General features: G+C 75.1%; 51 protein-coding genes, 2 tRNA genes, 1 pseudogene and 1 riboswitch. Of the genes and pseudogenes, 27 read left to right on the plus strand and 27 right to left on the minus strand.

The genetic code is table 11. The annotated features are described in order from the left end of the window. Positions 1-552 precede the first annotated feature (552 nt). Positions 553-1,968 carry a SpoIIE family protein phosphatase gene (locus tag C2142_RS16975; RefSeq protein WP_148644844.1) on the minus strand — a complete coding sequence of 472 codons (1,416 nt, stop codon included), beginning with the start codon at positions 1,966-1,968 and terminating at the stop codon, positions 553-555. 151 nt (positions 1,969-2,119) lie between these two features. Continuing rightward, on the minus strand, positions 2,120-3,496 hold the full coding sequence (locus C2142_RS16980) for an FAD-dependent oxidoreductase (RefSeq protein WP_148644845.1): 1,377 nt from the start codon (positions 3,494-3,496) through the stop codon (positions 2,120-2,122). A gap of 554 nt (positions 3,497-4,050) precedes the next feature. Between C2142_RS16980 and C2142_RS16985 the strand changes: the two genes are divergently transcribed. Then, positions 4,051-5,034 carry a TetR/AcrR family transcriptional regulator gene (locus C2142_RS16985; RefSeq protein WP_148643424.1) on the plus strand — a complete coding sequence of 328 codons (984 nt, stop codon included), beginning with the start codon at positions 4,051-4,053 and terminating at the stop codon, positions 5,032-5,034. A gap of 587 nt (positions 5,035-5,621) precedes the next feature. Continuing rightward, positions 5,622-7,748, plus strand: coding sequence for a sigma-70 family RNA polymerase sigma factor (locus C2142_RS16990; protein ID WP_241002626.1), 2,127 nt, complete (start codon positions 5,622-5,624; stop codon positions 7,746-7,748). A 39-nt stretch (positions 7,749-7,787) separates the two neighbouring features. Here the strand turns inward: C2142_RS16990 and C2142_RS16995 are convergent, their stop codons facing one another. The 3 genes from C2142_RS16995 to C2142_RS17005 all read right to left on the minus strand — a co-directional run bounded on the left by C2142_RS16995 (position 7,788) and on the right by C2142_RS17005 (position 11,423). Continuing rightward, the gene (locus C2142_RS16995; RefSeq protein ID WP_148644846.1) at positions 7,788-8,492 is read right to left on the minus strand and encodes a DsbA family oxidoreductase; all 705 of its coding nucleotides are present in this window, start codon (positions 8,490-8,492) and stop codon (positions 7,788-7,790) included. 94 nt (positions 8,493-8,586) lie between these two features. Beyond that, the gene (locus C2142_RS17000) at positions 8,587-9,108 is read right to left on the minus strand and encodes a universal stress protein (protein ID WP_162002491.1); all 522 of its coding nucleotides are present in this window, start codon (positions 9,106-9,108) and stop codon (positions 8,587-8,589) included. A 143-nt stretch (positions 9,109-9,251) separates the two neighbouring features. After that, complete coding sequence (locus tag C2142_RS17005; RefSeq protein WP_148643426.1) at positions 9,252-11,423, minus strand: asparagine synthase-related protein; 2,172 nt, start codon at positions 11,421-11,423, stop codon at positions 9,252-9,254. Positions 11,424-12,166: 743 nt separating this feature from the next. Between C2142_RS17005 and C2142_RS17010 the strand changes: the two genes are divergently transcribed. The 7 genes from C2142_RS17010 (at position 12,167) to C2142_RS17040 (ending at position 21,190) form a co-directional block, all read left to right on the plus strand. After that, entirely contained in the window at positions 12,167-13,594 is a 1,428-nt protein-coding gene (locus tag C2142_RS17010) for an MFS transporter (protein WP_148643427.1), read from the plus strand. A 543-nt stretch (positions 13,595-14,137) separates the two neighbouring features. After that, the gene (locus C2142_RS17015) at positions 14,138-15,730 is read left to right on the plus strand and encodes a TROVE domain-containing protein (RefSeq protein ID WP_148643428.1); all 1,593 of its coding nucleotides are present in this window, start codon (positions 14,138-14,140) and stop codon (positions 15,728-15,730) included. Between the two features lie 75 nt (positions 15,731-15,805). After that, positions 15,806-17,041, plus strand: a complete 1,236-nt coding sequence (gene lhgO / locus C2142_RS17020; RefSeq protein WP_148643429.1) for an L-2-hydroxyglutarate oxidase — start codon at positions 15,806-15,808, stop codon at positions 17,039-17,041. 136 nt (positions 17,042-17,177) lie between these two features. Continuing rightward, on the plus strand, positions 17,178-18,008 hold the full coding sequence (gene trmB, locus C2142_RS17025) for a tRNA (guanosine(46)-N7)-methyltransferase TrmB (RefSeq protein WP_241002627.1): 831 nt from the start codon (positions 17,178-17,180) through the stop codon (positions 18,006-18,008). 126 nt (positions 18,009-18,134) lie between these two features. Beyond that, entirely contained in the window at positions 18,135-19,436 is a 1,302-nt protein-coding gene (locus C2142_RS17030; RefSeq protein ID WP_148643430.1) for a PrsW family intramembrane metalloprotease, read from the plus strand. A 50-nt stretch (positions 19,437-19,486) separates the two neighbouring features. Further along, a tRNA-Met gene (locus C2142_RS17035) sits at positions 19,487-19,560 on the plus strand. A gap of 490 nt (positions 19,561-20,050) precedes the next feature. Then, on the plus strand, positions 20,051-21,190 hold the full coding sequence (locus C2142_RS17040; RefSeq protein ID WP_148643431.1) for a hypothetical protein: 1,140 nt from the start codon (positions 20,051-20,053) through the stop codon (positions 21,188-21,190). Between the two features lie 83 nt (positions 21,191-21,273). Here C2142_RS17040 and C2142_RS17045 read toward each other — a convergent pair whose 3' ends face one another. The 3 genes from C2142_RS17045 to C2142_RS17055 form a co-directional block, all read right to left on the minus strand. Continuing rightward, positions 21,274-22,020, minus strand: coding sequence for a class I SAM-dependent methyltransferase (locus tag C2142_RS17045; RefSeq protein WP_148643432.1), 747 nt, complete (start codon positions 22,018-22,020; stop codon positions 21,274-21,276). A 96-nt stretch (positions 22,021-22,116) separates the two neighbouring features. Further along, entirely contained in the window at positions 22,117-22,827 is a 711-nt protein-coding gene (locus C2142_RS17050) for a sensor domain-containing protein (protein ID WP_148643433.1), read from the minus strand. A 59-nt stretch (positions 22,828-22,886) separates the two neighbouring features. After that, a complete protein-coding gene (locus tag C2142_RS17055) occupies positions 22,887-23,513 on the minus strand; it encodes a GNAT family protein (protein WP_148643434.1) in 627 nt (208 codons plus the stop codon). A 42-nt stretch (positions 23,514-23,555) separates the two neighbouring features. Here C2142_RS17055 and C2142_RS41595 point away from each other — a divergent pair, with 42 nt between their 5' ends. Then, positions 23,556-24,428 carry a hypothetical protein gene (locus C2142_RS41595; RefSeq protein ID WP_148643435.1) on the plus strand — a complete coding sequence of 291 codons (873 nt, stop codon included), beginning with the start codon at positions 23,556-23,558 and terminating at the stop codon, positions 24,426-24,428. A 116-nt stretch (positions 24,429-24,544) separates the two neighbouring features. Here the strand turns inward: C2142_RS41595 and C2142_RS41600 are convergent, their stop codons facing one another. After that, positions 24,545-25,405, minus strand: a complete 861-nt coding sequence (locus C2142_RS41600) for a M23 family metallopeptidase (RefSeq protein ID WP_277347260.1) — start codon at positions 25,403-25,405, stop codon at positions 24,545-24,547. Between the two features lie 12 nt (positions 25,406-25,417). Continuing rightward, a riboswitch (cyclic di-AMP (ydaO/yuaA leader) is annotated at positions 25,418-25,576 on the minus strand. Between the two features lie 245 nt (positions 25,577-25,821). Between C2142_RS41600 and C2142_RS17070 the strand changes: the two genes are divergently transcribed. The 3 genes from C2142_RS17070 (at position 25,822) to C2142_RS17080 (ending at position 27,663) form a co-directional block, all read left to right on the plus strand. Beyond that, a complete protein-coding gene (locus C2142_RS17070) occupies positions 25,822-26,112 on the plus strand; it encodes a YiaA/YiaB family inner membrane protein (protein ID WP_148643436.1) in 291 nt (96 codons plus the stop codon). A 109-nt stretch (positions 26,113-26,221) separates the two neighbouring features. After that, positions 26,222-27,049, plus strand: coding sequence for an alpha/beta hydrolase (locus tag C2142_RS17075; RefSeq protein ID WP_148643437.1), 828 nt, complete (start codon positions 26,222-26,224; stop codon positions 27,047-27,049). Positions 27,050-27,093: 44 nt separating this feature from the next. Next, positions 27,094-27,663, plus strand: coding sequence for a TetR-like C-terminal domain-containing protein (locus C2142_RS17080; RefSeq protein ID WP_148643438.1), 570 nt, complete (start codon positions 27,094-27,096; stop codon positions 27,661-27,663). An 89-nt stretch (positions 27,664-27,752) separates the two neighbouring features. On the opposite strand, the gene C2142_RS17085 is transcribed toward C2142_RS17080, so the two are convergent. Then, positions 27,753-27,829, minus strand: a tRNA-Ile gene (locus C2142_RS17085). A gap of 182 nt (positions 27,830-28,011) precedes the next feature. On the opposite strand from C2142_RS17085, the gene C2142_RS17090 reads away from it, so the two are divergent. The 8 genes from C2142_RS17090 (at position 28,012) to C2142_RS17120 (ending at position 36,104) form a co-directional block, all read left to right on the plus strand. Further along, complete coding sequence (locus tag C2142_RS17090; protein WP_148643439.1) at positions 28,012-30,387, plus strand: SpoIIE family protein phosphatase; 2,376 nt, start codon at positions 28,012-28,014, stop codon at positions 30,385-30,387. A gap of 148 nt (positions 30,388-30,535) precedes the next feature. Continuing rightward, entirely contained in the window at positions 30,536-31,879 is a 1,344-nt protein-coding gene (locus C2142_RS17095) for a sensor histidine kinase (protein WP_241003213.1), read from the plus strand. Next, the gene (locus C2142_RS17100; protein WP_148643441.1) at positions 31,863-32,276 is read left to right on the plus strand and encodes a roadblock/LC7 domain-containing protein; all 414 of its coding nucleotides are present in this window, start codon (positions 31,863-31,865) and stop codon (positions 32,274-32,276) included. Before C2142_RS17095 ends, C2142_RS17100 begins: the two co-directional genes overlap by 17 nt. Next, positions 32,273-32,620, plus strand: a complete 348-nt coding sequence (locus tag C2142_RS17105) for a DUF742 domain-containing protein (protein WP_148643442.1) — start codon at positions 32,273-32,275, stop codon at positions 32,618-32,620. Before C2142_RS17100 ends, C2142_RS17105 begins: the two co-directional genes overlap by 4 nt. After that, the gene (locus C2142_RS17110; RefSeq protein WP_148643443.1) at positions 32,598-33,212 is read left to right on the plus strand and encodes an ATP/GTP-binding protein; all 615 of its coding nucleotides are present in this window, start codon (positions 32,598-32,600) and stop codon (positions 33,210-33,212) included. The genes C2142_RS17105 and C2142_RS17110 overlap by 23 nt, the downstream gene beginning before the upstream one ends. Continuing rightward, the gene (locus tag C2142_RS39915; RefSeq protein WP_241002628.1) at positions 33,209-34,729 is read left to right on the plus strand and encodes a cytochrome P450; all 1,521 of its coding nucleotides are present in this window, start codon (positions 33,209-33,211) and stop codon (positions 34,727-34,729) included. Before C2142_RS17110 ends, C2142_RS39915 begins: the two co-directional genes overlap by 4 nt. Then, a complete protein-coding gene (locus C2142_RS17115) occupies positions 34,693-35,799 on the plus strand; it encodes a cytochrome P450 (RefSeq protein ID WP_241002629.1) in 1,107 nt (368 codons plus the stop codon). Before C2142_RS39915 ends, C2142_RS17115 begins: the two co-directional genes overlap by 37 nt. A gap of 44 nt (positions 35,800-35,843) precedes the next feature. Beyond that, positions 35,844-36,104 (plus strand): hypothetical protein, encoded by a 261-nt coding sequence (locus C2142_RS17120; RefSeq protein WP_148643445.1) that lies wholly within the window; start codon positions 35,844-35,846, stop codon positions 36,102-36,104. A 160-nt stretch (positions 36,105-36,264) separates the two neighbouring features. Here the strand turns inward: C2142_RS17120 and C2142_RS17125 are convergent, their stop codons facing one another. The 3 genes and pseudogenes from C2142_RS17125 to C2142_RS17135 form a co-directional block, all read right to left on the minus strand. Beyond that, positions 36,265-37,083, minus strand: coding sequence for an isocitrate lyase/phosphoenolpyruvate mutase family protein (locus tag C2142_RS17125; protein ID WP_148643446.1), 819 nt, complete (start codon positions 37,081-37,083; stop codon positions 36,265-36,267). A 10-nt stretch (positions 37,084-37,093) separates the two neighbouring features. Further along, positions 37,094-37,276: pseudogene (locus C2142_RS17130) on the minus strand (carboxymuconolactone decarboxylase family protein); the annotation flags it as partial. 57 nt (positions 37,277-37,333) lie between these two features. Continuing rightward, the gene (locus C2142_RS17135; protein ID WP_148643447.1) at positions 37,334-37,684 is read right to left on the minus strand and encodes a hypothetical protein; all 351 of its coding nucleotides are present in this window, start codon (positions 37,682-37,684) and stop codon (positions 37,334-37,336) included. A gap of 125 nt (positions 37,685-37,809) precedes the next feature. Here C2142_RS17135 and C2142_RS17140 point away from each other — a divergent pair, with 125 nt between their 5' ends. Further along, positions 37,810-38,595 (plus strand): NRDE family protein, encoded by a 786-nt coding sequence (locus C2142_RS17140; RefSeq protein WP_148643448.1) that lies wholly within the window; start codon positions 37,810-37,812, stop codon positions 38,593-38,595. A 40-nt stretch (positions 38,596-38,635) separates the two neighbouring features. On the opposite strand, the gene C2142_RS17145 is transcribed toward C2142_RS17140, so the two are convergent. Further along, positions 38,636-39,148 (minus strand): hypothetical protein, encoded by a 513-nt coding sequence (locus C2142_RS17145; protein ID WP_148643449.1) that lies wholly within the window; start codon positions 39,146-39,148, stop codon positions 38,636-38,638. A gap of 216 nt (positions 39,149-39,364) precedes the next feature. On the opposite strand from C2142_RS17145, the gene C2142_RS17150 reads away from it, so the two are divergent. The 3 genes from C2142_RS17150 (at position 39,365) to C2142_RS17160 (ending at position 41,954) form a co-directional block, all read left to right on the plus strand. Further along, complete coding sequence (locus C2142_RS17150) at positions 39,365-40,264, plus strand: RNA polymerase sigma-70 factor (protein WP_148643450.1); 900 nt, start codon at positions 39,365-39,367, stop codon at positions 40,262-40,264. 117 nt (positions 40,265-40,381) lie between these two features. Further along, positions 40,382-41,128, plus strand: a complete 747-nt coding sequence (locus tag C2142_RS17155; protein ID WP_148643451.1) for an NAD(P)H-binding protein — start codon at positions 40,382-40,384, stop codon at positions 41,126-41,128. A 43-nt stretch (positions 41,129-41,171) separates the two neighbouring features. After that, complete coding sequence (locus C2142_RS17160) at positions 41,172-41,954, plus strand: alpha/beta fold hydrolase (RefSeq protein WP_241002630.1); 783 nt, start codon at positions 41,172-41,174, stop codon at positions 41,952-41,954. Between the two features lie 358 nt (positions 41,955-42,312). Here C2142_RS17160 and C2142_RS17165 read toward each other — a convergent pair whose 3' ends face one another. The 6 genes from C2142_RS17165 to C2142_RS17190 form a co-directional block, all read right to left on the minus strand. Further along, a complete protein-coding gene (locus C2142_RS17165) occupies positions 42,313-42,828 on the minus strand; it encodes a carboxymuconolactone decarboxylase family protein (RefSeq protein ID WP_148643452.1) in 516 nt (171 codons plus the stop codon). A 130-nt stretch (positions 42,829-42,958) separates the two neighbouring features. Beyond that, positions 42,959-43,198: an alpha/beta hydrolase gene (locus C2142_RS17170; RefSeq protein ID WP_194235784.1), complete on the minus strand. Its 240-nt coding sequence runs from the start codon at positions 43,196-43,198 to the stop codon at positions 42,959-42,961. A 139-nt stretch (positions 43,199-43,337) separates the two neighbouring features. Then, the gene (locus tag C2142_RS17175) at positions 43,338-44,585 is read right to left on the minus strand and encodes a DUF6596 domain-containing protein (protein WP_148643453.1); all 1,248 of its coding nucleotides are present in this window, start codon (positions 44,583-44,585) and stop codon (positions 43,338-43,340) included. Further along, on the minus strand, positions 44,582-44,944 hold the full coding sequence (locus C2142_RS17180) for a YciI family protein (protein ID WP_148643454.1): 363 nt from the start codon (positions 44,942-44,944) through the stop codon (positions 44,582-44,584). The genes C2142_RS17175 and C2142_RS17180 overlap by 4 nt, the downstream gene beginning before the upstream one ends. 217 nt (positions 44,945-45,161) lie before the next feature. Beyond that, on the minus strand, positions 45,162-46,061 hold the full coding sequence (locus C2142_RS17185; protein ID WP_148643455.1) for a sigma-70 family RNA polymerase sigma factor: 900 nt from the start codon (positions 46,059-46,061) through the stop codon (positions 45,162-45,164). A 163-nt stretch (positions 46,062-46,224) separates the two neighbouring features. Then, positions 46,225-46,521, minus strand: coding sequence for a DUF1330 domain-containing protein (locus tag C2142_RS17190; protein WP_162002492.1), 297 nt, complete (start codon positions 46,519-46,521; stop codon positions 46,225-46,227). Positions 46,522-46,686: 165 nt separating this feature from the next. Here C2142_RS17190 and C2142_RS17195 point away from each other — a divergent pair, with 165 nt between their 5' ends. Further along, a complete protein-coding gene (locus tag C2142_RS17195) occupies positions 46,687-47,181 on the plus strand; it encodes a MarR family transcriptional regulator (RefSeq protein ID WP_148643457.1) in 495 nt (164 codons plus the stop codon). Positions 47,182-47,358: 177 nt separating this feature from the next. Beyond that, positions 47,359-48,810 carry a PLP-dependent aminotransferase family protein gene (locus C2142_RS17200; protein ID WP_148643458.1) on the plus strand — a complete coding sequence of 484 codons (1,452 nt, stop codon included), beginning with the start codon at positions 47,359-47,361 and terminating at the stop codon, positions 48,808-48,810. Between the two features lie 56 nt (positions 48,811-48,866). Here the strand turns inward: C2142_RS17200 and C2142_RS17205 are convergent, their stop codons facing one another. The 7 genes from C2142_RS17205 to C2142_RS17235 all read right to left on the minus strand — a co-directional run bounded on the left by C2142_RS17205 (position 48,867) and on the right by C2142_RS17235 (position 56,431). Beyond that, positions 48,867-49,079 (minus strand): DUF6126 family protein, encoded by a 213-nt coding sequence (locus C2142_RS17205; protein ID WP_148643459.1) that lies wholly within the window; start codon positions 49,077-49,079, stop codon positions 48,867-48,869. Positions 49,080-49,111: 32 nt separating this feature from the next. Continuing rightward, complete coding sequence (locus tag C2142_RS17210) at positions 49,112-49,747, minus strand: XRE family transcriptional regulator (protein WP_148643460.1); 636 nt, start codon at positions 49,745-49,747, stop codon at positions 49,112-49,114. Positions 49,748-49,817: 70 nt separating this feature from the next. Next, a complete protein-coding gene (locus C2142_RS17215; RefSeq protein WP_277347261.1) occupies positions 49,818-51,557 on the minus strand; it encodes a pyruvate dehydrogenase in 1,740 nt (579 codons plus the stop codon). Positions 51,558-51,710: 153 nt separating this feature from the next. Then, positions 51,711-54,125, minus strand: coding sequence for a glycosyl hydrolase family 65 protein (locus C2142_RS17220; RefSeq protein ID WP_148643461.1), 2,415 nt, complete (start codon positions 54,123-54,125; stop codon positions 51,711-51,713). After that, a complete protein-coding gene (locus C2142_RS17225) occupies positions 54,122-54,871 on the minus strand; it encodes a beta-phosphoglucomutase family hydrolase (protein ID WP_148643462.1) in 750 nt (249 codons plus the stop codon). The genes C2142_RS17220 and C2142_RS17225 overlap by 4 nt, the downstream gene beginning before the upstream one ends. Positions 54,872-54,980: 109 nt before the next feature. Next, positions 54,981-55,766, minus strand: coding sequence for a VOC family protein (locus tag C2142_RS17230; RefSeq protein WP_148643463.1), 786 nt, complete (start codon positions 55,764-55,766; stop codon positions 54,981-54,983). Positions 55,767-55,984: 218 nt separating this feature from the next. Further along, positions 55,985-56,431, minus strand: coding sequence for an SRPBCC domain-containing protein (locus C2142_RS17235; protein WP_148643464.1), 447 nt, complete (start codon positions 56,429-56,431; stop codon positions 55,985-55,987). Between the last annotated feature and the right edge of the window lie 15 nt (positions 56,432-56,446).

Genomic DNA, 56,446 nt, shown 5'->3' on the forward strand with positions numbered 1-56,446 from the left:
GTTCACACCCGCGTTGAGCGGCACGGCAACCACCGGAATAGGGCGGCCCCGCGCACTGCGTCCTCGCTGTGTTATTTCAAAAGGAATCTCCAACCCCAGAAGAATCTGAGGCCGGGGATGTCAACATATCTGGCGTTGACTTTTGGCACGCTGTTGAGTTCTCAAGGAACGGACACTTCCTTCGGACCGCCTTCCAGCGGGCCCTCCGGGCGCTTCGTTCTTTCGTGTTCCCAGCTTATCAGATGTTTTCCGCTCCGTTTCCGGCGCTTCGTTCACCCAACTCGCTGGTGTCTTCTGCGGCTTGACGCCCCGTCCGACGTTCCAAACTCTAGCCCATCACCGCTCCGAGAAGCGAATCCGGCCGCAATCCATATAAACGGACACGCCGAATAAGACCCGAGCCGCACCGCCGAAAAAGGCAAAGCGCGACCCAACCCGAACCGGGAAGTGGTGTTTCTAGGGATTGGCTGCCCCGGGACCGTCCGCGCCGATGCGTGTCCGGTGCTCCCTGCCAGGCAGCTCGAAGAACACTAGACCTCTTGGGCCCCCGGGTCAACCCCGGCCATCGGCCCACTTCCCGGGCTCGGTCTCGGGCCCACTCCCGGGCTCTGTCTCCGGCTCCGCCCCGGAGTTCTGCCCCGGCTCCAGCTCCGGCGGGTCCTCCTCGGCCGGCAGCTGGAAGGCGAGCACGGCGACGTCGTCGTCGTGCTCCGCGGTCACCCCCATGGCCCGGAGCAAGCGGGCGCAGATGACCTCGGGGGCGCCTTCCGCGCCGGTGAGGGTGCGGGCCAGCAGGTCGAGGCCCTGGTCGATGTCCTCGTCCCGGCGCTCGACCAGGCCGTCCGTATAGAGGACGCCGGTGGTGCCGGGGAGCAGGCGCAGGGTGTGCGAGACGTGGACGCCGCCACCGGTGCCGAGCGGCGGGCCGTTCTGTTCCTCGCTGCGCAGGACGGTGCCGTCGGGGCAGCGCAGCAGGACGGGGAGGTGGCCGGCGGAGGCGTAGGTGAGGGTGTGGCGCTGCGGGTCCCAGACCGCGTAGGTGCAGGTGGCGATCTGGTTGGCGTCGATCTCCATGGCAAGCCCGTCCAGCAGGCGCATCACCTCGTGCGGGGGGAGGTCGAGGCGGGCGTAGGCCCGGACTGCCGTCCTGAGCTGTCCCATGACCGCGGCGGCGCGCAGGCCCCGGCCCATGACGTCGCCGATGACCAGGGCGGTGCGTCCGCCGTCGATGGCGATGACGTCGTACCAGTCACCGCCGACCGCCGCCTCGGCGCCGCCCGGCTGGTAGGTGGCGGCGACCCGGAGGTCGGCCGGCTGGTCGAGCTTCTGCGGGAGCAGGCTGCGCTGGAGGGTGACGGCGGCCTCGCGGTGCCGGCGTTCGGACTCCCGCAGGCGGGTGGCGGCAAGGACCTGGTCGGTCACCTCGGCGGCGAAGATGAGCACCCCGGCCGGCGGCGCCCCCTTGTGCTCCCGGTGCTCCCGGTGCTCGTCGGTCTGCCCCGGCTCGGCGCGGTGGTCCTGGCGGCTGAGCGGGACGCAGGAGACGTTGTAGTAGCGGTTGCCGGTGAGGCCGAGGATGCACCGGGCCTTGACGCTGCGCGGGCGGCCGCCGCGGATGACCTGGTCCATGAGCGGCAGGACGCCCATGGTTCCGAGTTCGGGCAGGGCGTCGCAGGCGGGCAGGCCGGTGGGGCGGTCGCCGAAGAGTTCGCGGTAGGCGCGGTTGGCGTAGCCGAGCTGGTGCAGCGGGCCGTAGGTGACGGCGACGGGGGCGGGGATGCGGTTCAGCACCTCCCGCAGGTCCTGGGGCTTCTGCGGGTCGAGCACCTCGGTCGGGCTGACGAGGCTGGTGGGGTCGCGTGGGCTGGGGACCACGACGTCGCCGGACGGCGCGCCCTGGTCGGTGCCGTTCCCGGTGGGCGGGGCGGCACGCCAAGGGACTCCGGTGAGCCGGGCGCTCCAGCGCATGAGGTTCAAACGACGGCCGCTTCCTCGATTTCCAGGCATATCATCACTTTTTGTGTGCGCACTGGCACACGGGGTAATGACTCGGTTGGGCAGATCCTGTCAGGCGGAGGCCCGATTCCGGAAGTCGCGCGCCCACGGCGCGGCCGTCATGTCAGTCCGGGCCCGGCCGGGAGCCGGACCCGGGGCCCGGTCCGAACCCCGCCTCGAACTCCGAGCGCGGGTGCTCGACCGCCCCCAGCGAAACCACTTCGCGGGAGAACACCCCGCCCAGGAGCCAGTCCATCAGCACCCGCACCCGCCGGTCGGAGCTCGGCAGCCGGCGCAGGTGCCGGGCCCGGTGCAGCCACCACGCCCGCCGGCCGGTCAGCCTGCCGCCACGCCGGGTGTGCGCGACCGCGCGGCCCAGGCCGAGCGAGGTGGAGCAGGCGGCGCGGTCCGGCCGGTACTCGGCGATGCCCACCGCCCGCGGGCCGCCGTCCAGCGCGACCAGCACGTTGGCCGCGAGCAGCTCCGCCTGGGCGAAGGCGTGCTGCGCGTTGGGGGCGCAGGAGGCGCCGTCCGCGTGCGGGTCGGGTACGGCGGCACCGTCGCCGGCCGCCCAGACGCCGGGGAGCGCCCGCCCGTCCGGAGCGAGGACCTGGAGGGTGGCGAGGCAGCGGACGCGGCCGGAGGTGTCCAGCGGCAGGTCGGTGTCGCGCAGCAGCGGGGACGGGCGCACCCCGGCCGTCCAGACCAGGGTGCGGGCGGCGAAGCGGCTGCCGTCGGAGAGCGCCATGACCCGGCCGGCGGCCGAGTCCAGGGTGGTCCGCAGCCGGACGTCGACACTGCGCTCGCGCAGTTGCGCCAGCGTGTGCGCGGCCAGTTCGGGGGACTCCTCGGCGAGGATCCGGCCGGAGGCCTCGACCAGCACCCAGCGCAGGTCCTCGGGGCTGACGTTGTGGTAGCCGCGGACCGCGTACCGGGCCATGTCCTCCAGCTCCGCGAGGGCGCCGACGCCGGCGTAGCCCGCGCCGACGAAGACGAAGGTGAGCGCGGCCTGGCGCAGGGCCGGGTCGCGGGTGGCGGAGGCGAGGTCGAGCTGCTCCAGGACGTGGTTGCGCAGGCTCACCGCCTCGCCGACGGTGGAGAAGCCGAGGCCGTGTTCGGCCAGGCCGGGGACGGGTGCCGTCCGGGAGACCGAGCCCGGGGCCACGACGAGGACGTCGTAGTCCAGTTCGACGGGGGCCGGCGGTTCGCCGTGGCCGGCGGCGTCGGCCCAGGCGCGGCGGGTGGCGTGCTCGATCCGGGTGACCCGCGCCGTGAGGACGCGGCAGTCCGGCAGCGCGCGGCGCAGCGGGACGACCACGTGGCGGGGGTCGATCGAGCCGGCCGCGACCTCGGCGAGCAGCGGGTGGTACGTCAGGTAGGGCTGCGGCTCGACGACGGTGATCTCCACGTCGCCGCGCCGGAGCCGCTCGCGCAGGCCGCGCTGGAGGTGCAGCGCGGCGGACATCCCGGCGCAGCCGCCCCCGACGATCAGGATCCTGATAGCGCACCTCCTGCCGAAGTGACCTTCCCGCCGGCCCCGTCGGCCGGGGCGCCCCCCACCACGCCCTCCATGAAGGACCGCCGGAGGGCCTCTTGTCCACAGTCCGTGCCGAGGCAGTTGGGACGGGAGTGGACAGGTGGGGCCGGATGTGCTGCCGGGGTGACTTTCTGACGCACTTTCGGCTTTCAACGGCGGTGAACTATGGTCGGATTGTGTGTCGGAGCGGCCATCGCCATGTCAATCGGCGGCGACGCACCGTGGAGCTGCCATTACGGCCAGTTCCAGCGTTGGCGGGAGCAACCCGACTGCGGGAGCGTGATCCGGGGAAGGGTAGTCCCGGACGAGGCCTCAAACGTGTGGTCTTCATGCGTATGCGGCCGGACACGTGCGGTCCGGCGATCGTGGTCGGGCACCACCTGGGCGGAGCGAACGGCACGACCGGCACGAGCGATGGGTCATCTGGTCATTTCTGACAACGGACGGAGCTGCACCGGGGGGTGCAGGGGCGGGCGACGACAGGGTCCGGGATCGGGCGCCTGCGGGGGAGAGTTGGGATGATGGAGCAGGAACGACTGTTGGGGCGGGATGCGCCGCGTGCCGTCCCGGGTGTGGTGCCGGAGCAGCGCGGCCCCGGCGGCCTTCCGGAACAGGCCACGGTGGCGTACGCCGGGGTGCCGTACCGGAGCGAGCCGCCGCAGGGCGGTGGCGGGCCCGTACCCGGGGCCCGGTTGCGGGTGGACGCCCGGCGCAACCTGGAGAGCGTGCTGCGCGCGGCCCGCGAGGTCTTCGGCGAGTTCGGCTACGGCGCGCCGATGGAGGAGGTCGCGCGCCGGGCCGGGGTCGGGGTCGGCACGGTCTACCGGCGCTTCCCGAGCAAGGAGGTGCTGGTCCAGCGGATCGCCGCCGAGGAGGTGGCCTGGCTGACGTCGCAGGCGCGTGAGTCGCTGTACGGCGGCGGCGGTGCCTGGGAGTCGCTGGCCGGGTACCTGGCGCGGGCGGTGTCCACGGGTGCCGGGCGGCTGCTGCCGCCGGAGGCGTTCCGGTACGCGGACGAGCTGGGCCGGGTGCCGGAGCAGCGTTCCGGCGATCCGGTCGGGGCGGGCGGGCTCCCAGGGGGCCGGTTCGAGCCATCCGGCGCCGGGCCGTTCGGCTCCGGGTCGTACGGCTCCGGATCGTACGATGCCGGACCGCAGGGTGCCGGACCGCAGGGTGCCGTGGCGCAGCAGGGCGGCGCCGAGCCGCCGGCGGCCGATGCGGACCCGCGGCTGTTGCTACAGCTGCTGGCCGCGCTGGTGGCCCGGGCGGGTGCGGCGGGCGAGCTTCGGCCCGGGGTCACGGTGGCCGACGTCGTGCTGGTGCTGACGGCCTCGGTGCCGGTGCACGCCACGCGCGCGGTGGCGGGCGAACCCGTGCACGCATCGGCCGTGGTCCCGGCGGGGGGTTCACCGACGAGTGGCCGGCCGACGGACGGTCAGGCCTCCGAGGGCCCGGCCGACCGGCTGCTGCAGATTCTGCTGGACGGGCTGCGGGCGCGCTGAGTCCCGGCGCCCGGGCGCGGCCGCCGTCCGCTGCGGGCAGGTGAGTTGGGCGTCGGACCGGGGCGCACGGACAGGTCGCGCGCTCCGCGCGTCCGCCGTGCCGCCGGGCGCCGTGCGCGGGACGAACACAGCCGCGACGGCCCCTCGGAAGAGTGGGTCACGGCGGTCCGGCTACCGCCCAACTCTGCGCTATGCCATCCTTTGCCCGTGGTTGGAGCCAATGTCCCGATGCGCGCCGTTCGCGCGCACCCGGCGCCGCGCAGCGGGGAATCGTGCGCCCACGCCCTCCCGCACGCCCTGCCACACTTCGGGGGCTGTCGTGGAATCTGGGGTCCGTTGTGAGCGCCGAGGAACAGAACGACTACGGCTACGGCCTCGACTTCGGCCGATCCGGTACGGGCGGGCCGGAGGGCGTGGCTGAGGGCCCGAGCGCTGGTACGCCCGGTCACGCGCCCGGTCACGGGCCGGGGCGCGCGCCCGGCTCCCCGCCCGGGCGCTCCGGGCCGTTGCCGTCCGGACACCAGTCCGGACACCAGGGGGCCCGCGGGAATCCGGCGCATCCGGGACAGGTGCCGGACCAGGCCGGCATGCCCAGCCGCGAATCGCTCTCCGCCTCGGCCGCCGCGCTCCCGCCCGCCCGCGTCCCCGGCCAGGCCCCGGCCGGACGGGGTGGGGTCGCCCCCGAGGCCTTCGTCGGCAACGGCGTCCCCGCCCGCCCGACCGTGCCCGCCCCCGCCGACCCGGTGGACGGCGAGCGCCCGCCCTCGGACGCCGAGTTGACCGCCCTCGTCCGGTCCGGTGACGACACCGCGTACGAGGAGATCTACCGCCGGCACGCCGACGCGGTGCGCCGCTACGCCCGGACCTGCTGCCGCGACAGCTTCACCGCCGAGGACCTCGCCGGCGAGGTGTTCGCCCGCACCCTGCAGGCGCTGAAGGCGGGCAAGGGTCCGGAGTTCGCCGTCCGCGCCTACCTGCTGACCGCGGTGCGCAACGTCGCCACCGCCTGGACCCGCAGCGAGCGGCGTGAGCAACTCGTCGACGACTTCAGCGTGTTCGCCCAGACCTCGGCCGCCACCGTCGACCTCGACCTGGCCGACCCGGGGGCCGACGCCTGGGCGATGGCGATGGCCGACCAGCGCATGGTCATGCAGGCCTACGCCGAACTGCCCGAGGACGACCGGATGGTGCTCTGGCACACCGAGGTCGAGCGGGAGTCCCCGAAGACCGTCGCGGTGATGCTCGGCAAGACCGCCAACGCCACCGCCGTCCAGGCGCACCGCGCCCGCGACCGGCTGGCCGCGGGCTTCCTCCAGGCCCACGTCTCGGGCAGCCAGGACCGGGACTGCGCGGCGTACGCCAACCGGCTCGGCGCGTACGCGCGCGGCTCGCTGCGCAAGCGGGCGTCGGCCGAGGTCGGCCGCCACCTCAAGGAGTGCGACCGGTGCACGGCCGCCTGCCTGGAACTGTCCGAGATCAACCACGGCCTGCGGGCGCTGCTGCCCGGCGGCGTGCTGGTCTGGGTCGGTGTGGGCGGGTTCAGCGCCGCCGCGGCCGCCGTGGGCGGGGCTGCGGCGGTCGGCGGTGCGGCGGCGGGAACGGCGGCGGCCACGTCGGCGGGTACGACCGCGGGCACGACGGCCGGTGCGACGGCCGGTGCGGCCGGGGGCGCCGCCGGTGGTACGGCGGGTTCCGGCGGCGGGGCCGTCGGCGCGGTGGCCGGTGAGGGCCTGGGCGCCGCCGCCAAGGCCGGGATCGCCGCCGCCGTCGCGGTGGCCGCGGCCACCGCCGCCGCGTACGCGCTGACCGGCGCGCCCGAACCGAAAGCCCCGGTGGCCGCTCCCCCGGTCTCCGCCCCCGCCGTGCCGGCCCCGCCGCCCGTCGCGGCGCCGGAGCCGCCGAGCCCGGCCCCGAACAGCCCCGTGCCGGTGCCGGAGCCGGTGGAGGAACCGTCGCCGGGCCCGTCCGCCACGCCCGCGCCGAAGGCCCCGCCCGCCCCGGCTCCCAAGGCCGTGCCGCCGCCGGCGCCGAGCCCGCGGCCGACGACGGCGGCGGCCGCGCCGACCACCAGCCCGACGCCCGGGCCACAGCCGCCGAAACCCCCCGTCCCGAAGCCCACCGTCCCGGAGGTGCCGACGCCGGTCGTACCGCCGGTGCCCACGCCGGACGTCCCCGTGGTGCCCACCCCGACGCCCCCGCCGGTGCCGACTCCCAAGCCGCCGACGCCCAAGCCACCGACGCCGACGCCGACGCCGCCCGCCCCGACCGACTTCTGGGCCGACGACCTGCCGGTGCTCAAGCCCGGCAACAACCGGGTCCCGCCGCCGGGCCCGAGCATCCGGCAGAAGGGCAGCGACTGGTTCTGGCAACGGGACAGCGTCTCGATCGGCGGCACCCGGCACGCGCACGGCATCACCGTGCACGCGCCCGCCGGCACGCTGGTCGACCTCAACCGCGGCTGCACGTCCTTCGACGCGCTGGCAGGAGTGGACGACATCACCGCCTCACCCGGCGGCGTGATCTTCTCCGTGCAGGGCGGCGACGGCCGCACGCTGTGGAGGTCGCCCGTCCTGGCCACGGGCGACGACGCGGTGCCGGTGCACGTGCCGCTGGACGGGCAGCGGTCGATCCGCCTGGTGGTCACTCCCGCCCACGGCGTCTGGTCGGCCCTGAACGCGGCGGACTGGGCCGAGGCCCGCTTCAGGTGCGTCTGAAGCGGGCGTCGGGGGGGCTTGCCGTGAGGGGCGGGCGGGTCAGATCGCGCAGGATCCGTCCGCGCACGCCTCGCCGGCCGCGGCGACCTGCACCGGCACCGGGCGGCGCTCGCCGATCTCGGTGGCGACCTGCTCCAGCACCTTGCGGAAGGTCTCGGCCTCCTGACCGCCCTGGACCGCCCACTTGCCCTCGAAGACGAAGGTCGGCACGGCGGTGATGCCCAGCTCACGGGCCTCGGCCAGCTGGGCACGGACCTCCGCGGTGCCCTCGTCGCCGGCCAGGTAGGCCGCCACCCGGTCGCGGTCCAGGCCGGCCACGACGGCGACCTCGGTGAGCGCCGCGCGGTCGCCGACGTCCACGCCGTCGGTGAAGTGCGCCTTGAGCAGCGCCTCCTTCAGCCGACCCTGCACGGCCGCGCCGTACTCGGTCTCGGCGAGGTGGAGCAACCGGTGACCGAGGAAGGTGTTGGCGTGCAGCGCCGCGTCGAAGTCGTAGGTGATGCCCTCGGCGAGGCCCAGCTCGGCCACCCGGGCGTCCATCGCGACGGACTGCGGGCCGTAGCGCTCGGCCAGCCAGGCGCGGTGCGGGCTCGCCGTGGCGGGCGCGTCCGGCACCAGCTGGTACGGCCGGTAGACCACCTCGACGTTCTCCTTGCCCGCGAAGCCGTCCAGCGCCTCCTCGAAGCGACGCTTGCCTATGTAGCACCAGGGGCAGGCGATGTCGGAGTAGATCTCGACCTTCATGACGGGGTTTCTCCAGGGGGTGGGGAGCATGGTTCCGAGATAGGTGAACGATGAACCATCTCGGGACATTCCCGGCAGCGCGCAGTGCGGCGGCTCAGGGTGCCGGCGGAGCGGGGACGACCAGGACCGGGCAGCTCGCGTGGTGGACCGCCGCCGAGGTGACCGATCCCAGCAGCAACCGGGTGAAGCCGCCGTTGCCGCGGGTGCCGATCACCAGCGTGTGGTGCCGGGCCGACGCCGCCAGCAGCACCTCGATCACGTTGCCGAGCACCACGTACAGCGACAGCTCCCCCTCGTACCGGCGGGTCCGGGCCCGCTGCACCGCGGCCACCGAGCGGCGCAGGCCGTCCGCCATGCTCTCGACCAGCGTCTCGACGCTCTCCTGCACCAGCTCGGCCATCCCCGGCGGGTAGCCGCCCGGCGCCGGGTTGACCACCGCGAGCACGTACAGCGGCAGGCCGAACCGCTCGGCCTCGGTCATCGCCCGGTCCAGCGCCCAGAGCGAACCGTCCGAACCGTCGCACGCCGCCAGCACCCCCGGCGGGCGGCCCGTCGGCGGCCGGCCGAGCACCGACAGGACGACGGGGACGGACGGATCCGGGCTGGCGCTGGTCACCACGGCCTCCACGGGAGCGGGACGGGACGGGCAGGACGGGCAGGACGGAGGGAGCGAGTCGGAATGGCGCCATGATTGCCCGCCCGGCCCGTCCGGACGGGCGTGCCGCGCCGGAGCCCCGGCCGGAGCCCCGGCCGCGCGGGTCAGGCGAAGCGGGCCGGGGCCAGGGCGGCGCGCTCGGCGACCGGGAGGCCGGTCCAGCAGGCGCCGTGCCGGCGGGCGCGGACGCGGCGGAGCCAGAGCTCGGTGGCGACCAGTTCGGCGAGGCCGGCCAGGGTGCCCGGCGCCGGCGGGGTGGACGGGTCGGCGGAGCGGGCCAGGCCGGCCCGGACGGCGGCGAGGTCGATCAGGCCCGCCTCGGCGAGCAGCGGGGCGTCGAACAGTTCGGCGAGGCCGTCGGCGGCGAGCCGCAGGCCGGCCCGGGCGGGGGCGGTGCGGTCGGGACGGGTGCCGCGGCCCCAGTCGGACGGAAGGTCGGTGCGGCCGGCCCCGGTGAGGACGGCGTGCAGCAGGGCGGACCGGGCGCCGGGCTGGAGTCGGACGTCGTCGGGGAGCAGCCGGGCCGCGCGGACCACCTGGTTGTCCAGGAACGGCGCGTGCAGCCGCTGGCCGGGCTGTTCGGCGGCGTGCACCAGGGTGCGGAACCCGCGCGCGTGCCGGTGCAGGGCGTACCGGGCCCGTCGCGCGCCGGGCAGCTCGGCGGGCGCCGGCTCGCGCGCCGCCAGCCGCAGCCGCAGGGCGACGGCGGACAGCGCCTCGTCGGAGAGCCAGCGGGCCGCCGGGCCGGGGACGCACCAGGCCAGGTCGTCCGCCGAGCGCGCGCCCGCCGTCCCGCCCCCGTCCGGGACGTGGCGGAGCGTCAGCCGTACCGCGGCGTCGTCGAGCGCCTCGGCGTAGCGGATCCGGGAGAGGCGGTGGGCGGCCCGGACCACGGTGAGCGGGGTGCGCAGCGCGCCGGCCAGGACGCCGACGGCGGCCCGGTCGGCGCCCGCCAGCGCGGCGACCGGGGTCAGCAGCTCGCGCGGGCGGCCGGCCCGGACCAGGTCGGCGAGCCGGGCCGGGTGGCCGTCGAGGACCTGACGGGCGCCGTAGCCGGTGAGGTGGTCTGTGCCGCCCGCGCCGAAGCGGGCCTCCGCACGGACGGCGGCGACCAGCTCGGGGCCGGGTTCGTCGGTGAGCCGGCCCGCCTGCGGGTCGGCCCGCAGGTCCGCGTACGGGAGGGTGCCGGGCCCGGGGGCGAGCACGGTGTGCCGCAGCCGGGGGAGGTCGGGGGCGAGCGCCAGGGTGGCCGGCGTCTCGGTCTCGTCGAGGGTGACGGCGGCCAGCTGCTCGGGCGCGGACGGCGGCCGGGCGGCCGGGCGGGCCCAGGAGCCCTTCACGGCCCCGCTCCTGGCGGCGGCCCCGGCGCCGTCGCCCCCGGCCGCCGTCGCCCCCTGGGCGGGAACGCCCGCGCCGGGCGCCGGGGCGAGCGGCACGGCGGCGGCGAGCAGCGCGACGGTGGCGGACGCCGTTCCGTACGAGAGGTCGACGCCCAGCCGGGCCCGGCCGTTGCCGGCGGCACCGGGAGCGGGGGTGCGGACCCGGGAGCGGACCGACTCCAGCAGGGCGCGGGTGAGTTCCCGGACGGCGGGCGCCTCGCCTCGCTGCCGCGCCGCGCCGCCCGGCTCGTCGTACGCCGAGAGGTAGGGGCGGCCGCCCCGGATGGCCAGCGCGTGGCCGGGCGGCACCTGCTGGACGCCGAGGTAGGGGGTGCCGGTGCCGAGTGCCTCCGGGGACTCGGGGCAGGCCAGCCGGGCGGCCAGGTGGCCGGTGTCGAGGGGCGCGCCGATCAGGTCGGCGAGCGGGAGGGCGGCGGTGGCGTACGCGGTCCCGCCGGCCCAGGGGGTGTGGAAGACGGGCTGGGCGCCGGCCAGGTCGGTGAGCAGCACGGTGGAACGGGTGCCGGTGCGCAGCACGACGGTGTAGCTGCCGGGCCAGGCGGTGAGGTGGCGGACGGCGCCGCCGCGGGCGGCGGCCAGGCCGGCGGCCAGTTCGGCGTCGGAGGCTCCGCAGTGGCCGAGGACGGCGAGCCGGGTGGTGGCGGGGGTGTCCTCGGCGGGGTCGGGGCCGGCCGGGCCGGTGGTGACGGTGGCGGGGGCGCCGGGGCGGATGGTGGCCAGGCGGATCTCCTCGGGCCGCCAGTCGCCGACCGCCCAGAGCGGGTTGGGGCCGGTCCAGAGGGCGCGCGCGGCGATCGGTGCCACCGCGCCGGGCGCCTCGTGCGCCGGGGTGCCCGGCCGGGTCGTGCCCGTGCTCCAGCCCGTCAGCCACCGCATCGCGCCTCCACCGGACGAGGACCTGCCGCCGTGCGGCGCCTCCGCCGCCGGGCAGCCCCGTGCCAGCCCGTGGCGCGCCGCGGCGGCCGCCCACCGCGGATCCGGCGCGCCGTCAGGAGACATCGTGCCACCGGTTCGCCGCGCCGTGACCGGAGTTGGCGTTTCCGATTTCGCGGCGCCGGGCCGCACCGGCCGGCTGCCGGGCGGCGGTGCCCGGTGGCGCCGCGGCTCCCGCCGGGCGGGCCGGGCCTCCCCCTCCCCGGCCCGGACCGCCCTCGCGACCGCCTTGTCATGGCCATCGCGAGATGGCCGAAAGGCGTCGTTCGGCCCGGGAGGGCATCCGCATGCCCTCCCGGACTCCGCCGCCGTCCGCGGGGATTGAGACGGCGGCATCCCCCGGCCCGCCGGGTCCTCGACGGCGGGCCGACCCACGACCACCAGCGAATCGCCGACCAGCCGGTCGGGCCAGGGGGCACGGCCGGGCGCACATCGACACGGGACCGGAGCACAACGCTCCGGCGCGCGGCCGGGCCGACCACCGGCGGCCGGTTCCGAGCGGTCCGGACCAACCCCGCCGCGCCGCCCGCCGGAGCACCGGCCGGCCGCCGCCGGGTGCGCGATCCCGCCATCCGGAATGCGGCCTCTTAACCCTCGGAACGCGTCCGACTACTCTAGGTACAGCAGCTACGGCCCGGTGCCGCCCGGGCCCCGCGCACAAGGCCGCAGGAGGTGCCGCCGCCACCATGACCGTCAGCCCACGAGGACCGAACGAACGGCTCGGCACGCTCCTGACCCTCGCGCAGATCAGCAACGCCGGCCTGGCCCGCCGGGTCAACGACCTCGGCGCCCAACGCGGACTGACGCTGCGCTACGACAAGACCTCGGTGGCCCGCTGGGTCAGCAAGGGCATGGTCCCGCAGGGCCCCGTCCCGCACCTGATCGCCACCGCGATCGGCGGCAAGCTCGGCCGGCCGGTGCCGCTGGAGGAGATCGGCCTCGGCGACACCGACCCGGCGCCCGAGCTCGGCCTGGCCTTCCCGCGCGAGATCTCCGAGGCGGTCCGCTCGGCCACCGACCTCTGGCGGATCGACCTCGACCTGCGGCGCGGCCCCGGCGGCGGCCGCTGGAGCGACAGCCTGGCCGGCACCTTCTCGGTCGCCGCGTACGCGACCCCCGTCTCCCGCTGGCTGATCACCCCTGCGGACGGTTCGGTGGCCCGCGAGGCGGCGCGCACGCCCGCCGACGCGGGCTCCTACCGGGTGGGCCACTCGGACGCCGCCAAGCTCCGCGAGGCCGCCCAGGAGGCCCGCCGCTGGGACTCCAAGTACGGTGGCGGGGACTGGCGTTCGTCGATGGTGCCGGAGTGCCTGCGGGTGGAGGCGGCGCCGCTGCTGCTGGCCTCGTACAGCGACGCGGTCGGCCGGGCGCTGTTCGGCGCGACCGCCGAACTCACCCGGCTGGCCGGGTGGATGGCGTTCGACACCGGCCAGCACGAGGCCGCCCAGCGCTACTACATCCAGGCGCTGCGGCTGGCCCGGGCCGCCGCCGACGTGCCGCTCGGCGGCTACGTGCTGGCCTCGATGAGCCTGCAGGCCGGCTACCGGGGCTTCGCCGAGGAGGCGGTCGACCTCGCCCAGGCCGCCCTGGAACGCAACCGGGGCCTGGCCACCGCCCGCACCATGAGCTTCTTCCACCTGGTCGAGGCGCGGGCCCAGGCCAAGGCCCGCAATGCGGCGGCGTGCGCGACGGCGCTCGGCGCCGCGGAGAGCGCGCTCGAACGGGCTCGCGCCGGGGATCCCGATCCGGCGTGGATCGACTTCTACGCCTACGACCGGCTCGCCGCCGACGCCGCCGAGTGCTTCCGGGACCTCGGAGTGCCCTCCAAGGTCCGCCAATTCACCCGCGAGGCACTGGCCCGCCCCACCGAGGGCTACGTCCGCTCGCACGGGCTGCGGCTGGTCGTCTCCGCGATGGCCGAGGCCGAGGCGGGGAACCTGGACGCGGCGGTCGCGGCCGGCGAGCGCGCCGTCGAGGTGGCCGGCCGGATCTCCTCCCAGCGCAGCCGCGAGTACGTGGTGGAGATGCTCCGCCGCCTCGAACCCTTCCAGGGGGAGCGCCGGGTGAGGGAGCTGACGGAACGGGCGCGCGCAGTGATCGTCGCCCCGGCCTGAGCGGGACGCCCGACGGTAATTCGGATGCGCCGACGGGAGAGGCCTGGCTATGGTCTCTCTCGTCCAGGTGCGCAGGCAGGGGTTACTTCCTTTCGACGGAGCGTGTCGCGGGTTCGAGTCCCGCCATCGGCTTCGGGCCGGTGTAGCTCAGTTGGTAGAGCAGCTTGTTACCCCAGCCGCTTCGGAACTCTGGACACTCATACGTGAATAGGTTTTCCGCACCTCCCGGTGCGACGACAGCGGTTACTTCGTGGAGTGCCCCGGCGGGGCGCGTTGAATCGGAAAACCAAACCGCCGCCACCTTTGATCTCGGGAGGCAGAGCGCCGGGGTGCCCGGTGCGCAGGCGGGGGTTACTTCGGATCTTGCGGTTCCGGGTTCGAATCCCGGGCGTGCCGTGCGCGAGCGCGGTCGCTAGCTCAATCCGGTAGAGCACAAGGCATTACACCTCCGCCGAGGCCGGCCGCCGGGCCGGCACGATCTCGGGCACCCCTTCCTTTGCCATGCCTCCTGCCCGTCCGACCAGTCAGCAGGGGGATTCCACCATGTCGCGTTTCAACGTCCGCACGGCCAGGCCGAGTCCGGGCTCGCCCGTGACCACCACCGGGCGGCGCACCGCCAACCACAACGGCGGCACCGGATTCCTCCGCGACGCGAAGTCCGAACTCTTCCTGCTCTCGGTGGCCAACCTGGTCGGCCAGGACACCTTTTACGAGACGGGCGGCGACCGCGACGACCGCTACACCGCACTGGTGCGCGAACTCGCCGTCGTCGAACCGGAGTGGACCCTCGGCCTGCTGCGCTGGCTGCGGTCCGACGCACACCTGCGCACGGCGGCGCTGGTCGGCGCCGCCGAGTTCACCCGGGCCCGGCTGGACGCCGGGGCGCCCGGCCACTCCCGGCAGGCCGTCGACGCGGTGCTCCAGCGCGCGGACGAACCCGGCGAGCTGCTCGCCTACTGGACGTCCCGCTACGGCCGCGCGCTGCCCAAGCCGCTCAAGCGCGGCATCGCCGACGCCGTCCGCCGGCTCTACCACGGCCGCTCGCTGCTCAAGTACGACACCGCGTCCAAGGGTTACCGCTTCGGGGACGTGCTGGAGCTGACCCACCCCTCGCCCGACCCGGCCAAGCCGTGGCAGGGCGAGCTGTTCCGCTACGCCCTGGACCGCCGGCACCGGCCGGAGGAGGCCGTCCCGCCCGCCGCCGACCGGCTGCTCACCGCCAACCGCGAACTGCTCGCACTGCCCGTCGAGGAGCGGCGGGCGGCGGTCACCGCAGAGGGCGGCGCCGAGCGGCTCGCCGCGGCCGGGCTGACCTGGGAGGCGCTGGCCGGATGGCTCCAGGGACCATTGGACGCGGCCGTCTGGGAGGCGGTCATCCCGTCCATGGGCCCGATGGCGCTGGTGCGCAACCTGCGCAACTTCGACCAGGCCGGCGTCCCGGACGAGGTCGCAGCCGAGGTCGCCCGGCGGATCAGCGACCGGGAAGAGGTGCACCGCTCCCGCCAGTTCCCGTTCCGCTACCTCGCCGCGCACCGGCACGCGCCGTCGCTGCGCTGGGGGCACGCACTGGAGACCGCGCTCTCCCACTCACTCGCCAACGTGCCCTCGCTCCCCGGCCGGACGCTGGTCCTGGTCGACCGCTCGGGCTCGATGTTCGACCGGCCGAGCGCACAGACCCAGCTCAACCGGGCCGACTCGGCGGCGATCTTCGGAACCGCGCTGAAGGTCCGGGCGGCCGACGCCGACCTGGTCGAGTTCGGCTCCACCAGCCGGGTCGTCGAGGTGGGCAGGGGGGAGGCGGTGCTGCGCGTCCTGGAGCGCTTCGGCGACCTCGGCGGCACCGACACCACCACGGCCGTCCGCACCCACTACCGCGGACACGACCGGGTCGTCATCGTCACCGACGAGCAGACCGGTCCGGGCCACTGGAGCGGCGGCGACCCGCTGGCCGCCGTGCCGGCCGGCGTCCCCGTCTACACCTGGAACCTGGCCGGCTACGCCACCGGCCACGGACCGAGCGGCTCGGCGAACCGGCACACCTTCGGCGGGCTGAACGACGCCGCCTTCCGGCTGATCCCCCTGCTCGAATCGGGCCGGGACGCGACCTGGCCGTGGCTGGAGCCGAAGGGCCGCTGAGGCCCCCTCGACCGGCACGGCCCGCCGTGGCAGCATCGGCGGCGGGCCGTGCCGGGGCGGAGCGAGGAGCGAGCGGTGGCGTACGACATCGACGTGCTGGTGGTGGGCGGGGGAATCGTCGGGCTGTCCACGGCGTACGCGCTGACCCGGGAGCGACCGGGGCTGCGGCTGGCCGTGCTGGAGAAGGAGGCCGGCTTCGCGGCGCACCAGACCGGCCGCAACAGCGGGGTCATCCACAGCGGCGTCTACTACCGGCCGGGCTCGCTCAAGGCCCGGTACGCCGTCGCGGGCGCCGCCGAGATGGTTGGGTTCTGCCGCACCCACGACATCCCGCACGAGGTGACCGGCAAGCTGATCGTGGCGACCGGCCCGGCCGAACTGCCACGGCTGCGGGCGCTGGCCGAGCGCGGCCGGGAGAACGGCATCCCCGTCACCGAGCTGGACCGCGCCGGGATCGCCCGGTACGAGCCGCAGGTCACCGGCATCGCCGGGCTGCACGTCGGAACCACCGGGATCTGCGACTTCCCCGCCGTGGCCGGCACCTACGCCCGGCTGGCCCGCGAGGCCGGGGCGGAGCTGCGGACCGGGACGGAGCTGCGGGCGGTCGCCCGCCGGGCCGACGGGGTGACGGTGCAGACCTCCGCCGGGGAGCTGCGCTGCCAGGTCCTGGTGAACTGCGCGGGCCTGCACAGCGACCGGATCGCCCGGCTGGCCGGCGACGACCCCGGCGTGCGGATCGTGCCGTTCCGCGGCGAGTACTACGAACTGGCCAAGGACCGCCGGGAGCTGGTCCGCGGCCTGGTCTACCCGGTGCCCGACCCGGCGTTCCCCTTCCTCGGCGTGCACCTGACCCGGGGCATCCACGGCGACGTGCACGTCGGCCCGAACGCGGTGCCCGCACTGGCCCGCGAGGGCTACGACTGGCGCACCGTGCGCCCCCGCGACCTGGCCGGGACGCTCGCCTTCCCCGGCACCTGGCAGATCGCCCGCCGGCACTGGCGGTACGAGCTCGGCGAGCTGCACCGTTCGCTCTCCAAGCGGGCGTTCACCACCGCCGTCCGGCGCCTGCTGCCCGCCGTCACGGCCGAGGACCTGGTGCCGGCCACCGCCGGGGTGCGGGCCCAGGCGGTCGGCCGGGACGGCTCGCTGCTGGACGACTTCGCCTTCGCCGGGTTCGACCCGGAGGACCCGCGCTCCACCCGCCGCCTGGTGCACGTGCTGAACGCGCCCTCCCCCGCGGCCACCGCCTCGCTCCCGATCGGCCGCGAGGTGGCCCGCCGGGCGCTGGCCGCGCTGGAGGCGGGCGGGTGACCGCACCCGGCGCCCCGGCGCACGTGCGGTGCGCCCGGCACGTGCGCTGCGCCGGGAACGCGCGGTGCGCCGGGTGCGTCGCGTGCGTCACAGGCCCTGCGGCCCGTGCGCGGCGGCCCCGTAGACTCGGGTGATTGTGACTGCCACCGCCCCGATCCCCCAGCAATCGCCGTCCGCCCGGCTCTCCGCCGCGCCGGCCGGCTACCCCGCGCCGATGTACCCGCACCGGGCCACCGAGGCCCAGCACAGCGAGCGGCGCATCCGCAGCTTCCAGCCGCGCCGGGGCCGGATGACCAACGCCCAGGCGGGCGCGCTGGACCGGGGCTGGGAGAAGTACGGCATCGCGATCGACGGCAGCCCGCTGGACCTGCGCGAGCTCTTCGGCGACCTCCCGGTCACCCTGGAGATCGGCTTCGGCATGGGCGAGACCACCGCCGCGATGGCCGCCGCCGACCCGGCGACCGGCATCCTCGCGGCCGACGTCCACACCCCCGGCCACGGCAACCTGCTCGGCATGCTGGAGCGCGACGGCTCGAAGAACGTCCGGCTCGCCGCCGGCGACGCCGTGATCCTGCTGCGCGACATGCTCCCCAACGCCTCGCTGGCCGGCCTGCGGGTCTACTTCGCCGACCCGTGGCCCAAGCCCAAGCACCACAAGCGCCGGCTGGTCCAGCCGTCCTTCCTGGAGCTGGTGCTGCCCCGGCTGGCCCCCGGTGCCCTGGTGCACTGCGCCACCGACTGGGAGCCGTACGCCGAGCAGATGCTGGAGGTGCTCTCCGCCTCGCCCGAGCTGGAGAACCTGCACCCCGAGGGTGACGGAACCGGCTGGCTGGAGCCCGCCGACCACCCGGACGGCAGCATCCCCGGCTACGCACCGCGGCCGGACTGGCGGCCGGTCACCAAGTTCGAACGGGCCGGCATCGCCAAGGGCCACGTGGTGCACGACCTGCTGTTCCGCCGCCGCTGAGCCGCCGCCGGGCGTTCGACCCGGTGGCCCCGCGGAGCCCGTACGGCCCGGACCGGCCCGGCCCGGGCGGGGGGATTCGTCCCGAGTCCTCCCGTGGGGCCGGTGCCTTGGCCTACCCTGTGCCGGGTGAGCAGCCCGTCCGGCGGCGGCTTCCGGACCACCGTCCGGGCCACCGCCGACGACCGAGAGGTGCCCACGCGCACCGCCGGCACCCGCACCATCCCGGGGCCCCGGAGGCGCCGGGCCCACCGGATCGTGCCCTGGACGCCGCCCGTCCCCCCGCCGTCCGTCCCCGTGCCGTCCGCGGCCGTGCCGCCCCGGCCGCCGCGCCCCGCCCGCCCGGTCGCGCTCTCCTCCGTCACCGCGACCGCCGTCCTGACCCTGGCCGGCTGCGGCGTCCTGATCCTCCACCTGGTCCGCCGCCAGACCGGCACCACCGGGCTGCTGGTCGGCCTCGGCCTCGCGATGGTCCCGCTGCCCTTCGTGCTCGGCGGCCTCGCCTGGCTCAACCAGACCGCCCGGGTGCCGCTGCGGCACACCGTGTTCTGCCTCGGCTGGGGCGCCTTCGCGGCGACCACCGTCGCCATCCTCGCCAACGGCTGGACCAGCACCTACCTGACCGCCCACCAGGGCGGACTCGGCGAGATGCTGGGCGCCGACCTGGTCACCCCGGTGATCGAGGAGAGCGCCAAGGGCGCCGCGCTGCTCGTCCTGCTGCTCCCGCTCGGCCAGCGGTTCCGATGTCGCGGCCACCGCACCGACCGCCCCTGCGCGACCGTCCTGCACCGGCTCCCCGGCCCCCGGCCGCCCCGCCCGTACGGCCGGCGGCCCGCCCTGCCGCACGCCCGCGGACGGCTGCGCCCCTACCTGCGCCCGCTGCCGTACCTGCGCCCGTACCCGCTGACGCACGACCGCCCGCGCGCCCGCGCGCGGCCGCGCACGCTGGCCGCCGGCGTGGTCCTCGGCGGGATCACCGCCTGCGGGTTCGCCTTCACCGAGAACGCGCTCTACCTGGGGCGCGCCTTCACCGACGACCAGCAGCAGCGGCTGGACAGCATCGGCCTCGGGGCGGCGCCCAGCCTGCGGGACTTCGACAGCACCGTGCAGACCTTCGTCCTGCGCGGCCTGCTCTCCCCCTTCGCGCACCCGCTCTTCACCGCGCTGACCGGGCTGGGCCTGGCCGTCACCCTCACCACCGGCCGCCGCTGGCTGGCCCGGCTGGCCGCCCCCGCCGGGCTGCTCCTCTCGATGGCCCTGCACGGCACCTGGAACGCCGCCGCCGACCTCGGCACCCACGGCTTCCTGCTGGTCTACGCCGTCCTGATGGTGCCCTGCTTCGCCGCCCTGGTCTGCTTCGCCGCCTGGGCCAGGGCCCGCACCGCACGCCACGGAACCCGCCGGACGAAGGCACCGGAGCGGGCCCGCTGAGGAACGGATTTCCCATCCGCGCGACTTCCCCGTATTGTTGGGTTCACCGACGCGGGGTGGAGCAGCTCGGTAGCTCGCTGGGCTCATAACCCAGAGGTCGCAGGTTCAAATCCTGTCCCCGCTACTCAGTAGCACGAAAGGCCCGGAGGACTCGTCCTCCGGGCCTTTCGCATGTGCGGGTCCGTTCTGCGAAATAATCCGTTGCCCTCCTTCGGGGGAGCTGCCTACAGTGGCGGCACACTGAAAGGAGGTGATCCTGGTTGAGTACCGTCAGGATGTGTGAGGTGGCTGCTCGCTAGAGCCGCCCCTGCCTGCGCAGGGCGAGGTCCTAGGCCTCCGGCAGGCGAAATCCCAAGCAGTCACCCGGCCCGTGGGCTCACCGGAACATCCCCGGTGCCTCGGCGCCCGGCCCCTCACAGGGCCGGCGCGGAGGAGCAGCCCACGGGCCGTCTGCGTTCCGGCCGCGCTCCGACGGGGGCGGCCGGGGCGTTCCGGGGGCCCGGAGACGGCAGCGCCCGTCTTCAAACTCCCGCCAGGCAGGCGGGAGTTTGAAGACGGGCGCTAGGCTCGGCCCGGATTCCGGAGCGGAGCCGGACGGGCACAGGGGGTAGGCGATGGCGAGGACGACCCGTCGGGCGGGGGGCGCGGCCGGACGTGCGGCGCAGCGGGCTGCGGCCGGAGTGCTGCCCGGGGTGGGGGTGCTCGGGCTGCTGCTCTTCTCGCTGGGCCGCGAGCACGCCTGGCAGGCGCTGGGCGGCGGCCTGGTGGTGGCCGGGGCGTCGGTGGTGCTGGGCGGTGCGCTGGGGTTCCTGTTCGGGGTGCCCCGGGTGCGCGGCGGGGCCGGCCCGAACGGTGAGCCGCACGGCTCGTACGCTCCGAACACCAATCTGGAGCAGGTCTCGGACTGGCTGACCAAGGTGCTGCTGGGCGTCGGGCTGACCCAGCTCGGCTCGCTCGGCGAGCGCCTGCACCGGCTCGGTACCGCGCTGGCGCCCGCGCTGGGCGGCGACGAGGGCGCGGTGCCGTTCGCGGTCGCGCTCGTCCTCTACTTCCTGGTGTCCGGCTTCCTGGCCGGGTGGCTGGTGACCCGGCTGACGCTGCCGCAGGTGCTCTCCGACGCGGACCAGGCGCTGGACCTCTTCCTGGCCGGCCAGGACCGCGACCGCAAGGGCGACAAGGTGGGCGCGGACGACTTCCGGGTACGGGCGATGCAGCACCTGGGGCTGCTGGGCAACAGCGCGGAGCGGCCCGAGCAGCTGGCCGGCCAGCTGCCGCCGAGCGCGGCGGCCGGTCCGGAGGGCGTGGTGGCCGAGGTCCGCTCGACGGCGCGGCGCTCGGCGCTCACCGCGGAGCAGGTGCGCGAGCTGTTCGCGGACGGTTCCGAGGGCCGGCGGATCCAGGCGCTGGCGCTGATGCAGGGTGACCCGTCGCTGGCCGACCTGTCCAGCCTGCTGGACGCGATCGAGCAGCCGCGCTCGGGCTTCGAGCAGTACCACGCGCTGCTGGCCGCCCGCGGCCTGCTCTCCCGCCTGCCGGCTGCCGAGGCGCAGCGGCTGCGCGAGGCGGTGGCCGGGCGGCTGATGGCGCCGGACGGCATCCCGTACGGCTCGGACCGGAGCTGGCTGGCGGAGAAGATACTGTCCCGGCTGGAGGCGCCGGCCGCACCTTCGCAGGTCGCCCCTGCGCAGGTCGTCCTCCCGCAGCAGGCCGGACCGGCCGGCGAGGCGCAGCCGCAACCGCAGCCGCCCGCCTAGACCCGCCCGGCTCGCGACCGCCGGCCCGCGACCGGCGCGGCCCGCGACCCCGGCCTCGGAGCCGCCGGACCGGCGGGCGACCGTCAACCGGCGGCGGCCCGGCGGCGGCGGTCGGCGGCCCGGAGGACCAGGACGCGCCCCGGACGCCCCGCGCCACCGGCCGGCAGGCGGCGGACCTCGCTGGCGATCCGGCGCTCGCCGAGGGCGTGCCGCAGCCCGTCGAGGTGGGGGCAGTGGCGGCCGGCGCCGTCGCACAGGGGGTGGACCCGGACCTCGCCGTCGGGGTCGGTCACCCGGACCAGCTCGGCCAGCGCGGCCACCTGCCGGTCGGGACCGAACAGCTCGGGGTAGGCGAAGATCAGGTACCCGCTGAGGGTGAGCGCGAAGGTGCCGTCGGCGAACGGCAGCCGGGGCAGTGCGGCGGCCACGTACTGCTGCGGGTGGGCGGCGGTGTCGGCGGCGAACAGCCGGCGGGCCCGGTCCCAGCTGCGCAGGTAGCGGTCGTACGGGTGGAAGTGGGGCGCGGGGTACAGCTCGGGGCGGGCGTGCAGCGCGGCGGCCATCGACGCCCGGGCGGCCAGTGCGCCGGCCTCGACCTCGGGGACGGGCCGCGCGTACGCCGGGTCGGCGGCGATCACGTGGCAGCCCAGTTCGCGTGCCTCGGCGGCCAGGCCGGCCGCTCCGCCGGGGCAGTCGAGCAGCGGCCCGGGGAGGGCGGCGAGCTGGGCGCGGGTCAGCCCGAAGAGGCCGCAGTACTCGTCCAGCGGGCGGGAGGTGACGAGGACTCCGGCGGCCGGCCCCGGCTCGGTGCGGTTGGTGCGGGCGGTCATCCGGCCATGCGAACACGGGCCGGCCCCGCCCGCATCCGGAGCGTCCGGGCGCGGGCGGGGCCGGTGGAGCGGTCAGCGGGTCGGCGGGTCAGCGGGTCAGCGGCCGAGCAGGCCCCGGACGGCGAGGCGGTTGACGTTGGTCAGGCCGCGCAGCAGCTGCGGGGCGAGGAAGACGAGGAGCGTCCCGATCAGCGACACCCCGGCGATCTGCCACGGCGACTGGATGTAGTAGACGTGCTCGACCCCCTTGTCCCAGTAGTCGAACACCCGGTAACCCGGCCAGTCGGTGTAGGTCCGGAAGCTCCAGTGGTAGGCGGGGTAGAACGCGAGCACCCAGCCGACCAGCGTGAAGACCAGCGACAGCGAGAAGCTCAGCACCGCCCAGGGGAACATCAGCACCTGGTACAGCGCGGCCTTCCAGCCGGCCACGTCCGTCAGCCGCGCGGTGACGGCGCCCCAGGCCCCGGGCCGCACCGCCCGCACCGGCTCCGGGCCCGGCACGTCCAGCGCCAGCATCCCGCGGGCCCGGGCCCGCTCCAGCCGGCCGAAGCCGCGGGCGCCGCTGGTCAGTCCGGCCAGCACCGGCAGGCCGAGGACGGTGACGAAGGTGGCGAGGCCGAGAGAGAACAGCGTGACGGAGAAGACGAAGCCGGCGATGGCGACCGGGAACCCGCTGAGCACGAAGCCCAGCTCCCGGTAGTAGTAGGAGGAGAACGGCGCCCGCCAGGCGTAGGGCGGCTCCTCGGTGCGGCGGGCGCCGTCGTGGCGGTCGTACTCGCTGCGCAGTGCGTGCTCGCTGGTCGTCATAGCCGGGCCTCGGTCCTCGGGTCTGTGGCGGTGCCGTTCGGGCTGATGGGTTAACCCTGTCAAGGAAGCGGCCTGCCGGACATCCGGCTCCCCGCCGGAGCGGGGGTGGGGTTAACCCCCCGTCCGGGCGGCCACTCGTCCTGGAGCAGGGAGTACTGGAAGGAGTCGTGCCAGGCGCCCCGCAGGTGCACGTCGTGCCGCACCCGGCCCTCCAGCCGGAAACCGGCCCGGGTGAGCACCCGGGCCGAGGCGTCGTGGTCCACGTCCACCCGGGCGGCCAGCCGGTGCAGGCCGAGCGGCCCGAACGCGAAGTCGCAGAGCAGCGAGGTGATCTCGCCCGCGTAGCCGTTGCCCCAGGTGTCGGCGCGCAGCGCGTAGCCCAGGAGGGCGGAGCGGTGGCCGCCGAGGGTGAGGGCGGCGTTGCCGATCGGGGTGGCGTCGGCGGGGTCGTCGGCGTCGGTGCGCCGGGTGACGGCCAGTCGGTAGACCGTCCGCTCGTCCTGGAGCGCCTCCTCCAGGTACTGCTCGACCTGGTCGGCGCAGTCCTCGCGGTCGCGCGGCTCGAAGGGCAGGTAGCGGGTGGCCTCCGGGTCGCCGAAGATCGCGTGCAGGGCATCGACGTCGCCCGGCGTGTGGTGGAACTCGCGGATGGCCAGGCGGGGGCCGGTGAGTCGGACGGGGACCATGTCTGCCGACCCTACCCGCGCTTTCCGATTACCGTACGTCACATGGAAGAAGATGACCTGCGGCTCGCCCCGCGCACCAAGGCCGCCGACCTGCTCGCCTGGGCGGAGGCCGAGGGCCGCGCGCCGGTGGCCGAATCCGCGGTGCGGGCGGTGCTGGCGCTGCTGGAGCTGGGCGAGAGCAGGATGCACGACGGCTGGCCGGAGCTGACCTCGAACGCCGTGGAGCAGCTGCTGTACGAGCGGCTCCACCTGTACGTCCAGCCCGCGCCCGAGCAGGACCCGCTGGCGTACGGCGAGGCGGTGCGGCTGTTGGTCGACCACCAGCGCGCGGCGAAGCGGCTCAACGCCAAGCGGCAGGAGAGGCTGCACGCGGAGGCCGAGTGGCAGGGCGAGGTGGCCGCCGGGCTGCTGCGCCGGGCCGACCTGGTGACCTGGCCCCGGCTCTACGCGGTGCTGCTGTGCGCGCACGACGTCGACCTCGCCGACAAGGCGGCGGTGCGGGAGTGGCTGACGGCGTTCCGGGAGCTGGCCGAGGAGGACCGGCGGGCCGCCTTCGAGGCGCTGGCGGCGGCCGGCTGGCTGGACGAGGCGGACGAGGAGGGCTGGGGCGCGGCCCGGGTGCTCTCGGTCGGGATGGCCACGGACGGCGCCCGGCGGCTGCTGGAGCAGGGTCTGATGCGGCGCAGCTACCGCAACCTGGCGGAGCTGACGGCGCTGGGCCGCCCGATGCCGGACGAGCTGGCGGGGGACTTCGGGGCGTTCGAGGAGGCGGCGGTCGAGGCGGCGCTGGACCTCTTCGGCGAGTGGACGGTGCCGGGGCTGCCGCGGCTGCTGGTGGCGGAGTTCCCGGACCTCGCGCCGGAGCCCGGCCAGGAGGAGATCGACGCGTACCTCGCGCAGCTGCCGGGGGAGTGAGCGCGGGGGCGCGGGGGCGCGGGCCTCGTCCGGTCCGTGCCGCCGGGTCGTGCCCTTGAGCGGGACACACGGGTGCCCCGGCCGTCGTCGTAACGGCCGGGGCACCCCGGTGCTCGTCAGGGGGTGATGCCGCGCTGCTCGAACCAGCTCTCCGGGTCGACCGGGGCGCCGCCGCCCGGGCGGACCTCCAGGTGCAGGTGGGGGCCGGTGACGTTGCCGGTGGCGCCGACCTTGCCGAGCTGCTGGCCGGGGACGACCTTGCCGGAGCCCTTGATGATCGAGGAGAGGTGGCAGTACCAGATCTCGGTGCCGTCGGGCAGCGTCTCGACGATCCGGTAGCCGTAGGAGCCGGCCCAGCCGGCCGAGGTGATGGTGCCCTGGCCGACGGCGTAGACCGGGGTGCCGGTGTCGGCGGCGAAGTCCAGGCCGGTGTGCAGGTGGGCCCAGTACGAGGCGCTCTGGCCGTAGTGGGCGGAGAGGTTGTAGTCGCGCACCGGCAGGTTGATGGCGGCGAGCTTGGCCTTCTCGGCCTCCTCGGCGGCCCGCTTGGCCTCCTGCTGCTGGGCGGCGCGCTTGGCCTCGGCCTCCTTGGCGGCCTGGAGCCGGGCGCCCTCCTCGGCGGCGGTGCGCTGGCTGTCGGCCTGCTGCTGGATCCGGGCGGCGAGGGCGAGGCCGGGGTCGGCGGCGAGGGCGACCGGCGTCTCGTCGGGGGCCTCGACGGCGGGGGCGGCGGCCGGGGTCGCGGAGGCGAAGCCGGTGGCGCCCAGGGTGGCGGCGACGGCGGTGACGCCGAGCAGCGGAGCCGTTCCGCGGGTCTGACGCGGCATCCGGTGCCGGTTGGCCTCGGCGGCCTGCGGGGCCGCCTCGTCGGAGGGCCCGCCGTACTCGCCCGGGTGGGCGGGCGGCCAGGGGTGGTCGAGCAGCTGGGTGCCGGCGGAGGAGCCGGGCAGGTTTGCCGGAGAGTGCGTCGACGCCACGGAGGCGCGCTCCTTTCCTTCCTTCGCGCCTACCGGGTTAGCTGACGGGTTCGGAGCAGGAAGGTCTCCTACGGCTGGGCCTGGGCCCGGCCGATTCACCCCAAGGAACGTGGTTCCCCGGCTCCCTGGCCTGCCCGGAGGCCGGCCGGCGGGATTAGGCGACGGCGCACGGTGCCGTCTGGGTACGGCGTTGAGGACCGCGCTGCGTTATCAAACGTTAATCCTAGGAGCCCCTGATTCCAAGCCATCCGCCAGGAGCAGCCGGACACAGCCCGGACACTACGTGACCCGATGGGCATTTTGGGGCGATTGACAACAACTGACACTACCGAACGTCATTGGACGTCAACGAACGAACCCCTACTTGAGTACCCCTACTCATGTGCGGCCCGGCCCGGCGCGGCCATCCTGACGCCATGAACGCACCGATGCAGTCACGCACCACGGCCGCGTACTACGTCCAGGCCGTGCTCTCCTTCGCCCTCTCCGCCGGCGCCCTCGCGACCGGGATCGCCTACCTCCCGGTGGGCGGCTGGACCCGGGCCTTCCTCGGGGTCGGCCTGCTCTACACCGTCACCTCCTCGTTCACCCTGGCCAAGGTGGTCCGCGACAAGCAGGAGAACAGCGAGATCGTCACCCGGGTGGACCAGGCCCGGCTGGAGAAGCTGCTGGCCGAGCACGACCCGTTCAAGGTGGAGGGAGTCTGACCCGGGCCACCCTCGGGTTCTGTCGATAGCTTGACAGCTAAGGCTATTAGCCTTAGCTTTGTGGCTGTCGGCACCACCGCCGACGTCCCGGCGGACCGAGGAGGCCCCCATGTCCCGCACCACCGCCCCCACCACCCGGTACCTCGACGTCACCGGCGGCCGCATCGCCTACGACGACACCGAGCAGGGCGACGGCGCCCCCGTCGTCCTGCTCCCGGGGATGCTCGACAGCCGGGCCGCCTACCGGCACCTGCGCCCGCTGCTCGTCGCCGCCGGCCGCCGCGTGATCACCATGGACCTGCGCGGCTTCGGCGACTCCTCGATCGTCTGGGACGACTACTCGCCGGCCGCGATCGCCGCCGACGTCCTCGCCCTGCTCGACCACCTCGGCATCGGGCGCGCCGTCCTCGCCGGCAACTCGTACACCGGCGCGACCGTGGTCAAGGCCGCCGGCGACGCACCCGAGCGGGTCGCCGGGATCGTCCTGCTGGACGCCTTCGTCGAGAACCTGCCGCCGAACGCCCTGCAGCGCGCGATGTTCGGCGTCATGGGCAAGCTGCTGGTGCACTCCCCCGCCTTCTGGGGCCTCTACCACCGCAGGATGGCCTACCCGACCGCCAAGCCGGCCGACTTCGACGCGTACGTGGACGGGCTGGTCGCCGCGATGCGCACGCCCGGCCGCAAGACCGCCACCCGCGGCCAGGTCCGCGGGGACTCGGCGCCCGTCGGCTGGACCGCGGCCGTGCGGTGCCCGGCGCTGGTCGTCATGGGCAGCAAGGACCCCGACTTCCCCAAGCCGGAGGTGGTCGCCGACCGGCAGGCCGCCGCGCTGAACGCCCGCAAGGTGATGATCGAGGGCGCCGGCCACTACCCGATGGCCGACCACCCGCAGGCGACCGCCGACGCGCTGCTCGGGTTCCTCGCCGAGCTGGCCTGAGCCCTCCCGCCCCACCGGAACCGGACCCACGGAGAACCGCCCCCATGCCCCGAGTAGGACTCACCCCCGAGCAGGTCGTCGGCCACGCCCTCGCCCTCATCGACGAGCAGGGCCCCGAGGCCCTCACCCTGGCCGCGGTCGCCGCGCGGGCCAAGGTGGCCACGCCCTCGCTCTACAAGCACGTCAGCGGCGGCCTTGCGGAACTGCGCCGGCTGGTCGCCGTCCGGGTCACCGAGGAGCTGGCCGACCGGCTCGCCGAGGCGGCCGTCGGCCGGGGCGGGGACGACGCCGTCGCCGCCGTCCTGCGCGCCTACCACGCCTACGCCACCGAGTACCCGCACCGCTACAACTCGCTCCCGCAGGCTCCGCAGCCGGACGACGACCTCACCCGGGCGGCGACGCGGCTGGTCGGCGTGATCATCGCGGTGCTGCGCGGGTACGGGCTCGCCGGGTCGGAGGCCGTCCACGCCGCCCGCGCCGTCCGCTCGGTGGCCCACGGCTTCGCCTCGCTCTCCATCGGCGGCGCCTTCCAGCTCGCCGAGGACCTCGGCGACACCCAGGACCGGCTGATCGCCGTCCTCACCCACGGCCTGCGTGACTGGCCCGGGGCCTGAGGCGGGGCGTGCCCACCGGGGCCGGTCGCGGGGGCCGGCCGCGGGGACGCCGAAGGGCCCGGAGCGTGATCGCTCCGGGCCCTTCGCGGTGGTGGGCCTAACAGGACTTGAACCTGTGGCCTCTTCCTTATCAGGGAAGCGCTCTAACCGTCTGAGCTATAGGCCCTTGCCGCTCGCCGATCCTACTCGACCGGCGGCCCGTCGGTCGCACCGGGTACCACGGCGGTCCGGTCCGGGGGCCGCCGCGCCACCTGGGCGACCATTCACCGGCTTAAGAAATAAGGTATTAAGAATTGAGTGTCCGATAAGGCACCACCCCGACAGGGCAACGGAAAGGCCGGGCATCCCATGGACCTGTCCTCGCCGTGGCTTCCCCCCTCCGAGGACGAGAGCCGGACGCCGCGCAGCAGCCCCACCGCGCGCAGCGCCATGCGCTGCGTCCGCTTATTGCTCGGCTGCGCCGGCGCCGCCGAACTCCTCGGCACGATCCTCGCCGAGGGCCCCGGCTGGATCACCGGCGAGGGGTCCGCGCTCTACCTGCTGGACTCCGCCGGAATGCTCCGGCTCGCCGCCTCCCACGGCCTGCCCGAGTGGGCCCACGAGCGGTACGGCGTGGTCGACCCGGCCGGCGACCTGCCCGCCGCGATGGCGCTCAAGCTGCGCCGGCCCTACCTGCTCAGCCCCGAGCGCACCAGCGTCGACTACCCCAACCGCAACGCCGGCATGGGCACCGGCATGGTCGCCATCATCACCCTGCCGATGGTCGTCGACGAGCAGCCGATCGGCGTGCTGGCCCTGGCCCTCGCCCACCGGGGCACCGTCCCCCGGCGCGACCTCGACGTCCTGGAGACGCTCGGCGACGCCTGCGCCCACCGGCTCTCCCACCTGCTCGACCACGCGAGCGCCGAGACCGGCACGCCCAGGGGCGGGCGCCCGGGCGGTGCGCCCGCGACCGGCACCGGAACGCCCTCCGGCCCCGACGGGAACAGCCCCGCCGGGAACGGACCGAACGGGAACGGACCGAACGGGTACGGACCGGCCCCGGACGACGCCGGCCGGGCCGCCGGGCTGGCCCACCCGATGCTCTCGCTCGCCGTCCGCTCCGCCGGGCACGGCGCCTTCGAACGCGACCTGGTCACCGGCGAGGCCTACTGGGACGCCCAGGCCTACCGGGTGGCGGGCCAGCCGCCGCCGGCCGACGGGGGCCCGGCGGCCGCACCCGACCTGGACCGGATCGTCCACCCCGAGGACCTGCCGGACTTCCAGGCCGCCCTGGCCGAGGCGCTCGCCACCGGCGGCCCGTACCGGATCACCTACCGGGTGCTGCGCCGGGGCGGCGGCGTGGTCCGGATCGAGGAGACCGGCGAGGTGATGCTCGACGTGCACCGGCGGCCGGTCCGGATCGCCGGGCTGGTCGCCGACCGGGACCGCGCCCGCGCACCCGGGGAACGCCCGCCCGCCGGCCGGCCGGGCGGCGCCCCGGCGGCCGGGGCCCGCTCGGCGCTGCTGCTGGCGCTCACCCGGGCGCTGTCCCGCGCGGTCACCGTCCGGGACGTCACCACCACGGTGACCGACATCGCCCGCCCGGCCTTCGGCGCCGCCAGCATCGTGCTCGACCTGGTGGACGAGGGCCGGCTGCTGCCCGTGTCGCACACCGTCTACGGCGGGCCGCGCCGCACCGAGCTGACCAGGCTGGCCGACCTCTCCGAGGGGGTCATGCAGCACGCGCTGGCCCGCTCCACCCCGCTGTTCAGCGAACCGGGCCGCACGGGGCGGGCCCCGGACGGCGGCGGGCCGCTCACCCCGCCCGCCTGGACGGTACTGCCGCTGGTCGCCTCCGGGCGGCAGGTCGGCTCCTGCCTGATCACCTTCGCCACCGAGCGGGCCTTCGGCCGCGAGGACCGCACCCTCTACTCCGCGTTCGCCGGCGTCCTGGCGCAGTCCCTGGAGCGCGCCCGCCTCTACGACACGCACCACCACCGGGCCACCGAGCTCCAGCGCGCCATGCTGCCGCGCACCCTGCCCCGGCTGCCCGGGATCGCCAGCGCCGCCCGCTACCTGCCCAGCACCGAGGGCATGCAGATCGGCGGCGACTGGTACGACCTGCTGCGGCTGCCGGAGGGCAGGATCGGCCTGGTGATCGGCGACGTCCAGGGCCACAACGCCGAGGCCACCGCCGTGATGGGGCAGCTGCGCAGCGTCCTGCGGGCGTACGCCACCGACGGGCACGACCCGGCCGCGACGCTGGCCAGGACCAGCCGGCTGCTCTCCGGGCTGGACACCGACCTCTTCGCCACCTGCCTCTACCTCACCCTCGACCCGGCCGACGGCACCCTGCGGGCGGCCCGCGCCGGGCACCCGTCGCCGGTCCGGATCACCGACGACGCGAAGGCCGTGGAACTGGACCTGCCAGGCGGCCCCCCGCTGGGCGTCGACCCGGAGGCGGCCTACCACCTGTCGGTCGGTCACCTGGCGGCCGGCGAGACGCTGCTCGCCTACACCGACGGCCTGGTCGAGGACCGCGAGGAGGACTACGACGAGTCGGTGCAGCGGATGCTCGGCGGGCTGGAGCTCTGGGCCCGGCAGACCGGGCCGGGCCGGATCGGCCCGGCGCCCGCCCTGGAGCGGCTGGCCGACCTGCTCACCCTCAACGTCACCGAGCGCCGCTCTCGGCCGGACGACGTGGCACTGCTGTTGCTGCACCGGATGTCAGCAGGGCAATAAACGGTTCGGCGGCCGGCGCCGCGGGCCGATCGCGGGCGAAGCAGACCGGATTGCCGCCGTATTGACGGGATATTGACGACATCCGGTCACTTGGCGAGATCCGGTCACACCATCGTAGGATCATCACCCTAGAATTCGCCGCGTGACGATGACTCAGTGGTGCGCAACGGCAACCGGCGTTCTCGCCGCCCTCGCCCTCGTGGCCGCCGCCCGCTACCGCGCGGTCTCCGTCACCCACCGCCGCCGTCACGACCGCCAGCAGCACGAACTCGCCCGCCTCCGGGAACAGCTGACCACCGAACTGGCCCGGCGCGGCAGCGAACTGGCCGCCGTCCAGCAGGAACAGGAACTCAACGCCTCCACCCAGCGCGCCTTCCTCAGCGTGGCCCGCCGCATCCTCGTCATGGCGCACGACCAGCAGGCCCTGCTGGACGAGATGGAACGCACCCACGACGACCCGGCGCTGCTGGAGGGCCTGCTCAAGGCGGACCACGCCGCGGCCCAACAGGCCCGCCTCGCCCAGACCCTGGCCGTCCTCTGCGGCGCCCGGGCCGGGCGGCACTGGCCGGAACCCGTCTCGCTGGAGGACGTGGTGCGCGGCGCCCAGTCGCGCATCCTGCCCTTCCAGCGGGTGGTGGTCCGCAGCCGGATCGAGACCGCCGTGGTCGGCGCCGCCGCCGAGGCCCTCATCCACGCCGTCGCCGAGCTGCTGGACAACGCCACCCGCTACTCCCCGCCCAGCACCCAGGTGTTCGTCACCCTCATGCCGGTGCACAACGGCGCCGTCATCGAGATCGACGACGGCGGTGTCGGCATGCCCGAGCAGGCGGTCGCCAAGGCGGCCTCCGCCCTGGCCGGCGGCTCCGCCCTGGAGGTCTCCCGCCTCGGCGAGGTGCCGCAGCTGGGCCTCGCGGCGGTCGGCCGGCTCTCCGAGCAGTACGGCTTCCGGGTCACCCTCAGCTCCGCGCCCTCACCGTACGGCGGTGTGCGGGTCGTGGTGCTGCTGCCGAACGCCCTGCTCACCGAGCCGCTCCCGCCGACCGTCCCGGGCCTCGGCCCGGACGACCCGGCGTTCACCCCCGGACCGCGCCACCCCGCACCCCCCCTGCACCCGGCCGCACCCACGACCGCGTCCCAGGAACCCACCCGGCCCCCGGTGCCCGGACACCCCCTGAGCCCCGGGCACCCACTGGTGGACACCCCGCCGGCCGACCGGTCCCCCTCGGCCGGCCCCGCCGTCCCACCACCGCTGCCCCGCCGGAGCCACCGGCGCGACCGCGCCGCCCGCCGCGGCGCGCCGGCCTCTCCCCCGCCGGCACCCGCACCGCCGTACCGCTCGGCGCAGGACGCCCAGGCGTTCATGGCGATGTTCCAGGCCGGGACGGCCAGCGGCCGCTCGGCCGTCCGGGCCCACGCCCACCCCGATCCTTCCCATCCCGCTTCCCCCCAGCTTCCCCAGCGCTTCGGAGAGTTCCATGACCACCACCCCTGACCTCGGCTGGCTGCTCGCCGACATCGTCTCCGTCCCCGAGGTCCGGCACGCCGTCGTCGTCTCCAACGACGGACTGGAGATCGGCCGCAGCGCGGGCATCCTGCGCGAGGACGCCGAGCGGCTCGCCGCCGCCTGCTCCGGCCTCCAGTCGCTGGCCCGCGGCGTCGCCCAGGGCTTCGGCGGCCACGGCAGCGCCACCCGGCAGATCATCATCGAGTACGGCGGCGGCTACCTCTTCATCGTCGCCGCCGGGGCCGGCGCCCACCTTGCCGTGGTGACCGGCGAGGCCGTCGACGCCGGCCTGGTCGCCTACCAGATGCAGGTCCTCGTCGAGCGGATCGGCACCCACCTCACCAGCCCGCCGCGCGTCGACCACGCGGCGGGGGGACAGCGGTGACCGGGCCGGTCCGGCCCTATGTGATCACCGGCGGACGCAGCCGGCCCACCCGGGCCGCGCTCGCCGTCGAGAGCCTGGTCAGTGCCTTACCCGACCGGCCCGAACTGCCCGAGGACGCGCTGCTCAGCCGCGAGCACCACCGCATCCTGGACCTCTGCCGCAGCCTGCTGTCGATCGCCGAGGTGGCGGCCCACCTGAGGCTGCCGCTCGGCATCGTCAAGGTGCTGGTCGGCGACCTCTGGGACCTCGGCACCGTGCAGGTGCTCCCGCCCGTCCCGCAGGCCGAGCGCCTGCCCGCAACCCTCCTGGAAGAGGTGCTCGTTGGCCTCCGCCAACTCCGCTGAAGCCCCCGCCGAGCCCCAGTACCTGCCGTCCTCCGTGCAGGGCGCGGTCAAGATCCTGGTCACCGGCCCGTTCGGGGTCGGCAAGACCACACTGGTCGGCTCGCTCAGCGAGATCACCCCGCTGCGCACCGAGGAGGTCATGACGGCCGCCAGCAGCGGCATCGACGACCTCACCGGGCGCGGCGACAAGAGCACGACCACCGTCGCGCTGGACTTCGGCCGGATCACGCTCAACCCGCGGCTCGCGCTGTACCTGTTCGGCACCCCCGGGCAGCAGCGGTTCCGGCCGCTCTGGGACGACCTGTCGCGCGGTGCGCTCGGCGCCATCGCCATGGTGGACCTGCGCCGCCCGGACGAGAGCTTCGACGTGCTCGGGCGGCTGGAGGAACAGCAGATCCCGTTCGCCGTGGCCGTCAACACCTTCCCGGACACGCCGACCTACCCCGAGGAGGAGCTGCGCTCCGCCCTCGACCTGCTGCCCGACGTGCCGATCCTCTACTGCGACGCGCGGGACCGGCGGGCCGCGTACGACCTGCTGATCGACTTCGTCGGGCACCTGCACGCCACCGCCGTCCTGGAGCTCCACCGATGACGAATCCCGAGCCCGGCACGGCCGTTCCCCCGCTCACCCCGCTCACCCCGCCGCCCGGCTGCCCGGCACACGCCGGCGGGGGCGCAGGGGGCGGGTTCCCGGCCGGGGGGCCGCTGCCGGCGCTGTACGGCCCGGCCGTCGCCGACGACCCGCACGGCCTCTACGCCCGGCTGCGCGACCGGTACGGCCCGGTCGCGCCGATCGAGCTGGAGCCCGGGGTGGAGGCCTGGCTGGTGCTCGGCTACCCCGAGCTGCTCGAACTCACCCGCAACGAGGCCCTGTTCTCCAAGGACTCGCGCGGCTGGCGGGTCCCCGCCGAGGGCCGGCTCGCCGCCGACTCCCGGTTGCTGCCGATGACCGCCTGGCGCCCCACCCTGCTCAACCTGGACGGCGCCGAGCACCAGCGGCTGCGCGCCGCCGTCTCCGACACGCTGGCCGAGATCGACCACCGCCAGCTGCGCGAGACCACCGAGGCCGCCGCCCACGCCCTGATCGACAGCTGGGGGCCGGACGGCACCGCCGACCTGGTCGCCCAGTACGCACGCCGGCTGCCGCTGCTGGTCTTCACCCAGCTGGTCGGCCTGCCCGCCGAGGCCGGGCCCCGGCTCATCGAGCTGATCAGCCACTTCGTCGACAGCAGCGAGAAGTCGGTCCGGGCCAACGCGGAGTTCCAGGCCATCCTGGTCGACCTGGTCCGGCAGCGGCGCGTCACGCCCGACGCGGACCTCACCTCCTGGCTGCTGGCCCACCCGGCCGCGCTGACCGACGAGGAGGCCGTGCACCACCTGGTGGTGATGCTGGTCGCGGGCAACGAGACCAGCATCAACTGGACCGGCAACACCCTGCGGCTGCTGCTCACCGACCGCCGCTTCCGGACCACCCTGACCGGCGGCCGGCTCACCGTCGCCGACGCACTGGAGGAGGTGCTCTGGCGCGACCCGCCGACCCAGAACTTCCCCGGCCGGTGGGCCACCGGCGACACCGTCCTCGGCGGCCAGTACATCAGCGCCGGGGACATGCTCGTCCTCGGCCTGGCCGCGGCCAACGCCGACCCGGCCGCCCAGGGCGCCGCCTCCGCCGCGCACGGCTCCCTCGGCGGCAACCGGGCCCACCTGGCCTGGGGCGCCGGCCGGCACGTCTGCCCGGCCCAGCACCCGGCCCGGATCATCGTCGAGACCGCCGTCGAGACCCTGCTGCACCGCCTGCCCGACCTCCAGCTGGCGGTACCGCCGGGTGAGTTGGCCTGGCGTCCGTCGCCCTGGTCGCGCGCCCTGGTCGGCCTGCCGGTGCTCTACAGCGCCTTCACCCCGCCCCGCCCGCCCGCTCCCGAGAGGCCCGCATGGACACCGCCGCACCCGAGCACGACCGAGACGGCCACCAGCCCGGACCCGGCCGCCCCGGACCCGTCGGACTCGACCCCTTCGGACGCGACCAGCACGGCGAGAACGCGCGGCTCCGGGCAGCCGGGCCCGCGGTCCTGGTGGAACTCCCTGGCGGGGTGGTGGTCTGGGCGATAACCCACCACGACACCCTGCAGGAGCTGCTCGCCGACCCCCGCGTCGGCAAGAACCCGCAGCTGTGGACCACCTTCACCGAGGGCCGCCTGCCCAAGGGCTGGCCGCTGCTGAACTTCGTCACCGTGCCCGGCATGGTCACCGCCGACGGCGCCGACCACCGGCGGCTGCGCGGCCTGGTCAGCCAGGCCTTCACCCCGCGCCGGATCGCCGAGCTCCAGCCCGCGATCGAGGCCCGGACCGTCGCCCTGCTGGACGACATCGCCGGGCTGGACGGCGAGTTCGACCTGCGCGAGCACTTCGCCTACCCGCTGCCGATGCAGGTCATCGGTGAACTGCTCGGCCTGCCGCCGAAGCAGCAGGACGCACTGCACGAGCTCTCCGACACCCTGGTCTCCAGCTCCGCGACCCCCGAGGCCGCGATCGCCGCCCAGCAGGGCCTCCAGGCGCTCCTCGCCTCCGTCGTCGCCGCCAAGCGCGCCGAGCCCGGCGACGACCTCACCACCGACCTGATCGCCGCCCGCGAGGCCGACGACCGGCTCAGCGAGCCGGAGCTGGTGGGCACCCTGCTGCTGATGCTGGTGGCCGGCCACGAGACCACGCTCAACCTGATCACCAACGCCGTCCGGGCCCTGCTCGCCCACCCCGACCAGCTGCGGCTGGTGCTGGACGGCTCGGCGTCGTGGTCCGAGGTGGTCGAGGAGACGCTCCGGTACGACTCGCCGGTCGGGCAGTTCCCGCTGCGGTACGCGGCCGAGGACATCACCGTCGGGGACGTCGTCATCCGGCGCGGCGAGGCACTGCTCGCCTCGTACGCCGCCGCCGGCCGGGACTCCGGGCACTACGAGGACGCCGACCGCTTCGACCTCACGCGCCGGCCGAACCGGCACCTCTCGCTGGGCCACGGCCCGCACTTCTGCCTCGGCTCCGGGCTCGCCCGGATGGAGGCGGAGACGGCGCTGCGGCACCTGTTCGAGCGGTACCCCGGGCTGGCCCTCGCCAAGGACGCCCGGCCGGAGCCGATCGGTTCGTTCGTCAGCAACAGCGTGCGGACGCTGCGGGTGACGGTCTGAGGGGTTCGCGGTGACCTGAGGGCGGCCGGGTCGTTTGGCGTTCCATGAAGAAACTCGCCACCCTGGCCGCCCTCACCATGGCGGGCCTCGCCCTGGCCGCCCCCGCCGCGTCCGCCGCCACCTCGGTCGCCTCGCAGCCGGACGCCCTCGACGGGCTCTCCAGCGGCCTCAACCTCTCCCCGACCGACCTCGCCCTGCACGAGGCCGCCAAGCTGCCGGTGGCCGGCAGGCTCGCGCAGCAGGTGGAGGCCGTCGGCACCAACCAGATGACCCACCCGGGGATCAGCGGGCAGGTCCTGAACTGACGAGCGGACCCGCCCCGGCTGACCGGCCGGGCCCTCGCCCACCCGACGGACGGGGTCCGGGCGCGCCCCCGTGTGCGCCCGGACCCGTCCGTCCGGCGCCGTCACGCGCCCGGCCCTCGTCCTGCCCGGCCACGGGCCGGCTCGGCCCGCGCCGGGCTGCTCAGCCCTCGGCGAGGGCGTTCAGCTCCTGGTAGGTGAGGCCGCCGTCGAGGGCCGTGTAGCTGCCCGCACCGTAGACCTCCTCGGCGGCCCGGCGCACCGCCGCGTACGCCACCTTGGCCAGGCCCGGCCCCAGGCTGACCCGGGCCACACCCAGCCCGGCCAGTTCCGGCACGGACGGCGAGCCCGGGCCGGCCAGGACGTTCAGCGGCGCGGGGACGGCCTTCACCAGGGCCGCGATCGTCTCCGGGTCGGCCACACCGGGGACGAACACCCCGTCCGCGCCCGCCTCGACGTACGCGCGCAGGCGGTCGACCGCCTCGTCCAGGCGGCCGGCCGGGTCGCCGATCCCGTGGAGGAAGACGTCGGTGCGGCCGTTGATGAAGAGCCCGATGCCGGCCGCGTCCGCCGCCGCCCGGGCCGCCGCGATCCGCTCGGCCGCCTCGGCGGCGGGCCGGGCCGCGTCCTCCAGGTTCACCCCGACCGCGCCGGTGGCGAGCAGGGCCGCCACCGTCCGGCCGACCTCGGCCGCGGTGGCACCGAAACCGCTCTCCAGGTCCGCCGTGACCGGCAGGCCGACCGAGCGGACCACCAGCGCGGTCTGGGCGAGCACCTCGTCACGGTCGGCCGCGTCCCCGTCCGCGCTCCCGAGTGCCCAGGAGACGCTGGCGCTGGCCGTCGCGACGGCCTGTGCGCCGGCTGCGGCGACCAGCCGCGCACCGGCCGCGTCCCAGACGTTGGCGAGCACCAACGGCTCGCCGGGACGGTGGAGTTCGCGCAGGGCGCGGGCCTTCTGCTGCTGGAGCCGAGTGTCCGTCATGTCGGCGACCCTACTTCGCGGCCGGGCTGAGGCGGGAGGTGACGCCGATCCGGTTCCAGGCGTTGATGGTGATGATCAGCGCGATCAGCTGCGCCAGTTCGGCCTGCTCGAAGTGCTCGGCGGCCTCGTCGTAGACGGCGTCCGGCACGTGCCCCTGGGTGAGCAGGGTGACCGACTCGGTCAGCGCGAGCGCCCCCGGCACATTCGGGCCCGAATTTCCTGGGCCACTTCGGGGCCGGCCCCCCGGGACTCAGGAGCGGTACACCGTCTCGCCGCCGTCCTCGTGGTACAGCTCGACGACGTGGGCCAGCCCGAGCGCGGAGAACGCGGACAGCAGGTCGCCGATCCGTCCGGGCACCACCACGCCCCCGAAGCGCAGGGGCGTGTCGGGGCGCAACTCCAGCTGGGCGTAGGTGTGCTCGACCTCGTACTCGGTCCATCCGGACCTGCGCACCCGCCAGCCGGCCCCGCGGAAGGCCCGCGCGACGTCCAGGGCGCCCGCTGCCGACGGGAGGGAGCCGTAGACGTTGTTGCCGAGGCCCAGGTCGTACCCGCCCTGGTCGAACCGCGGGCCGACGGCGGCGCCGGAGGTGAAGTCCACGGCGGCCAGTATGGCGGCGGGAGGGGAGCGGGGCCAGGGCCCTCCCGGAATGCGAACGGCCGTGCGAGGATCGGCGGCAGGGTGGTGCGCGGCCGCCCGTTCGGCGAGGTCAGGGGGCCCTGCGCGTGTGTACGGCGTTCGTCAGCATCGAGCCGTCGTCGGCGGTGCCCGTGCTGCTGCTGTCCGTCCGGGACGAGTACGCCGGGCGGCGCTGGTCGCCTCCGGACCACCACTGGCCCGGACACCCCGCGGTCGTCGGCGGGCTGGACCTCGCGGCGGGCGGCACCTGGCTGGCGGTCGAGCCGGGCGCCGATCCGGCGGCGGCCTGCCTGCTGAACGGCTTCGGCACCATGGCCCCGGCGCGGGGCCGGCTCTCCCGCGGCGAGCTGCCGCTGACCGCCATCCGGGCCGGCGGGATCGGGCACCTCGACCTGACCCGCTACGACCCGTTCCACCTGGTCGTGGCCCGGTCCGGCGGCGCACGGGTGCTGAGCTGGGGCGGCAGCCGGCTGGAGGAGCGCGAACTCCCCTCCGGCCTCAGCGTCGTGCTCAACGACGGGCTGGAGGGGGCGGCGCAGGACCGCACGACCTCGGAGCTGGTCCGCTCCCTGATGGCCGCCCGGGCCGCCCGCTTCCGCGCCCGCTTCGGGGCCGCCGAGCGGCCGCGGCCGCTGCCGGACGCGGGGACGACGGAGCAGGCCTGGGGCGCGTGGCTGCCGATCGTCTCCGGCGACGGCCTCGCCCTGGACGACCCGGCGGCGCTGATCCAGCGGCGCGACTTCGGGGACGGGCGGATCTGGGGCTCGTCCTCGATCTCACTGCTCGCCTTCGGCCCGGCGGGGGTCCGGTACGACTTCGGACCGGCGCCGGTGGGCGGCCCGGCCGGCGACGGCTGGCGCCGGATCGTCTAGACGGGGGGAGTGGACGGCACCGACTCCCCCCGGTCTCGCCTCAGTCCTGCGCGCGGGCCTTGAGCCAGCGGCCGGCGGTGCCCGCGCTCATCGTGTAGAAGAACTCGACCTTCAGGCCCGGCTCGTCGGTGAGCGACTCCACCCAGGTCATCGGCCAGTTCCGGCGCCCGTAGTGCCGGTGCACGGCACGGGTGAAGGCGGCCAGGTTGCCCTGGAGGTTCTTCTTCTCCATGCCCAGCCGGGTGGCCAGGGTCGTGTAACTGACCTTCGTGTCGGGCTGGTCGGCCAGGACGTCGAGGACCCGGGCGACCGCCTGCACCGATCCCAGCGGCTCGATCATCAGTCGGCGGAAGTCCTCGACGGTCCACTCGACGACCGGCAGCTTGCCGTCGTCCGCCGGGTCCGGCTCTCCGGAACCGGCCGGCAGAGCTGGGGAGACGGCGGGAGTGGCGGCCTCGGCGGCGGCCAGCTCCGCGAGGAAGGCGTAGACCTTGGTGACGTGCTCGGCCGGCACCGGCACCATCACGAACTGCGGCTGGCTCTCCCGGGACACGGGTTCCTCCCCCTGCTCCTGCCGCCCGACCCACTGTCCGGCGGCAGGAGCGATACTGACACACCGACAGTTCTGGCGTCCAGGCGGTACTGCCATCTACTCTGCAGATACTCTCCTCTACTGTCGGATGGCGCCTGCGGAACGGAACCGGCCCGCGCCTCGGTCACCGGCCGGGTCCGGCCTCCCGCGCGGCCGGCCGACTGGCAGGCTTGGGACGTGACATCAGGGACCGCCGAGGAGTTCACCGCCCACCGCCCCAGGCTGTTCGGCCTGGCCTACCGGCTGCTCGGCTCCGCCGAGGAGGCGGAGGACGCGGTGCAGGACGCGTACCTGCGCTGGAGCGGCGCCCGGCGTGCGGAGATCGGGCACCCGGGGGCCTGGCTCGCCAAGGTCGTCACCAACCTCTGCGTCAACCGGCTCACCTCGGCCCGGGTGCAGCGCGAGCAGTACCCGGGGCCGTGGCTGCCGGAACCGGTGCTCACCCAGGACGGCGCCCTCGGCCCCCTGGAGTCCGCCGAGCAGCGGGACGCCGTGTCGACGGCGCTGCTGGTCCTGCTGGAGCGGCTCACGCCGACCGAGCGGGCGGTCTACGTGCTGCGCGAGGCGTTCGGCTACAGCCACCGGGACATCGCCGGGGTGCTCGACCTCGGCGAGGCCAACTGCCGCCAGCTGTACCGCCGGGCGGTCCAGCGGGTGGCGACACCCGAGGCCCGGTTCACCCCCGCGGCCGAACAGCGGCGCAAGCTCGTCGCCTCCTTCGTCACGGCGGCCCGCGAGGGCGACCTCGCCGGCCTGGAGCGGCTGCTCGCCCACGACATCGTCTGGTGGAGCGACGGCGGCGGGAGGACAACGGCGGCCCGGCGCCCCCTCGTCGGCCGCGAGAAGGTGCTGCGCTTCCTGCTGGGCGCCGGCGAACGGTTCGGCGGCGACTGGGAGTTCACCGTCGCCGAGGTCAACGGTGCGGCGGCGCTGGTGACGCACGCGGGCGGGAAGCTGGTCTGCGTCGCGTCCTTCGACCCGCGGGGCGACGTCATCGCCGAGGTCCGGGTCGTGCTGAACCCGGAGAAACTCGCCTTCGCAGGCCGCCAGCTCGCCGCCTCGGCGCCCCGGGTGTGACCCGTCGCCGGGAGCCGCCCCGGGGCCCTTGTCACAAAACCGGGGGCTCGTCGGTTCTCAGCCGTTGACGCGCGCTCCACCGGGGAGCGCGCACCCACCGAAGGGACGGCAACCGCGATGACCACGATCCTGGTGACCGGCGGCACCGGCACTCTCGGCCGGCTCGTCACCGAACGGCTGCGCGCGGACGGGCACGAGGTGCGGGTGCTGAGCCGGCACTCCCAGCCGTACGCCGTGGACCTGCGCGAGGGCACCGGACTGGCCGAGGCCGTGGCGGGCGTCGAGACGATCGTGCACTGCGCCACCTCCCCGCGCGGCGGCGACGAACAGGCGGCCCGCCACCTGATCGGGGCGGCCCGCCGGGCCGGCGTACGGCATCTGGTCTACATCTCGATCGTCGGCGTCGACCGGGTGCCGCTGGCCTACTACCGGGCCAAGCTCGCCGTCGAGAAGCTGGTCGAGGAGTCCGGGCTCGGCTGGACCGTGCTGCGCACGACGCAGTTCCACGACCTGGTCCTGGAGCTCCTGCAGGCCTCGGCCAGGCTGCCGGTCATGCTGCTGCCCTCCGGGGTCGCCGACCAGCCGATCGAGGTGGCGGAGGTCGCCGCCCGGCTGGCCGGGCTCGCGACCGGGGAGCCGGCCGGGAGGGTGCCGGACATGGGCGGCCCCGCGGTCCGGACGTTCCCGGAGCTGGCCCGGGCCTACCTGCATGCGACCGGACGGCGCCGTCCGCTGCTCAACGTCCGGCTGACCGGCCGGGCCTACCGCGCGCTGCGGGCCGGCGGGCACCTGACGCCGGAACGGGCGGTGGGCGAGGGCACCTTCGAACAGTTCCTTTCGGGGCGATTTCCGGCCGAAGGCTGACGCCTCCGTTGCGGCGGCCACCCGGGCGCCCAGACTGGTCGGTATGGAAACCATGGTGTCCGTCGGCAACGGTGAACTCTGGGCAGAGGACTCGGGAGGGGACGGGCTGCCGCTGGTCCTGGTCCACCCGGGCGTCGGTGACTCGACCATCTGGGACCCGGTGCTGGCGGCGCTCGCCGCGCGGTACCGGGTGGTCCGCTACGACGCCCGCGGCTACGGGCGGTCGCCCGCACCCACGGGCGCGTACTCCCCGTCCGCGGACCTCGCCGCGGTGCTCGACCACTTCGGGCTGGCCCGTGCCGTGCTGGTCGGCTCCAGCATGGGCGGGGCCGCCTCGGTCAGCCTGACGCTGGACGCCCCGGAGAGGGTGGCCGGGCTCGCGCTGTTCGTCCCCGGGGTCACCGGGTACGACTTCGACGAGTCGGACCTGAACCAGGAGGTGGCGCGGCTGGCCGAGGCCGGCGACCTGGAGGGCATCGTCCGGCACGGACTGGGCCTCTGGGGGAAGGTCGGCGGGGGCACGCCCGAGGCCGATCCGGTCGCCGCCGCGCACCTGCGGGCCGTGCTGCCCGCCTGGTTCAGCAACGTCGGCCACCAGCAGCCCGACGCGCCGGCCTTCGACCGGCTCGGGGAGATCGCCGTGCCCACCGTGCTGGCGCTGGGCGAGCAGGACCGCCCGCAGGTCGTGGCCTGCAACGAGCAGATGGCGGCCCGGATCCCCGGCTGCCGGCTCGTCCGGCTGGCGAAGTCCGACCACTACCCGACCCTGCGCGAGCCCGAGGCCGTCGCCCGGCTCGTCGAGGAGCTGTACGCCGAGGCGCGGTGAGACCGTCTCCCGCACGGGAAGGCCGGCCGGGCCGGCCTCCCGTGCGGGAGGGTCAGGCCGCGCGGGCGAGCAGGCAGAGGTGGGAGCGGTTCGGGCGGCCGTCGGACGGCTGCTCCAGGCGGCCGGTCACGGTGAAACCGGCCTGCGCAGCAGCTCGGCCTGACGCGCGGCGGGGAGGACGTACGACGCGTACGTCACCGGGGGACGCGGTCGGCGGCCACGGTGTCGTGACGGTCGCGGTGCTGCCGGGGCCGGGGCCGTGGCGGGGCCGGGGTCGCGGCGGGGCCGGGGCCGTGGCGGGGCCGGGGTCGCGGCGGGGCCGGGGTCGTGGCGGGGCCGGGGTCGTGGTGAGCCCGGATCAGGTCCACTGCTCGGACGGCTTGACGCCCGGGAGGGGCTTGCCGATCAGGGCCAGCGGGATGAAGAAGTTGACCTGGCCGATGGCGATCGCCAGCGTCGCGATGGCCGTCTCGTCGTAGTGCGCGGCCGCCCGGGCGTACAGCTCGTCGGAGACCCGCTCGCCGTGCGGGGACGGCTGGAGCACCGCCTCCACCAGGGCCAGCGCGACCGCCTCGGCCCCGGTGAAGCACGGGGCGTCCTGCCAGGACGCCACCGCCGTGATCCGCTGCTCGGACTCGCCGGCCGCGCGCAGGCTCTGGGTGTGCATGACCGTCAGGTAGGTGTTGCCGACGATCTGGCCGGCGCGCAGCTGGACCAGGTCGATCGTGGCCCTCGGCACCGAACCGTTGCCGGTGGCCTTGAACAGGGCGCCGGCCACGGCCCCCAGCTCGGGGACGAGCTTCGCGGGGTTGGACATCCGCGAGCCGGGGGTGGTCGCCGTGGCGGTGACGGTGGCGGTGGGCTGGGCTTCCATCGTGGTGTTCCTCTCGGTCCTTCGGTGCCTTCACCCGTCCGACGGATCCCGGAAGCCCGATGTGACAGGTGCCGGCAAGTTCCTTCCGGCCGGCTCAGCGACCTGCTCAGCGACCGGCTCAGCGGCCAGCTCAGCGACCGGGGAACGCGCCGATCAACCGGGCCAGCTCCACGGGCCGTTCGAGGTGGAGGTCGTGGCCGGTGCCGGGGACGCTGACCGCCACGGCCTCCGGGCCGGTGGCGAGCATCCGGCCGATCTGCTCGGCGTCGATGATGCCGGACTGCCCCAGCACGGCCAGGGTCGGACAACTGATCCGCGCCCACTCCTCCCACCAGGAGCGGTGGACGTTCTCCGCCAGGGAGGCGACCATCACCTCCTTGTCGAAGCACGGCCACCAGCCGCCGTCCCGTTCCTCCAGGCCGGCCGCCCAGCCCTCGCCGGGCCCGGACCACCCGAGTCACGGCAGACGAGCCGCACCCCGTCCCGGACGACCTCACGAACGACGAACCTCATACCGTGGCCTCCAACCGCCTTGCGCGTTCCGTCAGATGGCGCCGCTCGGGCGCGCTGGTCGTGCGGCGGGCCGCCTCCCGGTAGGCCTCCACCGCACCGGGCCCGTCGCCGAGCAGCTCCAGGAGGTGGGCCCGGGTGGCGGCCGGCCGGTGGCTCCGGGCCATGGCCCTGTCGCCGTCCAGCGTCGCCAGCAGCTCCAGCCCGGCCGCCGGTCCGTGCACCATGCCCACCGCGACCGCGCGGTTCAGGGTCACCACCGGGTTCGGCCCGAACCGCTCCAGCAGCTCGTAGAGGGCCAGGATCTGCGGCCAGTCGGTGGCCTCCGCCGACCCGGCCTCGTCGTGCACCGCCGCGATGGCCGCCTGGAGCTGGTACGGGCCGGCCTGCCCGCGCGGCAGGGTGCGGCTGATCAGCTCCACACCCTCGGCGACGAGCCGGCCGTCCCACTGCCCGCGGTCCTGCTCCGCCAGCGGCACCAGCTCGCCGCCGGGGCCGGTGCGGGCCGGGCGGCGGGCCTCGGTGAGCAGCATCAGGGCGAGCAGGCCGGCCGTCTCGGCGTCCCCGGGTTCCAGGCGCAGGAGCAGCCGGGTGAGGCGGATCGCCTCGGTGGAGAGCTCGGGCGCGGTGAGGCCGTCCCCGCCGCTCGCCGTGTAGCCCTCGTTGAAGACCAGGTAGAGCACCTGCCGGACCTCGGCCAGGCGCCCGGCGCGCTCCGGGCCCCCGGGTGCCACCGGAGGCAGGCCCTTGACGGTCTGCTTGGCCCGGCTGATCCGCTGGGCCATCGTCGCCTCGGGGACCAGGAAGGCGGCGGCGATCTGCGCGGTCGTCAGGCCGCCGACCGCGCGCAGGGTCAGCGCGATCCGGCTGGGCGCGGAGAGGGCCGGGTGGCAGCAGAGGAAGAGCAGCGCGAGCGAGTCGTCCCGGTCCGTGTCCGGCCGGGCGTCGGCGGCGTGGCCGAGCAGCGCGGACCGCGGGGTGGCGAGGGCGAGGGCGTCCTCGCGGCGGCGGCGGGCGGTCTCGCTGCGCACCTGGTCGACCAGGCGGCGGGAGGCCACGGTGAGCAGCCAGCCGCGCGGGTTCTCCGGCACGCCGGTCCCGGGCCACTGGAGGGCGGCGGCGAGCAGCGCCTCCTGCACGGCGTCCTCGCAGGCGTCGAAGACGCCGTACCGGCGGACGAGCGCGCCGAGGACCTGCGGCGCCAGTTCGCGCAGCAGGTCCTCGGCGGCGTGGGGCAGACCGGTCACACGTCCGCCGCCGCGTCGTGCAGGATCGGCCAGAGTTCGACCGGCTCGACGTCCGCGAACGGCATGTCGGCGGCGATCTGCTGGGCGCGCTCCAGGCTCTCGCAGTCCAGCAGGTAGAAGCTGGCGAGGTACTCCTTGGTCTCCAGGTACGGGCCGTCGGTGACCGCCGGGAGACCGTCCTGACGGCGCACCAGCTGGGCGGCGGCCGCGTCGGCCAGGCCGTAGGCGCCGATCAGCTCGCCGCTCTCGCGGTACTTCCTGTTGAACGCGTCCTGCCTGGCGATCGCCTCGGGCCAGGCCTCGGCCGGGAACGCGTCCCACTTGGCCTGGTTGCCGTAGATCATCGCGATGTACTTCATCTCGGGTGTCCTCCCCGTCCCGCGCGCCCCGTCGGCGCGCTGTCACCCTTCAGTCGGAGCCGCCCCCGCGTGCTCGACATCCCCCCGGAGGGATTTCGAGGATGATCGGCGCCATCGCCGACCTGGTGCAACTCGGCCCGACCTGGCGCAAGGCGGCCCGGCCCAGCCGGCGGCGGGGCGCGGCGGCCAACCGGCCCGCCGCGCCGCCGCTGCGGGCTCAGCCGTCCAGGACGGCCGACAGGTCGAGCCGTGCCAGGCGCTCCGGGTCGGTGAGGAAGTCCAGCGCGATGATCCGGCCGCCGTGGATGGTGAACGCCATGAGCGAGAGCGGCCGGCCGTCGGCGAGGGCGAGCATGCCGGGCGCGCCGTTGACGAGGACCGGGCGGCCGTCCTGGGCGAAGCGGGCGAAGGTGACCGCCTGGGAGGCGACGTCGGCCGCGCCGCGGCGGACCAGGCCGGGGCGCAGCGTGCCGCCGTCGGAGCGGGCCACCACGTCGGGGTCCAGGACGGCGAGCAGCGCGTCGAAGTCCCCGGCGCGCGCGGCGGCGAGGAAGGCGTCCACCACCTCGCGGCGCCGGGCCCGGTCGGTGTCGGGGGCGGGCGCGGCGCCCTGGACGCGGCGGCGGGCGCGGCTGGCGAGCTGCCGGGTGGAGGCGGAGGTGCGGCCGAGGATCGGCGCGATCTCGTCGAACGGCACGGAGAACAGGTCGTGCAGGACGAAGGCAAGCCGCTCGGCCGGGGCGAGGGTGTCCAGGACGACCATCAGCGCGATGCCGACCGAGTCGGCCATCAGGACCTCCTGTTCGGGGTCGACGACCCCGAAGGCGCCGACGACCGGGTCGGGCAGCCGGAACTCCCGCCCGTCCTGGCCCTGGAGCGGGTCCTCGCGCCGGGCCGTGCGCGAGCGCAGCAGGTCCAGGCAGATCCGGCCGGTCACGGTGGTCAGCCAGGCGCCCAGGTTCTCCACCTCGGTGGTGTCGGTCCGGCCGAGCCGCAGCCAGGCCTCCTGCACAGCGTCCTCGGCCTCACTCAGCGAGCCCAGCATCCGGTAGGCGACCGCCCGCAGTTGGGGCCGGTGCTCCTCGAACTCCCGCGCCTGAAAATCGTCCCCGCTCACCCGTCACATCCCCGCGCTCTGATCCGTCGGTGCTCTGGAAGGACGATAACCGGCCGGGCCCGCGCGGCACCCGGCCCGATGCGGTGCGCCCTCCCACTCCCCTCCGGGCCTGCGGGGAGAGGCCTCTGAGCGCCCGTCACCGGGGCGACGGGCGCGGATTCACCTAGGCCGGCACGCCGCTCACGAGGTTGATGTCCACCTGCCCGCCCATCGTCGCGATGCGCCAGGCCGCGATCTCCTGGTAGGCCGCCGAGGAGTACCAGCCGCGGGCCGCCTCCCCGGTCGGGAACTCCAGGACGGCCGTCTTGGTGAAGCCCCCGGCGCCCTCCAGCCGCTGCGGCACGTCGAAGGCCAGGAGGCGGCCGCCATAGGGCTCCATGGTCGCGCCGACGTTGGCCAGGTAGTGGCCCAGGTCGCTGTCGGGGGTGCTGTCGCTCCTGGTGATGACCACGTAGTGCATGTCGCGCTCCCTCTCCCCTGATCGCCGTGGCGGCGGGCCCGGGACGCGGACCAACCCTTCAACGGCGAATGTTTTGACGTCGAAGTGATCGCCGTGATGAACGGTAGGCCCCGCCAACATCGATGTCAAACAGTTCAACGTCGAAGCTTCTGCTAGCCTGACGGCGTGAACGATGCGGTGGACGAGGTCATCGAGCGGTGGCAGGCCATCCGGCCCGACCTGGACACTTCGCCGATCGGCGTGGTGGTCCGGATCTTCCGTGCGTCCCGCCTCCTGGAGCAGGGGATCAAGGACTACTTCGAGGCCAACGGCCTGGAGTCCTGGGAGTACGACGTCCTCGCGACACTGCTGCGGGCCGGCGACAGCAGCACCCTCCGGATGGGCGACCTGGCCGGGGCCGCGATGATCAGCCCGGGCGCCCTGACCAACCGGATCGACCGGCTCGCCGCCAAGGGGCTCGTCACCCGCGCCACCGACCCCGACAACCGCCGCCTCGTCCGCACGAGCCTCACCGACGAGGGCCGCCGCCTGGCCGACGGCCTCATCGAGGGGCACCTCGCCAACGAGCTGAGCCTCATCGAGGCCCTGACCCCGGAGGAGCGGGAGCTCCTCACCGGCGTGCTGCGCAAGCTCCTGCTCTCCCTCGGCGACCACGGCTGACCCGCGGGCCGCGAACCCCTTGCGCCCGACGGGCCCGGCGGGCGGGATGAGGGCCGGCGGCCGGAGGTGCCGCACCGGTCCGGCGCAATGGAGCGGAGAACGGGTCCGCGCGGGGGAAGGCGATAATCACCCTACGGACAGCATCGGCAACGGAACGCACGGAACGGCCCCCAGCCCATGACCCCCTCCCGGGCCAGCACCCGCACCACCGCGTGGACCGCCTTCGGCGGCGACCTGCACCTGGACCTCACCGGACGCCGGGCCGCCGGCGCCGGGGTCCGGGCGGCGCTGGAGGACGCACTGCGGGAGGCGGTGCAGGACGGCCGGCTGGCGCCCGGGACGAGGCTGCCGTCCTCCCGCGCGCTCGGCGAGGACCTCGGGATCGCCCGCAACACCGTGGTCGAGGCGTACGGGCAGCTCACCGCCGAGGGGTGGCTCACCTCGCGGCAGGGCTCCGGCACCACGGTGGCCGAGCGGACGACGCCGCGCCCGGCCCGACGGGCGGCCGGGCAGCCGCGCGGCCGCCGCACCGGCCGGTTCGACCTGATGCCGGGGCGGCCGGACGTCTCGCTCTTCCCGCGCAGCGCCTGGCTGTCCGCCGCCCGGCGGGCGCTCGCCACCGCACCGCACGAGGCGTTCGACTACGGCGGCCCGCTGGGGCGGATCGAGCTGCGACAGGCGCTCACCGACTACCTGGCCCGGGTGCGCGGGGTCCGCACCGACCCCGACCACCTGCTGGTCTGCGCCGGGTTCTCGCAGGGGCTCGGCCTGCTCTGCAGCGCCCTGCGCGGAGCCCGTGCCCGCTCGCTGGCCGTCGAGGGCTACGGACTGCCGCCGCAGCGCGAGATCGTCCGGGCCGCCGGGCTCACCCCCGCCCCGCTGCCGCTGGACGGGTCCGGCGCCCGCACCGACCTGCTGCACGGGCGGCGGGACGCGGCCGTCCTGCTCACACCGGCCCACCAGTACCCGACCGGGGTGGCGCTGGCCGCCGAACGCCGGGCCGCCGCCGTCACCTGGGCGCGCGAGCACGACGCGTACGTGATCGAGGACGACTACGACGGCGAGTTCCGCTACGACCGGCAGCCGCTGGGCGCGATGCAGGCGCTCGACCCCGAGCGGGTGGTGTACGCGGGCACCGCCGCGAAGAGCCTCGCCCCCGGTCTGCGGCTGGCCTGGCTGGCGCTGCCGGACGCGCTGGTCGAACCGGTGGCCCGGCTGAAGCAGTTGGCGGACACCATGTCGCCGGTGCTCGACCAGCTCACGCTCGCCGAGCTGATCACCTCCGGCACCTACGACCGGCACGTGCGCCGCTCCCGGCTGCACTACCGCCGCCGCCGCGACCGGCTCGTCGCGGCGCTCGCCGAACGGGCCCCGCACGTCCGGGTGACGGGCATCGCCGCCGGCCTGCACGCCGTGCTGCAACTACCGCCCGGCGCGCCGCCGGAGGCGGAGCTGCTGGCCCGCGCGGAGGCGGCCGGACTGGTCCTCAGCGGCCTCACCTGGCACCTCGCCGAGCCCGGTCTCGCCCCGGACGCCCCGCCCGCCCTGGTGGTCGGCTACGCGACCCCGCCCGACCGCACCTTCCCGGCCGCCCTGGACGCGCTCTGCGAGCTGCTGCGGGAGCGGTGACGGGAGCGGTGACAGGTGGCGGGCGGCCGGAGGCCCGAACGGGCTTGCCGGAAGGGCTACTTGTTGCGGTTGCCCAGCTCGAAGAGCAGCATGATGAAGCCCGCGAAGCCGTGGGTGGCGACCATGTAGATCAGCACGCGGATGCCGACCCGGCGGTTGGCCCACTTGCCGGCGTCGATGGTCTTCGGGGCGTCGGCGGCACGAGCCTCGCCGGAAACGCCGGGAACGGCTGCGGGGACGGTGGCGGGGATGGTGGCGGGATCAGCCATGGGAGATCTCCTCCGGGAGTTCTGACGTGCGGTCAGTGAGGTGCGGCAGGGCCGCCGCCGAGACAGAGTTCGCCGCCGGGGCTCTGCAGCAGGGTGTGGACGAAGAGCAGCTCCACCCCGTCCGCCGAGTCGGCGGCGATGCAGTGCGGGGTGAGCGAGTCGAAGTGCGCGGAGTCGCCCTCCGCGAGGAGGTGGACGCGGTCGCCGAGGGTCAGCCTCAGCCGGCCCTGGAGGACGTAGAGCCACTCCTCGCCCGGGTGGACCCGGACCACCGCGTCCTGCACGCCCGGGGGAACGTGCACGCGCAGCGCCTGCATCGCCCGTCCGGGCGCACCGGCTCGGCGGTAGCCCCAGCCGCCCGCGCGGCCGGGTTCGATCGCGCCGCCGCGCACCACCGGGTCCGGCTCCACCATGGCCTCGCCGAGGAGGCCGGAGACGGAGGTGCCGTAGGCGCGGGCGAGGCCCAGCAGGACGGGCAGCGAGGGCTGCCGGCGGCCGGTCTCCAGCCGGGACAGATAGGCTGGGGAGAGACCGACCCGGGCGGCGGCGACCTCCAGCGTGAGGCGGCTGCCGAGCCGGTGCTCGCGCAGCCTCGCGGCGAGGCCGGCGACCTCCTGGTCGTCGAGCTGGCCGCCGGTGGCGGAGGGGCCGGGTGGACTGGTGGTCATGTGACCAGTGGACACCCCACGTGCCGCAGGGGCAAGAAATTTGCCTCAGAGGCAAACCGTCCGTGGAGCCTCACGGACGGGGGATGTTCCGCAGGTTGCTCCGGGCCAGGTCGATCATGCGCCCGACCCCGCCCGAGAGCACCGTCCGCCCCGCCGCCAGGGCGAAGCCCTTCAGCTGGGCCGCGGTGATGTGCGGCGGGACGGAGAGCGCGTTCGGGTCGGTGACCACGTCCACCAGCGCCGGGCCGGGCCGCTCCAGCGCCTCCGCCAGCACCTCCCGCACCCGCGCCGGATCGGTGACCCGCTTCGCCGGGACGCCCATCGCCCGGGCGATCCCGGCGTAGTCCACGTCGCCGTTGTCGATCTCCGACTCCGGGTAGCCGGAGACCAGCATCTCCAGCTTGATCATGCCGAGCGCGCCGTTGTTGAACACCACCGTCTTCACCGGGAGCCGGTGCTTCGCGACCGTGAGCAGCTCGCCGAGCAGCATCGACAGCCCACCGTCACCCGCCATCGCCACCACCTGCCGCCCGGGGCAGGCCAGTTGGGCGCCGATCGCGTGCGGCAGCGCGTTGGCCATCGAGCCGTGCAGGAACGAGCCGATCACCCGGCGGCGGCCGTTCGGCTGGAGGTAGCGCGCGGCCCAGACGTTGTTCATACCGGTGTCCACGGTGAACACCGCGTCGTCGGCGGCCACCTCGTCCAGCACCGAGGCCACGTACTCGGGGTGGATCGGCAGGTGCTTCTCGACGTCCCGGGTGTACGCGCCGACCACGTCCTCCAGGGCCCGGCAGTGCTTGTTCAGCATCTCGTCCAGGAACGCCCGGTCGTGCGCGTCCTTCGGCTCCAGCAGCGGCAGGACGGCGCGCAGGGTGGCCGAGACGTCGCCGTGCACGGCGAGTTCGAGGGGGGTGCGGCGGCCGAGCCGGGTGGCGTCGTGGTCCACCTGGATCGTGCGGGCCTGCGGCAGGAAGGAGTCGTACGGGAAGTCGGTGCCGAGCAGCAGCACCAGGTCGGCCGCGAAGAGCGCCTCGTGGCAGGCGCCGTAGCCCAGCAGGCCGCTCATGCCGACGTCGTACGGGTTGTCGTACTGGATCCACTCCTTGCCGCGCAGGGAGTGCCCGACCGGCGCGTGCAGGGCCTGCGCGACCTCCAGCACCTCCGCATGCGCCCCGCGCACACCCGCACCGCAGAACAGGGCCACCGTGCGGGCCTCGTTGAGCGCCCGGGCGAGCGCCTGCACCTGGGACCAGGGCGGCGCGGCGACCGCCTGCTCGGTGAGGAAGTGGCTGGTGCCGGTCGGCCCGTCGGCGCCCAGCGCGGCGACGTCGCCCGGGAAGGCGAGCACGGAGACGCCCTTGGCGCCCAGTGCGTGCTGGATCGCCACCCGGACCAGGCGGGGCACCTGGGCCGGGGTGGAGACCATCTCGCACCAGCTGCTGCAGTCGGTGAACACCCGCTCGGGGTGGGTCTCCTGGAAGAAGCCGGTACCGATCTGCGCGGACGGGATGTGCGAGGCCAGTGCGAGCACCGGCAGGCCGCTGCGCTGGGCGTCGTACAACCCCTGGATCAGGTGCGTGTTGCCGGGGCCGCAGGAGCCCGCGCAGACCGCCAGGCGGCCGCTGAGCTCGGCCTCGGCGGCCGCGGCGAAGGCCCCGGCCTCCTCGTTGCGGACGTGCACCCAGCTGATCCCGTCGGCCCGGCGGATCGCGTCCACGACCGGGTTGAGGCTGTCGCCGACCACCCCGTACACCCGCTCCACCCCGGCCTGCCGGAGCACCTCGACCATCTGCTCGGCCACACTCACCACGGGGGCACTCCTCCACCGGCCGCCGGTTGCCACAGGACACCAGCACCCTCCTGCGCGCGGGAGGGCGGCGCATGCGGGGACCGGCCGAAGGGGTGACGGACGGAGGCGCCTCCCCGGCACCCCGGGCCGGGAAGCCCCGGGGGCGCCGGGCCGCTACTCCGCCGCGAGGTGCTCCGTGCCCGGGCCCGGGCCCAGGGTGCCCGCGGCCACGCCGGCCTGGGGCTGGCGGCGGGCGGGCTCGCGGCCGGGGGGCTGGCTGCACCGTTCCTGGACGGGCGGCGCGGTGGTCGGAAGGGTGACCGGCCGGCCCGCCTTCACCTGGACCGCCTCGCCGTCGTGCCGCAGGTGGATCACCTCGCCGCGGCGCAGCGTGTACGTCGTCCCGTCGTGGGTGATCCGGACGCCGAGCAGCTGGCCGCGCACCATCAGCGAGAAGCTGAGCTTCATCAGCCCGGACGGCAGCCGGGGCCGGAAGGAGAGCGTCTCGCCGTGGTCGCGGAGCCCGCCGAACCCGGCCACCAGGGCGATGCAGGCACCGGCGAGCGAGGCCATGTGCAGGCCGTCGCTGGTGTTGCCGCCGAGGTCGTGCAGGTCCATCAGGGCCGCTTCGGCGGTGTAGTCGTACGCGAGGTCCATCTGGCCCACCTCGGCGGCGATCACCGCCTGGGTGCAGGCCGAGAGCGAGGAGTCGCGGACGGTCAGCCGCTCGTAGTAGGCGAAGTTGCGAGCCTTCTGCTCGTCGGTGAAGGCGTCCCCGCGGACCTGCATGGCGAGCACCAGGTCGGCCTGCTTGACCACCTGCTTCCGGTACAGGTCGAAGTACGGGTAGTGGAGCAGCAGCGGGTAGTTCTCCGGCGGGGTGCGCTCGAAGTCCCAGAGCTGGTGGTCGGTGAAGCCGTCGGCCTGCGGGTGGACGCCGAGGTTCTCGTCGTAGGGGACGAACATCGCGGTGGCGGCGTCCCGCCAGGCGGCGGTCTCCTCGGTGTCGACGCCGAGGGCGGCGGCCTCGCGCGGGTGCCGGCCGGCGGCCTCGGCGGCGGCGCGCAGGTTGGCCTGCGCCATCAGGTTGGTGAAGACGTTGTTGTCGGCGACGGCGCTGTACTCGTCCGGCCCGGTGACGCCCTCGATGCGGAACTTGCCGACGGCGTCGTGGTGGCCGAGCGAGCGCCACATCCGGGCCGTCTCGACCAGCAGCGCCAGCCCGTACTCGCGCTCGAACTCGACGTCGCCGGTGGTCCGGACGTAGCGGGCGACGGCGGCGGCGATGTCGGCGCCGATGTGGAACGCCGCGGTGCCGGCCGGCCAGTAGCCGGAGCACTCCTCGCCGCGGATCGTCCGCCACGGGAACACCGCTCCGGAGAGCCCGAGTTGGCCGGCCCGCTCGCGGGCGAGCGGGAGCGTGGTGTGGCGCCAGCGCAGTGCCTGGTTGACGGCGGAGGGCAGGCAGTAGGTCAGCACGGGAAGGACGAAGGTCTCGGTGTCCCAGAAGCTGTGCCCGTCGTACCCGGGACCGGTCAACCCCTTGGCGGGGATGGCCCGTTCCTCGCTCCGGGCGCCCCCCTGGAGCACGTGGAAGACGGCGAACCGGACAGCCTGCTGGAGTTCGACGTCGCCCTCGATCTCGACGTCGCTGGTCTCCCAGAACTCCTTGAGGAACCCGGCCTGTTCGGCCACCAGGCCGTCCCAGCCGGTGTACCGGGCGGCGGTCAGCGCGGCCTCGACCTGGTCCCGGACGGCGGGCAGCGAGCGGGTCGCGGACCAGCCGTAGGACATGAACTTGACCAGCCGCAGCCTGGCGCCGGGTTCGAGCACGGTGGTGACGCTGATCCGGCAGTGGTCGGTCTCGGCCTCGGCGACGGTGTCCAGCCGCTCCGGACCCTCGATGACGTGGTCCATCCCGGCGGCCACCCGGATGCCGCTGTACCGGGTGCGGTGCACCAGGACGGCCTTGCTGCCGCCGGCGTGGTGCACCTCGGCGAGGAGCGGGGCCTCCAGCACGGCGGCCGCCCGCGGGTCGCCCTCGGGGCCGCCGGGCAGCTGCTCGTTGGCGACCAGCTCCGACTGGAGGACGATCCGCACCGGCCCGTCCACCGCCTCCACGGTGTACTCGACGGCGGCGATGGCCCGCTGGGTGAGCGAGACCAGCCGGGTCGAGCACACCCTGATCGTCCGCCCGGCCGGGGAGGTCCACTCCGCCTCGCGCCGCAGCAGCCCGTCACGGAAGTCCAACCAGCGCCGGTGGCTGATCAGTTCGCCGTAGCGCAGGTCGAAGGGCTCGTCGTCCACCAACAGGCGGATGATCTTGCCGTTGGTCACGTTGATGACGCTCTGGCTGGACTCCGGGTAGCCGTAGCCGCCCTCGCCGTACGGCAGCGGGCGCAGCTCGAAGACGCCGTTGAGGTAGGTGCCGGGCAGCCCGTGCGGCTCGCCCTCGTCGAGGTTGGCGCGCAGGCCGATGTGGCCGTTGGAGAGCGCGAAGACGGACTCGGCGCGGGCCATCGCGGTCAGGTCGAGGCCCTGTTCGGCGATCTGCCAGGGGTCGACGCTGAAGTTGTCCAGGCTGGTCATGCCGTTCCCTCCTCCAACAGCTCGGCGAGGTCGTCGACGACCACGGTGGCGCCGTCGCGGCGCAGCTCGTCGGCCTGGCCGGTGCGGTTCACTCCCACCACGGCGCCGAAGCCGCCGGCCCGGCCGGAGGCGACCCCGGCGAGCGCGTCCTCGAAGACGGCGGCGTGCGCGGGTTCGACGCCCAGCGCCCGGGCGGCGGCCAGGTAGGTGTCGGGCGCGGGCTTGCCGGGCAGGCCCTCGCGCCGGGCGACCACGCCGTCCACGATCACGTCGAACAGTTCCTCGATGCCGGCGGCGCGCAGCACGTCCCGGCAGTTGGCGCTGGAGGAGACCACCGCGCTGGGCAGCCCGAGCTCCCGCAGCCGGTGCACGTACGCGACCGAGCCCTCGTACGGCTGGACGCCCTGCTCGCGGATCATCCGCAGCACGGTGTCGTTCTTGGCCAGGCTGATCCCGTGCACGGTGCGGGCGCCGGGCGGGTCGGCGTCGGTGCCCTCGGGCAGCTCGATGCCGCGGCTGCCCAGGAAGGCGCGGGTGCCGTCGAGTCTCGGGCGGCCGTCGACGTGGACGTCGTAGTCGTCGACGGCGTCGAAGGGGACGAACTGCCCCCCGGTGCGGGCCGATTCGGCGCGCAGGAAGGCGTCGAAGGTGTCCTTCCAGGCCGCGGCGTGCACCTTGGCGGTCTGGGTGAGCACCCCGTCGAGGTCGAAGAGGAAAGCACGGATGTCGTCCGGTAGCCCCAGCATGGGTGCAGTCTTACCCGCGGACACGGGGAAGCCGCCCATTCCCGGCGGCGCGTCGCGGGATCGGGCGGCTTCCCGGGCCGGGTCGGACGGCTCCGGGGACCGTGGCGCGCTACGGCGTGCCGGGCGGGGCGATCAGTGCGAAGACGGCGCCCTGCGGGTCGGTGACGACCGCCATCCGGCCGGCCGGCATGTCGAACGGCGGCTGGATCACCGAGCCGCCGGCCTTGACCAGGGCGTCCACGGTGGAGTCGGTGTCGTCCACCGAGAAGTAGGTCATCCAGTGCGGGGGCGTGCCGGGCGCGAGGTAGTCGGCCACCTTCTGCATGCCGGCCACCGCCCGGTCGTCGACGCTGAGCGAGTAGTAGCCCTCCGCGCCCTCCATCGCCGCCGGGCGCAGACCCAGTGCCCGCTGGTAGAACGTCCCGACCGTGTCGGTGTCGGTGGTGTTGAGCTCGCTCCAGACCAGCGAGCCCGGCTCGTTGACGACGCCGGCGCCGATGAAGTCGACCTTCTGCCAGACGCCGAACACCGCACCGGCCGGGTCCGCGGCGACCAGCATCCGGCCGACGGTGCCGACGTCCATCACCGGGTAGAGGATCGTGCCGCCGCTCTCGGCGATCGCCCGGCCGGTGGCGTCGGCGTCGTCCGAGGCCAGGTAGGTGGTCCAGCCGACCGGCGGGACGGGCTGGCCCTCGGGGGCCGCCTGCGCCATGATCCCGGCGACCGGCTTGCCGTTCAGCAGGCACATGGCGTAGCCGCCGAACTCGGGCGGGCCGATCTCGCCCTGCCAGCCGAGGAGGTCACGGTAGAAGTCGATCGCGGCCTGCTGGTCGCTCGCCATCAGGTCGACCCAGCACGGGGTGCCGGGCTTGTACGGAGCGTTGACTGCGGGCATGGCTGGGCCTCCAGGAGCGGTTGTCCACCGCCGGGGCGGGCCGGGCGCACGTCCGGTCCCGGCTGCGGCCCCGGCGGGGGCTGCGCGGGTACGGCGGAGGTGCGGCCGGTCGGCGGTACACCGCCCACCATCGCCGCGCCCCCGTCTTCCCGCCACCGGACGGCGCCCGGCGGGCGACGGGCGGGTGACGGACGCCCGGCGGGCCGGGAGGGCGGGCCCTAGGAGTCGTGCGGCGCCGGCTTCACGAAGTACGGCTGGACCTTGCCGCTCTGGGCGTAGTCCTTGAGCCGGACCAGCAGCTCGGCCCAGGTGCCGGCCACCATCGGCACGCCGTCCTCGGTGCCGGGCTGCCACCCGCCGTGGCGGAACAGCAGCCGGGTCCGGTCGGGCGCCTCGGGCTGCCCGGCGAGGTCCCAGCTGATCCAGGTGCCGGCCCAGTGCGGGGGGAAGGTGCCGACGTTCGTCCAGACCACCCGGTCCCGGTCGGCCCGCTCGCGGCGCAGCCGGAACGGCTCCGGGACGCCGGGGAAGTCGAACAGCAGCACGTCCCCCTCGCGGGCCACCTCGGTGGTCCACCAGCCGGCCAGCCCGTCGTGGGTGTTGAGCGCGGCGAGGACGACGTCGCGGGGTGCGGCGATGTCGAGCTGCAGGGCGATCTCGGCCATGGGGTCCGCCTTTCG

The organism is Streptomyces sp. CB01881, assembly GCF_002953255.1.
Classification (GTDB): Bacteria; Actinomycetota; Actinomycetes; order Streptomycetales; family Streptomycetaceae; genus Kitasatospora.

Coding starts and splice junctions, on each gene's coding strand:
- C2142_RS17045 (WP_148643432.1), bottom strand. CDS start 22,020: ATGACCGCCCGCACCAACCGCACCGAGCCGGGGCCGGCCGCCGGAGTC.
- C2142_RS17180 (WP_148643454.1), bottom strand. CDS start 44,944: ATGAAGTACATCGCGATGATCTACGGCAACCAGGCCAAGTGGGACGCG.
- C2142_RS17230 (WP_148643463.1), bottom strand. CDS start 55,766: ATGCCCGCAGTCAACGCTCCGTACAAGCCCGGCACCCCGTGCTGGGTC.
- C2142_RS17070 (WP_148643436.1), top strand. CDS start 25,822: ATGAACGCACCGATGCAGTCACGCACCACGGCCGCGTACTACGTCCAG.
- C2142_RS17120 (WP_148643445.1), top strand. CDS start 35,844: ATGAAGAAACTCGCCACCCTGGCCGCCCTCACCATGGCGGGCCTCGCC.
- C2142_RS17170 (WP_194235784.1), bottom strand. CDS start 43,198: ATGGTCGCCTCCCTGGCGGAGAACGTCCACCGCTCCTGGTGGGAGGAG.
- C2142_RS17010 (WP_148643427.1), top strand. CDS start 12,167: ATGACCGTCAGCCCACGAGGACCGAACGAACGGCTCGGCACGCTCCTG.
- C2142_RS17225 (WP_148643462.1), bottom strand. CDS start 54,871: ATGCTGGGGCTACCGGACGACATCCGTGCTTTCCTCTTCGACCTCGAC.
- C2142_RS17210 (WP_148643460.1), bottom strand. CDS start 49,747: ATGACCACCAGTCCACCCGGCCCCTCCGCCACCGGCGGCCAGCTCGAC.
- C2142_RS17100 (WP_148643441.1), top strand. CDS start 31,863: ATGACCACCACCCCTGACCTCGGCTGGCTGCTCGCCGACATCGTCTCC.
- C2142_RS16975 (WP_148644844.1), bottom strand. CDS start 1,968: ATGCGCTGGAGCGCCCGGCTCACCGGAGTCCCTTGGCGTGCCGCCCCG.
- C2142_RS17080 (WP_148643438.1), top strand. CDS start 27,094: ATGCCCCGAGTAGGACTCACCCCCGAGCAGGTCGTCGGCCACGCCCTC.
- C2142_RS41595 (WP_148643435.1), top strand. CDS start 23,556: ATGGAAGAAGATGACCTGCGGCTCGCCCCGCGCACCAAGGCCGCCGAC.
- C2142_RS17235 (WP_148643464.1), bottom strand. CDS start 56,431: ATGGCCGAGATCGCCCTGCAGCTCGACATCGCCGCACCCCGCGACGTC.
- C2142_RS17050 (WP_148643433.1), bottom strand. CDS start 22,827: ATGACGACCAGCGAGCACGCACTGCGCAGCGAGTACGACCGCCACGAC.
- C2142_RS16985 (WP_148643424.1), top strand. CDS start 4,051: ATGATGGAGCAGGAACGACTGTTGGGGCGGGATGCGCCGCGTGCCGTC.
- C2142_RS17005 (WP_148643426.1), bottom strand. CDS start 11,423: ATGCGGTGGCTGACGGGCTGGAGCACGGGCACGACCCGGCCGGGCACC.
- C2142_RS17090 (WP_148643439.1), top strand. CDS start 28,012: ATGGACCTGTCCTCGCCGTGGCTTCCCCCCTCCGAGGACGAGAGCCGG.
- C2142_RS17040 (WP_148643431.1), top strand. CDS start 20,051: ATGGCGAGGACGACCCGTCGGGCGGGGGGCGCGGCCGGACGTGCGGCG.
- C2142_RS16990 (WP_241002626.1), top strand. CDS start 5,622: ATGCCCAGCCGCGAATCGCTCTCCGCCTCGGCCGCCGCGCTCCCGCCC.
- C2142_RS17125 (WP_148643446.1), bottom strand. CDS start 37,083: ATGACGGACACTCGGCTCCAGCAGCAGAAGGCCCGCGCCCTGCGCGAA.
- C2142_RS17155 (WP_148643451.1), top strand. CDS start 40,382: ATGACCACGATCCTGGTGACCGGCGGCACCGGCACTCTCGGCCGGCTC.
- C2142_RS17200 (WP_148643458.1), top strand. CDS start 47,359: ATGACCCCCTCCCGGGCCAGCACCCGCACCACCGCGTGGACCGCCTTC.
- C2142_RS17220 (WP_148643461.1), bottom strand. CDS start 54,125: ATGACCAGCCTGGACAACTTCAGCGTCGACCCCTGGCAGATCGCCGAA.
- C2142_RS17015 (WP_148643428.1), top strand. CDS start 14,138: ATGTCGCGTTTCAACGTCCGCACGGCCAGGCCGAGTCCGGGCTCGCCC.
- C2142_RS17190 (WP_162002492.1), bottom strand. CDS start 46,521: ATGCACTACGTGGTCATCACCAGGAGCGACAGCACCCCCGACAGCGAC.
- C2142_RS17095 (WP_241003213.1), top strand. CDS start 30,536: ATGACTCAGTGGTGCGCAACGGCAACCGGCGTTCTCGCCGCCCTCGCC.
- C2142_RS16995 (WP_148644846.1), bottom strand. CDS start 8,492: ATGAAGGTCGAGATCTACTCCGACATCGCCTGCCCCTGGTGCTACATA.
- C2142_RS17075 (WP_148643437.1), top strand. CDS start 26,222: ATGTCCCGCACCACCGCCCCCACCACCCGGTACCTCGACGTCACCGGC.
- C2142_RS17205 (WP_148643459.1), bottom strand. CDS start 49,079: ATGGCTGATCCCGCCACCATCCCCGCCACCGTCCCCGCAGCCGTTCCC.
- C2142_RS17165 (WP_148643452.1), bottom strand. CDS start 42,828: ATGGAAGCCCAGCCCACCGCCACCGTCACCGCCACGGCGACCACCCCC.
- C2142_RS17160 (WP_241002630.1), top strand. CDS start 41,172: ATGGAAACCATGGTGTCCGTCGGCAACGGTGAACTCTGGGCAGAGGAC.
- C2142_RS17055 (WP_148643434.1), bottom strand. CDS start 23,513: ATGGTCCCCGTCCGACTCACCGGCCCCCGCCTGGCCATCCGCGAGTTC.
- C2142_RS39915 (WP_241002628.1), top strand. CDS start 33,209: ATGACGAATCCCGAGCCCGGCACGGCCGTTCCCCCGCTCACCCCGCTC.